This window comes from Nostoc sp. (assembly GCF_036919595.1).
Taxonomy (GTDB): Bacteria; Cyanobacteriota; Cyanobacteriia; order Cyanobacteriales; family Nostocaceae; genus Nostoc.
The window spans coordinates 1-49,475 of sequence record NZ_JBALCO010000135.1 but is presented as its reverse complement, the minus strand read 5'-3'; the positions used below and the strand labels follow the sequence as shown (position 1 = coordinate 49,475).

Genomic DNA, 49,475 nt, shown 5'->3' with positions numbered 1-49,475 from the left:
TCATACTCTGCGTATTTTTCTGCGCCAGCGTTTTGGTATTGATGTTCTTACTTTTGAACAGCATCCTGTGGCTTAATTCACATAAGGCGTATAGTTCTTGCGATTGCAACATTTGTGCAACTCTATCAGACGCTTTGCGTAACTTGCTTCTTTGTTCGCAAAGCGTATGGTAGAGTTGAAGTTCGCTCCATTGGCAATGACATTGTGTAATTAATTCTGTCCGATTGCTTAGGTAATCGGTATTAGGAGTTAAAAAGTTTTGAATTAATATACTGCTAACTCCTGACTCCTAACTACTGACTATTAACTGCTTGAGTCACCTTTGTCCTTACTGATATCTCCTGCTTGTGTTTTCCTTCGGCAGATGAATGGAGACTTGTAAGAACAGTCTTTGCACCCGTTCGCTTTGCCAGTGCTAATAACAGGTAGACTGTGAACAAATATCCAGACGCTAAAATAAAAATCATCATAGGTACACTTCCGTAAATCATTGTTCTACCAGCACCTTTCTAAACGAATATAAAATTCCACAAAATTAGTAGAACCTCAGCCAACCAAATGCATTCTTGATGGCTATAGTTTCCTATGGTAAAATTAGCTATAGATAATAAATTCTTTACGGACAAAGAATTTATTATCTAATGCGACTTTTCGCAGACCATAGATCCCACAACAGTTAGATTGCCCTTTAGCAATCTAAAACTACGATTCTTTGCGATCTACTTGAGCTGCGTTCTTTTTGCTCACACTGCTGCTAAATGAGCAATGCTTGACCTCAACCTGCGCTGAAGACGTGTAGCGGCTTCCCTAAGGGATATCGCATAGCTCCAAACCAGGAGTTTCGCGGATTTGTAGGAAAAATCAAAGGAATTATTCCCTTAATCTAGGCTACGACTGATTATTTTAGACTCACATCACCAAGCCAGTAAAATCAACTAGTAGGTGACTTACTTTTGGGGTGTAAATATCTGAAAAATTTAAAATTCCTATATTTTAGCCTAACACAATCACCCTGAATTTTAAGCCCACTTGAGTGCTAAATTTCAAATTTTTTGAATAGCGACACTTCAGTCCTGAAAAGATTTCTTCTTACCTATTGGGAACAATTTTTAACTACATTAATTTTGTCAATAAGTAATATTGCTTAAATTGTCTTTTGACCTGTGGCGGTAAACATGTACTGCTAAACTACTTAATACAATTTAAGCTGATATTTATTCCCATATACTGATAATTCCGGTTCTAAGTTAGTTTAAAACCTAAATTTCCACAAATTAAGCATAATCGCTTATTGACAAATGCATGAATAATCTAAATTATCACCGATAGACTCATGAATATGGGATTACTTTATGAAAACTTTGCGCTGGCACAGGGTTATCTTAAAATGAGTAGAGGATATGTAAACTTTCGTAACCTAAGTCAGAGTCCGCCCATCCATGACCCCAGCCACCTCCATGTTTACCCCTGTGGAAGCAGACCTGCGACTACTAGCAGATAACCTAAAACAGCTAGTTGGAAATCGTCACCCCATTCTGTTTGCAGCAGCCGAACATTTATTCGGAGCTGGGGGAAAGCGTATCAGACCAGCAATCGTCCTGCTAATATCGCGGGCAACAATGTTAGATCAAGACATTACGCCGCGTCACCGCCGCCTAGCTGAGATTACAGAAATGATTCACACAGCAAGCTTGGTACATGACGATGTGGTAGATGAATCAGACGTGCGGCGAGGCGTTCCTACCGTTCATAGTTTGTTCGGTAATCGCATTGCCATATTAGCAGGAGATTTTCTTTTTGCTCAATCGTCCTGGTATTTAGCAAACTTAGACAATTTGGAAGTGGTGAAACTCCTCTCAGAAGTCATTATGGATCTGGCTACTGGGGAGATTCAGCAAGGACTGAATCGTTTTGATACTGGGATCTCTATTGAAACTTACCTCCAGAAGAGTTATTACAAAACAGCTTCGTTAATCGCCAACAGTTCTAAAGCCGCTGGGTTACTGAGTGAAGTCCCCGGAGAAACTGTTGAACATATATATAGCTACGGTCGTCATTTTGGGATAGCATTTCAAATTGTTGACGACATTCTAGATTTCACCAGTACAACAGATACCTTGGGTAAACCAGTGGGGTCGGATCTCAAAAGTGGTAATCTGACTGCACCCGTTTTATTTGCATTAGCAGAAAAACCATCCTTGGAAGTGCTGATTGAGAGAGAGTTTGCTCAAGAAGGGGATTTAGAGCAAGCATTGGAACTAATTCAAGATAGTCAAGGTATACAACAGGCGCGAGAGTTAGCTGCTCATCATGCTAAGTTAGCAATTGAACATCTTGCAGTTCTCCCACACTCAGAATCCCATCAGGCATTGATTAACATAGCTGAGTACACACTTAGTCGCCTCTATTAAATCAGTTATCAGTTAACAGGTACAAAATGAGAATTTAGACCCTAAGTTAAACCTTTCACCTGTTTTTAGGTGGGGGAATCTGGCTCAACGGTAAACTCAAATTTAAAAAATGTTCACTGATAACTGTTTGTTAACCAATTTTAGATTAAAGGGAAAATTAAGCTGCTCGGCTGGTTGTTTAAAAGACTAAAAGGGTAGTAACTAGCATTAATTTTTCTCCATCATAAACTTTTTCAAACGAATTTGAGATTTAAAATTTGGGATGTTGGATTGTATAGAAACAATCCAACATCCCAAATTTTTCTATGCAATATCAGGGGGTATCTGTTTAGGCGATCGCTGTTGTCGCAACTGTTGTTGCATGAGTTTTTCTAGGTCAGCTCGCCGAATTTCAACGGTATGAGTGGTCTTACCCGGCGTTTCCAAAAAAACGATACTATCTACGGGTTCCAATGCCACCAATTGGAACAAAATATGGGTGACAGGAATAATTTTAGCTAGCATTTGAGGGTCAAGCCCAGCAGGGGAAATTAGAGAGACATCCTGTATGGTAGGAAAAGCGTAAATCACACGCTTTTCCAATCCTGGATTAGCACGATTGCTCAATGTAGTTAAAACCCAGCTTGCCTCTGAATTTTGGAGAATATAGTATTGGGAGTAACGTAATTTTTGAGCGATCGCTCTAAGGGCAGGAGCAATTGCTGCAACAAGATGTGGTGTCATCCCATCGCGGGGCGCATTGTCAATCAGCAATTGAATTTGTGCTTCTAAATCCATAATGACTTGTATACGGCTCCTGGGTAATGGCAATAACATCTATCAAAGTGTGAACAATCCCATCAAAGTTGGGAATAATAAAATCAGCCACATCCTAAATGTAGGATTGGTCTGCGTTTAGCTTATACGTAAAACGGAAAAAACCAATACCCACAGTCATACAGGTTGTATTTAAGTAAGTTAGGGTCTTTTGAAAACCGAGACTATGAATTCAGCCGCAACCGCAACTATTCCATCTGTAACTATTCTGGGAGAAAATTCTAAAGGCGTGGAGGTGATCTTTCAACTCCTGTCCAGGGAGTTTCAGCAGTCAACCAAAGCTTCGGAACAGAATTGCCACGATGTAGCAACACGTATTACCACCGAAGTATATCGAATTTGCCATGAAAGCAAACGTATCCAAGCTTCTGGCTCTGTAGAAAGCTCGGCGATGACCCTAGCTCGGCATCGGCTACAACAGTGTCTCAGATATTATCAGTTGGGTTCAAATCGGGGCAGGGTAGAATTACACAGCACTCTGAGTGCAATTATTTATCGATACATTAATCCTCCTCAGAAGCAATTGAGTTATCAAGGGCGGCTGACTATAATTGAAGATTTCTTACAAAGTTTTTATCTGGAGGCATTAAACGCTTTCCGGCGAGAAAATCAACTTGGTCCCACTTATCGCCCTCAGACGCTTCTAGAATTGTCCGAGTACATGGCATTTACCGAGCGCTACGGCAAGCGACGCATTCCCTTACCAGGCCGTCAGCAGCAGCTAATTATCCTGCGGGCGCAAACTTTTTCCCAACAGCAGCCCCCAGAAACCAGCGTAGATATAGAACAAGCCGCAGAAGGCAGCAATAGTGAAGCCGATGGTTCTTGGGAAGAGCCAGCAGTGCAGCAATTGCGCTCCACAATGGCAACGCAAGCCGAACCTGAACCCGAAGAAGATACCTTGCGCTCTGTTGTGGTTACAGAATTAATGAATTACCTCGAACAACGGCAACAATCTGACTGCGCTGATTACTTTTCCCTCCGCCTCCAGGATTTATCAGCACAGGAAATTGAGTCGATTTTAGGTTTAACCCCTCGTCAGAGAGATTACTTGCAGCAGCGCTTTAAGTATCATTTGATTCGGTTTGCTTTGTTACACCGATGGGAATTAGTTCACGAGTGGCTGGAAGCTTCTTTGCACACCAATTTGGGCTTAACTCCCCAGCAATGGCAAGTATACACAGCACAGCTGGACAATAAGCAACGGTCTTTACTAGAGTTGAAGCAACAAGGACAAGCCGATGAAAAAATAGCAAAAACTTTAGGGCTGTCAATGGCACAACTTCAAAAACGATGGTTTAAGATTCTTGAGCAAGCTTGGGAAATTCGTAACTCATTAGTGTCCGGATCAGGTGCATCTACTCATGAATAGTGACTCAGAATCCTTACAACATCAGTGTCTCGATTGGTTATTGACAGATGATGTCAAAAATAACGAGCAATCGGTATGTGAGGAAAATGACGGGGTAGAAAACCTCCTCAAGGAAGCCACTGCTTCAAAAAGCAGTGAGCCAAAATTGGGAGGAACGCCCCAGGCCTTTCAATTGGGAGAAATTCCTACTGTGCAAGATCGTTTCCAAGCCGTCCTTAAGCGTCGGTTACAAATCCAAGTCCAAGACCACCCACCTTTGTTTCCCTGGGAAACACAATTAATCGACTATCCCGATTTTGTTGATGAGCCGTCAATGACGCTCGTTCCTACCTGGGGGTGGATGGTACAACAGTCGAAGCTGAATCTGCCACGTCCCTTGCCGGAGAAAGTTTTCCGGCAATTGCTAGAACAATGTCAGGCGTTGGTGACATCTTCAGTGCCTCTGGGGGCAAAATTAGTTCAAGTGGTGGAGAACTTTTTTCCCAACGAATCTCAAGCATTAAACGACATAGCTGGATTGGTGCTAAGAAGCACCTATCGGTCTGTAAATACTCTGGAGACAATACCCAATATTCAGAGCGATTACTCAGATTTACAACCACGTCAACAGATGGCTTTGTCGTTGCTAGCAGCTAAACAACTGCTGGAAAATCTGACTCTACCACTTTCAGCAACCAGTCCAGTGGTAGAAAGACAATGGCTAACTAGTGTCGGTAATTTGAACATTAGAGTAGAGTATCAGTCTGTAGGTATTACAAGGTTACTTGTTCAGGCTGAGTTACCTGTTAAAGGAACTTTGACACTTCGCGGAAGTGGCACATTAGCAATGGCAACATCTTCGACTTCGGGATACTTAAGTGTAGAGTTAGGCTGCGAACAACTTAACCCAACTTATACCCTAGAAGTTGAGTTTCCAGAAATAGACCAACAGCCATTGTTGTTCATGATTAGTCCCACGATTTAGTTTAAATTGCCAGCGCTAGCACACTAGGTCGATCAACACCGATATATATTAAGAGGATTTTCTTGGTTTTGAAGCTTATCCTATTTTTCAACAAGTGGTCATTAGGGTGTCTACGAGAAGCAGTTATTACAAAGATACAAAGACACGGAGAAAGTATTTGATAATTTCTCCGTGTCTTTACGTCTCTGGCCGCATCTTCCGCTATCAATTATTTCTTTGACACAGTAGTAGGGTAGCCAATTTCATCCCCCCGATTGTGTCCGTTGCATCTACATCATTGCTTCGCTTAGACTCAAATGTTTAACTTATCCAGGATGAATCGGTTTTGGCGTCTCCCTGTAGGTAATTTCTGGCGGCAAAATATGCAGGGGTCGCCTTTGATAGAAGTGGAAGATTCAATTTCCCTACGGGTGCTAGTGCTAGCATTGGTTCTTTTGGGAATTGTGGCGACGGATATCGCCGCCGAGACTTCATTCAGTTTTTGGGCATTACCCTTAAGTGTATTGGGTGGGATTTGGAGCTACTATTGTCGCCGTGATGCCAATGTTGCAGTTAAGTTTTGCATCGCTATCGGAATGTTAGTAGCACTGGGTGCTTTCTTTGGGCGGTTAGTGGGAGAGTTGAATGATACGCGGTTGGGTTTGGCGGAGTTATTAATTCAACTCCAGGTGTTGCACAGCTTTGATACACCCCGCCGGAAAAATTTGGGCTATTCGATTGTCATAGGACTGATTTTATTGGGTGTGGCGGCAACGTTAAGTCAAACTTTAGCATTTGCACCTGTGTTGCTGTTATTTTTAGCGATCGCTCTGCCAACTTTAGTATTAGATTATCGCTCACGCTTGGGTTTGCAGCCATTAAAAGCTCAAAAGGAAAAACTCAATCAGAATTCCTCAACTCTTAATTTTAAATTTTTAATTTTGAATTTTTTGCTAATTGTCGGTCTGGGGCTGGCAATTTTTACACTTTTACCCCGATTCCCTGGCTATCAATTACGGAATTTTCCTGTAAGTTCTCCTATCGAGTTAAAAAGCAATTTTACAGGTCGTAGTATTATCAATCCCGGTTATGCCCGCCAAGGTAAAGGTAATAATCAAGGTAGTGGTACGGGACAAAATCAAACTGGTCAACCAGGGAAAGTAGATAATAACTTTTATTACGGTTTTAATAGTCAGATTAACCAAAACCTGCGGGGCGAGATGAAACCTAAAGTTGTGATGCGGGTGCGATCGCAAGCTGAGGGTTTTTGGCGAGTGCTAGGATTTGACCGTTATACAGGTAAGGGATGGGAAGTTTCTCGTAACGAAGATGTTATGACCATGAAGCGATCGCCTTGGTCTTACCAAATTTTCCTGAACCAACCTCTGATTAGAGGTAAAACCCAAGAGATAGTACAAACTTATACAGTGGTGGCGGATTTGCCTAACCTAATTCCGGCGATGGCTTATCCTAAAGAGATTTATTTTCCGACACCAATAATCGCGGTTGATACAGAAAATGGATTGCGATCGCCTGTGGAATTATCAGAAGGATTCACCTATACAGTAATTTCTGGAGTACCATACCGCAATCGCACTTTGTTAGGTCAAGCTTCTACTAAATATCCGCAACAGATTAAGAAGCATTATCTCCAAATTCCTCCCGAAATTGCCAAAAAAGTCCGACAACGTACCGAAGAGATTCTCGCTAACTACAATCAAGAAGGAGTATCAAAGTCTTTTAAAAGTTTGGATTCACCTTATGAAAAGGCTCTCTACTTAGCTCAATACCTGAAGCAACACTATTCTATTCCCCAAAATCCCTTAGATTTGCCTTATTTGGGAGAAAAAGATGACTTAGTAGAAGCTTTTTTATTCAAATATAAAGGCGGTTATCCAGACCACTTCTCAACAGTTCTCACGGTAATGCTACGTTCTATTGGTATCCCAGCACGGTTAGTGGCAGGGTTTAGTCCAGGAGAATTTAATCCATTTACAGGGCTATATGTTGTCCGTAATACTGACGCTTATGCGATGACGGAAGTATATTTTCCCAAATATGGCTGGTTTGCTTTTGATCCCATTCCCAATCATCCCCTTATACCTCCATCAGTAGAAGATACTCAGACTTTTAGTGTCTTGCGCCAGTTGTGGCACTGGGTTGCTGGATGGTTACCTTCTCCGGTGACAGGTTTGTTGAATAATGTATTTGAGACAATATTTAGGTGGGTGATTAGAGCGATCGCTTGGTTTTTAGCTTTATTCTCTCAAGGTTGGTTTGGTATATTGACTGGCTTAATCTTGGCAACTACAGCAGCTTTCTTCGGTTGGCTGGGATGGGGTCAGTGGCGAGAGTGGCGCAAACGTCGATGGTTAAAGAAATTGCCAGCAATGGAAAGCCTTTATCAACAAATGCTGCAATGGACAAGCCAAAAAGGTTTAGGTAAGCATCCAGCACAAACACCTTTAGAGTATGCTAGAGGATCATACCAGCATCATGCCCCAGCAACTGCTGAGGTAATAGATGAGATTAGCCAAGCCTATGTTGGCTGGCGTTATGGTGGTCATACGCCTAACTTGAAGCGACTGCGGCAAAGATGGCAAGAGCTGAAAAAGACTGCTAAGTAGTTCAAGACTTCGTATAAATTACTCACAAACTTTTTATCGCTTCTTGGCTCAACATAAGCTTAAGATTGTTGTTGAGCCAGCAAGCGAGAACGAATAAGAATCAAATCAGGTTGAACACAGGACAAAGGTTGCTGTAGATATTCAGCTAACTATTCTTTGTGATTAAGGTATGTTTCTACAGTGTTTTGAGTTTATGCTATTCCTGGCAAAGCCAAGTTCGATTAAGACTTAAATCCTTACAACCTCACTTAAAGGTATAAAATTGTTCGCAGTCCTTCGTCTATTTCTTATTGCAGATGTTCTGGTAGTGATCCAACGTGCTCTACTAAAAACCTTTTGTCAACAGTAAAAATTTGAGACACATTAGCTATAGAATCTCTGGGTAAACCTGTAGCTTCACGCGCTAACAAAACATTACCTGGTGCTTCTGCTGACTGAGTTTTAGAGGTAATGATTACGACGATTACAGTGCTGATACGACTTTGAGTAAAAATATTATCTTGAACAATCAAAATAGGGCGACGATACCCAGGTTCGGAACCGACTGGTTCAGGTCAATTTGCCTACCAAATTTCTTTGCGATCCACTACCAATCCTCACGGGGCAAGGACATAAATTGTAACTTTGCCAATACTGGATCTAGTTCAGAGGAGTCTTCAGAATAAACTTTATTCAGTTGATTCAACATCTGATTCCGGTTATATTTTTGCAAATATGCTTTCAAAGCTTTTGTGTAAAGTTCACTACGAGATACCCCTAACTGTATAGCCAGTGCTTCTGCCTCTTCAAAAATTGAATCTGGAAGTGAAATTGCAGTTTTCATTGCTACTTTTGTAACGAAATCAAAGATTATCGACAGTGTGATCTCTGAAATTGGATAGATTTTGAGCAATTTTACCAAATTAGCTGTTGTTTTGGATTTCGTCTAACTTGGCCCGCACTGCCTGGATATCTTGCCACATCAACCATTTCGGCGCACCTCTTTCCTTAGAAGGGTTACGCAGCAAGTAGGAAGGATGAAAAATTGGCATACATAAACGCCCATCCCACTCCAGCCACTGTCCGCGAATTTTCGTAATCCCCCGCTTATCGCCAGTGATGCCTTTGACAGCAGTTGCACCGGTTAACAAAATTATTTTGGGGTCAACTAGGCGAATTTGCTCTAGTAAGTAGGGTAGACAAGCTGCCACTTCTGTTGGAGTGGGAACTCTATTATCTGGTGGGCGACATTTATTGATATTGGCAATGTATACATCCTGCTCAATAGTCAGATTTACAGATGCCAAAATTTTCTCTAGCAACTGCCCTGATCTGCCTACAAATGGTAAACCCGTTTCATCTTCATTTTGACCAGGCGCTTCCCCTATAACCATGATTGGTGCTTCGAGATTGCCGCGTCCGACAACAGCATGAGTCCGAGTGTCTCCCAATGCACAACGGTGACAACGATCGCAATCCTGTGTCAACTCCGTGATGCCAGAATATGTTCCCGGAGCGATCGGAATTTTAGCGTCCGTGGGAATCAGTTCTTGCTGGCTAAAGGTTGAGTCGTCGAAGAGGCTGAGTTGTGTTTCGCTGCTCATGAAAATCAAGATTTTGGTATTAGCACCTGTCATATCTGAGTTAAATACCGCTTTTGTTGCAGATTTATCAGAATAAATAGACTTTTGCTGATTACTTATTATTTATACAAATCTTATTGTATCAGTTAATTTGAGACAAAATTCAGTCATGATAAAAGTAGTGCCGTCCTAAAATGCTGGGGGAAACCATGTCACATACCCCACTTTTTGCCGATCGCACCCATGCGGGTGAGCAATTGGCGCGAGTGATTCATGATGTTTTAACTCAGCAAACTATTGATTCTGGGGTAAAGCCTGTACCAATTGTTTATGCTTTGCCAAGAGGGGGTGTCCCATTAGCAGCACCAATAGCCCGTCTTTTGGATTGTCCGTTGACTATTATTGTGGCGAAAAAGATAAGTCATCCAGAAAATCCCGAGTTAGCAATTGGTGCAGTGACTACTTCTGGAAATGTTCTTTGGACTGATCAAAAGCTATTTCGCCCTAAACATGATGCGCGGTGGCGGGAAGTAGCTTTAAATAAAGCCATCAAGCAAGCTAAGTCTCTTGAAGCTCAATTAATTCCTGTTTGTCCGCAGGTGAATGCCGAGAATGCTACGCTCATTTTAGTTGATGATGGCATTGCCACAGGTATGACAATAGCGGTAGCGGCAACTGCTATCAAAGCGCTTTCTCCAGCAGCAGTTTGGCTATGTACTCCAGTAGCGCCACAAAAATTGCTACCCTGGTTAGAACAGTGGGGCGATCGCACAATTGTCTTGCAAACACCCGAACCCTTCTGGAGTGTGAGTAATTTTTACGCCCAATTTCCTCAAGTAGATACATTAGAAGTTATCAAATATCTTCAGCAACAAAAGACAATGGGGGGAATGGATCTGTGCGAGTAATTTTAAATTTTGAGCTTAAGTCTACTTTAGTAGACTCAAAAGTATATCCAGTCCACTTTAGTGGACTGGAGCTATAAGCAATCAATTTATTGCAGGGCGAGTTAGGGTGCAACGCATTCATATTTGTCAGTCAACCAGGGTATTGCATAGCTTTGGCGTAATCGCCCAAAGCATAGCAAGCAGCTTTCAAACGAGCAAGAGCTTCTTCTTCACTGCGCCGGTCTTTCATACTCCTAGCTAACAGTAAACGTTCTTCATAATATGTAATTGCTTTGTTATAGTCACCCAAAGCTTCACAAGCAACTCCTAAACTACCTAAAGACTGTTCCTCGCTACGGTTGTCTTGAATTTCTCTAGCTAATTGCAATCGCTCTTCATAATACTTAATGGCTTTGACATAATCATATAAGGCATAACAAGCATTACCTAGATTCTTTAGCACTTGAGAAGCACTACGAACATTTTTTAAGGAGCGTGCTATTACTACACATTGCTCATAGTAGGCGATCGCTTTTGGGTAATTGTCCAAAGCATACCAAGCATTACCCAAATTCTTGAGTACCTGTTCCTCGCTCCAATTATCTTTGAGTTCCCGTACAATTTCTAGGCTTTGCTGCTGATACTCAATTGCCTGTATAAAGTTACCCAAAGCTTTATAAACCAATCCCAAATTATTCAGTGCAGCCAGTTGACTCCGTTTGTCTTGCAGCTGTCGCGTTATTTTCAAACACTTTTCCAAAAACTCAATAGCCTTGCTATGGTCATTTAGGTGACGGTATGAATTGCCTAAATGGGAAAGTGCTTGCATTTGCAATGCTAAATCTGAGGTGTTATTGAGCAAAGACAAACACTGTTGCGAGTGAGAGATAGCACCCTTGTAGTCTCCGGCGCTGTAAGTTACCAATCCTAAAAAACAAAGTACCTGTGCCTGTTTTTGCAAATCCCCAATTGCCTGAAACAGCCCCAAGGATTGTTGTAAAGATTTCATCGCTGTAAGGAATTCACCAGCTTGCTGCTGTTGAATTGCTTGCCTTAGTAGCTTGGACGCTTCCGATAAATTGTCGTCACTTTCCTGTGGAGGTAGTATTTCTGCTTGTGAACCAGAGTCAAATTCATGGGTAATTGTATTACGCTTCACTGATTTTAGGTATGTTATAGGTAATTGCAGGGGAACTGTATTTTTCGATCTGTTATTCCATTCGCCTTTAGACATCAACCCCTTCCTGTTAAGTCTGCTGGTAAATCTAGTGTTCCCAAAACCAGAAGGTATCTTTCATCAGGTTGGTTTAGCACAGCGTAGGTTAAGCAGGGGTGAGACTTTATCAATGAAGCGATCGCTTCGCTATTGAATCGTTAATTGAGGCTTTGAGATAATCACTCATGAAGAGTAATAACTATAGTTATTAGTTAGCCAATAGGCAACTTTCAAAGATAAATACGTCTTTAGACCGCAGAGTGTCAATCCTGTGAAGAATTGCTGCTTTTACTTACTCAACAATAATCTACATTTCAGAAGTTTAGGCGAGTGTGTCTTTAGTGTCTTTAAAACTAGAAGGTATAAAAATATTTTTTCAAGGCAATGTACTACTAGAAGTTTGAGCGTAGTAATCTTAGTTTCACACCTTTAATTGCCTATCTCTCCTTCAATTTGAATTATAAATGTCGATACTGAGGCAAGCATTCATAGCAACAATATTATTTAACAGTTCTATTTTCAACATCTGCACTGTATGTATGGTACAGGATTTTACGCACCTGCATTAAAATTTTTCCTAGCATATTTTTACCACTACCATCGGCTTTGCAACCTCAGTAAAAATCGATGGGGAGTTTTCAACAATTTCTGCATTGCCTGTGGAAAGTAAGATATCCCTGATAAGTTGAAAAACATTTAATTCGGTTATGCAAATTAAATGTTTTTCAACTTACCACTTTGAATTTACTTAATTTGTAAGGCTGAAGCCTTTACTATAAACTATAAACAAGCTTAAGTTGTCTTACATTGTATAAATAGTTTGATTGATTCTTACCTACTTACTTAGTTGTAGGAGTTCGCTGAAGTTAAGATAAGGAATATTAATAATTAATCCCCCCTTTCCTCCGGAAAAAGCGGGGCTATGCCCGCTATTTCTGGGAGTAATTGTGAGGATATTCAAGAGATAAATGTAACTAATCTTCAAGTCTTAATTACTTACTCAATTTAAATGCACTTGCTAAAAGTTAGGTGTTGGTTGCACCAACAGGTACAGAGAGATTTGCAACAGAGCCATTATTTAGGATAGGTTGACGGGTTTTCAAGTCAAATTTGAAGCCGTGTGGCAAAATATGAAGCTTTGCTCCGCAAATCGCCAAAGACTCATCCTTCAAAATTTCGCCCATATTGTTATATGTAGCTTCTGATTCATCAACAATTGTGACAGCGCCTTGACCAATCACTTCAATTTGGTTATCTGTCACTGTCATAGCGGTGTTCTCATCAATACCAAATCCCAAAACAGCAGGCTGTAGTATCAAAGCTGAAATTAAGCGTCCCAAGCGTCCGCGCTGGGAAAAATGCTGGTCAATTACCACCCCTGGTAGGAAGCCTAGACCAGGACCCATTTCGACAGCTTCAATCCTTGGATGTGTTTCTGAGTCGCCTTCCACAATCATTACATCTGGCATCACAGCAGCACCCGCACTGGTGCCGGCAATAACTGCACCTTCAGAGAACCGTTTGTGAATCGCCGTATCAATTTCGGTATCTTTGAGGATGCTGGTAATCCGAGCTTGGTCTCCCCCAGTAAAAAATACCCCAGTTGCTTTATTAATTGCTTCTAATGCGGTAGATGAAGATGCATCTTCGCGCGTTTCTGTATCAATGATGCGAACATTCTCGGCTCCCAGCCGCTCAAATACTCTAATATAATTTTCTCCCACTTCTTTTGGTAATTCTGTCGCCGCCGTGATAATTACAATGTGCGCCTTGATACCCCCAGAGCGTCGCACAAAGTCCCGCAGAATTATGGAATCTCCATCCTTGTCTTCAGCTCCCCCAATAATTACCAACTGCCGTTTGATATTACTCTGTACCATGATGCCCCCTAATTTGAGTTCATAAATCTCACTAAACCATGACAATTAAAATTATACAAGTATCCCTTTGGTAGATTAGCTGATAGAAGTAGTATTAAAATTTGCGTAGACGCAAAGCGGCTTGTCGTTAGACATCGCAATTAGACCAAAAGATTTTTCCGGAAAATTCCCTAAAAATAACTCTCATCAAAATTAATTTTCCCTTACTAAAAAAAACCATAACGCCAACTGCCTTTAGAGGTATTTTATAGAGGCATTGTTGGCTATATCGCTAATTATGGATTGGAGATTTATCGTGTGATCGTGAGTAATTTGGTATTAACTCTGGCTGGGTGCAATTAGATATCTAATAACAAGTCCTAATGAATGCGACTTCTGTAAAGCAAGTTTGTTAAGAAAAAACGTGCTTGTTCTAGTGGGAGATGCCTGGGTTTGCCTTGGTAGACAATTTGATACTCATTCATGTCTGCCCCATCACCATGCCCAGATATCAGCTTTTGGTGAAAAGCTTCCTCAGCAAGTTCTCGAATTTCATCTCTTAGAGCAGCTTGTGTGCTATTCATACCTTTGCTGTCTTTTCAACACCGTATATTTAATTATACAAATAATTTGGTGAGTGTTGCACCTTTCAAAGGTCATATTTTTGACTCATCATAAGGATGAATAGACTGTTCTTTATTCTTTGCTGAAGAAAAGGGGTTTAATTATGCCTTGGGATAGTTGAAAATGCTTACCAATAGGGTTAAGGTGAGTTCTGATTAGATCAATGGCTTTGCCATCACTCTTCAAAATTAATCTGAATCAATCTACAATAAATAAGTCTGAGTAACCATAACTCAGCATCTACATTTCGGGGTGTTTAGCCAAAGGTTTGTAATCAATGGTTCTACAAAAAAGCAGTGATTTAGTCCGCATTAATGCTAGAAGAACGGATGTATTCGATATTTTCAACTTCAAGCATTATATTGGGTCCAACCCCTATTTAGATACAGGGGCGCTAGTATTTGACTTTGCTCTAATTGACTCTAGAGAGCCTTTGCCCATTGAAGATTATATTGCAAGGATTGGCGATCGCTATCCACACCTGGGCAGCCAAACCTATGAATCTTATGCTCATTTATTTGCCCAAGTTGTGTCCGAAGTCGGAAAACTGGACATGGATTTGCACCTTAACCATTGGAGTGTTAAGCCATATCCAGATTTGGTGCGGATTAGTGTCCAATCACTACATGAACGCACAACTAGAGAAGTAGCTTATTTTGTTTGGGATTGGTTTGAAGCCATTACTCAAGACGAAGACTTTACCTTTGATGAGCAGTTAGTGAAGTTGCAAAATAGATTCCGCGCATCTGTCTATGGTGGCCCCACGGTTTACGCTCTATTGCGAACAGCCTACGAAAAAGGTATTCCGGCCTTTTATTTGTGGGAAGAAGGATTGATGCAGTACGGCTTGGGAAAAAAACACGTCCGGGGGGTAGCAACGACATTTAACTGTGATAGTCATCTAGATTCTGAGTTTACCACCCGCAAAGATGACTGTAAGGCATTTTTAAAAACTTTGGGTTTCCCAGTCCCTGAAGGCAATATTGTCTTTTCTGAAAAGGAAGCCTTGGCGGCAGCAAGACAAATTGGTTACCCAGTGGCAGTTAAGCCAGTGGTAGGTCACAAAGGAATTGGTGTTACGGCTGACGTACAAGACTCAAAAGAACTGCTATCTGCTTATAATAGAGCACTGGCAGCGATTCCCGAAGACCAGCTAACTCGGATAATTGTTGAGAAAAGTATTTCCGGATCGGATTTTCGCTTGTTGTGTGTCAATGGTAGATTCGTCGCCGCCACAGAACGCCGTCCAGCATCGGTTGTCGGTGATGGGTATTTAACGCTTGCAGAATTAATTCGCCAAGAGAACCGCAAACCTGCACGTTTAGACTCACCCACCTCGCCGATGAGTAAAATTCAGATAGATGAAGCGATGGAACTTTACCTAAACGAACAGCGCTTATCATTAGACAGTGTGATTGAGAAGGGACGCACTGTTTACCTGCGTAAAGTCGCCAATCTTTCAGCCGGAGGTATAAGCATCGATGCAACCCAGACAGTTCATGCTGACAATATTATCTTGGCGCAAGATATTGCCCAACATTTCCAGCTGACTTGCCTTGGTATTGATGTGATTACCAAAAGTCTCTCAGAATCTTGGAAGTCCAGTAACTTTGCCATCTTGGAAATCAACGCTGCACCAGGCGTTTTAATGCATCTAAAACCTTCTGTTGGTGAAAGCGTTGATGTGCCTTCCCATATCTTAGAAACCTTTTTTGAGTCGGGTACAGATGCTAGGATACCGATTATTACCTTTAATAAAATCTCAGTTGAAGAACTGCAATCAACGATTGACCATATCCTTTTGCAACATCCCGACTGGACAATAGGCGCTGTTTGTCGTGATGCAGTTTTTGTGAATCGCTCGAAAAAAGTATTAAGCAAAAATTACAATAGCAACGTCCAAACTTTGCTGCGTCATCCAAAACTTGATCTGCTGATTGCCGAGTATGCGGAAGACATCCTAAATGAAGAGGGGATGTTTTACCGGAGTAGTAATATCGTAGTTTTGGATAATCCCACCGAAACTGAGATGATCCTAGTGCGGGATGTCTTCGATGGTTCTACTGTGGTGATTAGAAAAGGCAACGACATTTCTGTGCGTCGCAAGGGGTTGATTGAAGATTATACTTTGGCTGAAGATGAACCATTTACACGGGTTTATTTGAAAGAAAGTGGAGCGATTTTGTAAGCTAAGTAAATAGGCGCTCAACCTAATATTTCTGAATTTTACTGAAAAGTTAGATCCCCGACAACTTTTACGAAGTCGGGGATCTGGAGTCTAGCTAAAAATTGCTAATTATCTGAATTAATCGATTTTCTAGAACTTTAAAATATCTAATGATTCTTCTATTTCTAAATCTAATATTCTTTGTCGTGTATCTTTGAGTGCTTCTAGTTTACCTTCTTGACGATAGATGTCTGCGGCTTTTTGAAAATCTTCAATTGCTCCCTGTTTGTCTGCTATTTCTAAACGGATATTGCCACGATTGTAATAAGCATCTGCATAATTTAAATTAATCTGTATTGCTTGAGTATAATCTTCAATTGCTCCCTGAAAATCTCCTAAATCAGAACGAGCATTCCCACAGTTGTAATAAGCATCGGCATAATTACGATTAATCTGTATTGCCTGAGTATAATCTTCAATTGCTCCTTCAAAATCTCCTAAATCAGAACGAGCATTCCCACGTTTTTTATAAGCGATGGCATCTTTAGGGTTAATCTTGATTGCTTGAAGAAATACCGGTTGAGAGCCTAATAAATAACGAGCAATCCCACGGTTTTTATAAGCATCAGCATAATCGGGGTTAATTTTAATAGCCTGGGTATAATCCTCAATTGCTCCTTGGTTATCTCCTACATGAGAACGAGCTTCAGCCCGGTTTTTATAAGCCACAGCAACATTAGGATTAATTATGATAGCCTGGGTATAATCATTAATTGCTTCTTCTAATCGCCCCAGTTGAGACAGAGCTAAACCTCGTTTATTGTAATATTTAGCGTCATGAATATTCATCTGAATTGCCTGAGAATAATCTGCGATCGCCGCTTCATAATCTCCTATTTGATAGTGAGCTAAACCTCGTTTATAATATAAATCAACATCGCTAGATTTAACTTGTAACGCTTGATTATAGTTAGCGATCGCATTCAAATATTCTCCTTTTTCAAAACATTCATCACCTAATTTAACATAAAGTATATTTAAATCTTCATCACGATATTGTAAAGAGTTCTCTAATTCAGGTTGAAAGGAAGATTTGAGCAACTGATTATTAGTTGGCTTCGATGCAATTTCCTGCTTGGGAAAATATTTGTAAATTGATGGTTGTTGCTTATAATAATTATTTATAGAAGATTGTAATTGTTCGAGATAGCACCATAAACCACCACCATACAGTAATTGTTCTATCCCAAATGAAATTTTCCCAGTCTTCAACTTAATCATCTGGGTTGGCAGAAAGCCAGCCAAAAAAAGGTGATACTCAGATTGTGCTTCACTCACATCTTCTTGAATCAAAATGCAAACTACAACTGCATTTTTTTCAACCTCTTCAGAACTAATTGACCATCTAACTCTATCAATCCGACCATGACGAGATTTAACCTCAATACCAATAGATGGGTCAGAAGTCAAGGTAAAATCTATATTACCATCGCCGCCGAATCGCTTTTCATAATCGACTTCGGTAATAAAATCAGCTAAACGTTCTTTGACAACTTCCTCACCCAACTTTCCTTTGAGATAGCTAATAAAAACGTCACGGACTGGCGAAACACGCTTATATTTCTCAGCCATCAGCCAGCAAAATTCCCGTAGTGCCTTTAATCTCTCTCCAGAGATTATAGTTAATTCACTATATTGACCTTCTGTTTCACAATGAAGCAGACAACCAGATGTTAACCTTTTAATAAAATCAGATTGTAGCGATCGCAGTAGTGTAATCCAGTCCATTTATATTTCTGCGAATCTTTTAATGAGATTATTCTATTAAAATATCCATTCGGCGTAAACCTTTTAATTAGCTTGAGTGACATTCCCTCAAAAACTGTTATCTAATTCTTAAAGTGCAGCCATGTCTGATTATGCCATTTTGACTGCTAGGGAGGGGTGGAAAAGTGCGATCGCTGGGAATAATACATGAAATATTAATTAGCTAACTACCAAGAGTACAAATGACTCAAAATCAGAACCCCAAGCCAAAGCCTTTCACTGAGTCCAGTTTCCCCTCCTCGCCTGCTCTTAGGGGGTTGGGGGTGGGGTTCTAAGAACAACTCGTAAGGGCTGCGCCACATTGATCTCCCTTTGTCAACCAACCTTTAACACCTTGATATTCTACCTGCGCCCAATCTCCCTGACAGCCTAACAACTTAACAACCGTATTCGCAGGAATTCTTCGCACTTTTAGGCTTTGTTGACTGGTAGTAGCATATAAATCCACGCCATTAGTACCGTAGCCCCGCGTTGTTAAACCTAATTTCGACACAAATACCCATCCAGTTCCTTGAAAACCATCATTAGTATTAGTAATCTGTACCCAATTTCTAGCAGCACCAATAACCTCAACTGTTTCGTTGATGGGTATTTGCCCTAGAATTCTGTTATTTGTACTTGCACCACTCCGCATATTTAAACCTTGTGCATCTGTATCGGTGACGTAGGCAAGAATATTGCACTTTTGAGAATTAGTTGATTTTGCTAAACTTATTTGATTAGCTATACCTATATTGAGCATTACAGTAATACAACTGAATGCCAATCCTATCACTAATTTTGATGCTGGATTTTTTAGTCTTTCTGTCATAATTTTTACAATTATTTGGCATTAATCCTTATATATGGAGTTTCATTTATATCTTACGGTTTACTTAAATAAATTAGGGTTAACTTTGTCACGTAGTTCCCTAAAAGAGATTTTAGTACTGTAATAACACTTATAATTTTACAAAATTTAGTCCTGCGATGTCTACGACGGGCTACGCCTACGCAGAGAAATGCAACACAACGACATGATTGAGCATTAAAATGCCAGTATATGGTGTTGTTAACGCCAACAGTAAGTTAAAGTTTTGAAATAGTTTTATTAAGTTATATGAATATCAAGATACAGCCCATATCAGATGGCATAGGTCAAGAGATTATTAATCTCGATCATGTCAGTATTTTAGAATTAGACAAACAAGAAGTTATTAGCCTGTTTAAATCTAATGGAATTTTACTTTTTAGAGGGTTTGATGTTGATACTGGCATTTTTAAAGAATTTACCAATCTCTTGAGTATCGATTTTATAAATTATGCTGGTGGTGCATTCAGTAGAAGGGTAATTAATGGAGATCAGACTCTCTTAGAGGTTGTTTGAAAAGTATTTTTGGTACTCTAAAACCTAACCCCCTAGTCCCCTTCCCTACAATAGAATAGGGGTTTAAAAGCCTTTCAGAAGTGAGGGAGAGGAATGGAAGTGGGGTTTTTAGTATACTTTAGGACTTTTCAAACATCCTCTTAAGCGTAAATGATTTTAAGTCTGAAATTAAGTTGCATGGAGAAATGTATTATCAGCAAAATATCCCACTTATGCTGTGGTTTTTCTGTGCTAATCCACCATTAGAAGATGGTGAAACTACGGTATGTGATGGCAGACAATTTTTTAATCAAATTAGTAGTTCAACCAAAGAGTTATTCAGCAAAAATAAGTTAAAATTTACTGTTCGGATATTTAAAGAGGACTGGCAGAAAAAATACCAAACCAATAACTTGAATACACTAGAAGAGATGTGTCAGAAGAATAATACACATTTGACAGTAAATGATGATCAATCAATTATACTTGAATACATTTCTTCAGCCATTATCCCCAGCAGATGTGGAAAGTATCAAGTATTTATTAATAGTCTATTGCCCACAAAGCAGTTAAGCCCAAAAATACTTAAGTTTGAGGACGATTCAGAAATTCCTGAAGATGTTCTCTGTGAACTTAATGAAATTGCTGAAAAAATAACCACGGAAATTTCGTGGCAAAAAAGGGATATTTTAATGATTGATAATACAAGAATACTTCATGGTAGAAGAGGTTTTGCTGATGATCAAAGAGATATTTATATCAGGCTATGTTCTCCAGCTTTTTCATTCTGATATTTTGTTACTTTTGGGTAAGTTTGACTGATAAAAATCAGTTAATTTGATAGCCAGCAGAGATTTTTACCAATTTCTATCTAACACGTTACCTCATATCATAGCCAAACAAATTCGGGTCTACTTCTCCTAACTGTAATTCTGCCAAACCGTACTCCGCCCATCGCCTCTCTACCATCGCCGCCACATCTAGGTCAGATTCCAAAGGCGAACCCCATTCATGGTCTGTTTCCGGCGGAATCTTCGTAGTTGCATCAATTCCCATGCGTCCACCTAAGCCAATCTTTTCACTGGCAAAATCCAACGTATCAAAAGGTGTATTCGGCAAAATAAATACATCCCGCACTGGGTCAACTTTGGAACTAATTGCCCACACCACTTGACGCGGATCGCGAATATTTATGTCTTTATCCACAACAATTACAAATTTTGTGTATGTAAATTGTGGTAAAGCACTCCAAAACGCTAAAGCTGCCCGTCGCGCTTGTCCCGGATATGCTTTATCAATAGAAATAATTGCCGCTTTGTAACTCAAAGCTTCCATTGGTAGAAAGAAATCGACAATTTCTGATACTTGTTGCCGCAGAATGGGAGTATAAATGCGATTTAGTGCGATCGCCATCATCGCTTCTTCTTTAGGTGGACGGCCGCTAAATGTTGTTAAATAAATCGGATTTTTCCGGTGCGTTATACACTCAAAACGTATCAACGGCGAATCTTCCACACCGCCGTAATAACCCATGTGGTCGCCAAAGGGTCCATCAGGTAAAACTTCTCCAGGTGTAATCGTTCCTTCCAAGACAAATTCTGAATCTGCGGGAACTTCCAAATCTACGGTTTTACACTTCGCCAACTGCACACCCGAACCACCATACAGTCCTGCAAACAACCATTCTGATAAATCTACAGGAATGGGTGTAGCAGCTGCCATGATAATTAGAGGATCTACACCAAGTGCGATCGCAATTTCTAATTTCTTCCCATGTTCGGCCGCTTTTCGCAAATGCCTCGCCCCACCCCGTACCGATAACCAGTGAACTGTCATCGTATTTTGAGATTGTAGTTGCAAGCGATACACACCTACATTGGGTGTACCCGTCTCACAATCTTTGGTAATTACCAGTCCTAGCGTGATAATCTTGCCAGCATCACCAGAATAGGGACGTATCAAGGGCAACTTATGTAAATCTAAATCATTACCTTGAAGCACAACTTGCTGACAAGCAGGGAAAAAGTCCCGTCCTGGTTTCGCCTTCACCACATCAAACAGTACTTTTCCAAAATCTATCGCCTGGGAAATCTTCTTCGGCGGTTTTGGTTGTTGTAGCATACCCAGTTTTTTCCCCAAACTTTCCAATTCTTCTGGATGCTGCATATTCATCGCCCAGCAAATCCTTTCCACAGTTCCCATCAAATTCACCGCCACCGGAAAGGAAGCGCCTTTGACGTTTTCAAACAACAACCCTGGGCCACCTTTTTGTAGCATTCGGTTGGAAATCTCAGCAATTTCTAAATCTGGGTCAACTAAAGCTGAAATTCGCCGTAATTGTCCCTTCTGTTCTAAAATTTTAATGAATCCCCGCAAGTCTCTGGCCATTGTTTTAATAAAGCTGATTATTTAAGAAGTGTGAAGCGCTTTCTTATATTATGGGGCATTGGGCATTGGGAAGAGATAAGGAAGAAACTTATTCAATAATTCTCTCTTGTCCCCCTTGTCCCCTCATCTTCCCATTTTGGAAATTGTTGGTTTTAATTGGAAATTAACCTATTTAGTAACTTTTCTTAACTGTGTTTTCCAAAGTATTTAGTTATTGTATCTAGGGATACGCAATTATTTTTACAAATAAGCGTTAACCTGATCAAACATGGCTAGAATATACTATACCTTCCTGGCAGGCGGGCTTGTTATATGTCCCCTGCTGGGTTTATTTATTACAAGTTTGATCTGTATTTTGCTTTTAGATTTTTCTGAATTTTTGTGAGTTTGCGTTGGCGTAGCCTAACTGTAAAAGCGTACAGTTGTACACCCTTACCAATGTATATGTAAGAGGTATTTCGTAAAATGGTATAAGGAATAGTTTTCTAATTTAAGCAATTAATTTGATTATTTTTCAAGATTATTAAGAGAAAGTGTTTTATAAATAATAATTTTTTGCAATATCATTAAACTAAAAATTATACGCTTAAAATGTGTGAGATTTTCAAGTAATAATGTTGACTTCACCAGTGTCAATATCGTAACAAGCACCAACAATTTTTAGTTTAGCTTCACGGAGCAATTTGGCTAAAATTGTTGAGCTTTCCTGCAATTTTTCAGTTTGATATTGAATATTAGCTATAACCGCATTTTGCATATTATCACCCGTTCTTAACTTTACTCTTTCTACAGATGGTTTGATGCCCTCAATAATCAAACCAATTCTACCGGGAAGTGGTTCATTTTTGATTGCTTCTGCTACTGCGCCGCATCTTTTATGACCCAAAACCACAATTAACTGCGAACCCAATACTGCTGTAGAGTATTCCAAACTACCTATAACCGTGTCACTGACGACATTACCAGCAACTCGCACGACAAATAAATCTCCAAGCCCTTGATCGAAGACGATTTCTGCTGGTACTCTGGAATCTGCACAGCCCAATATGGCGGCAAAAGGATACTGAGCTTTAGCAACTAATCGCAGATGTTCTAATGATTGATCGGGGTATTTACGTTTTTGATGGATAAATCTTTGATTGCCATCAAGCAAGCGTCTGATAGCTTCATTAGGACTGATTAGATTAGGGTTAACTGGATGAATATCAGCAACGGCAGTTTGCTCTGTATTCCAAAAACTATCACCAAAAGCAGTAGCCGCAATACCTACCACACTTACGAATTTTAAGAAATCACGTCGCCCTACAAATCCATTAATTCGACTCATCAATCTACCTGACAACAACAAAGCTGCTCTTTGGAAGATATCAGACTCAAGCAAGATGTAAGAGTACCCTTTTACACGATTTAAGAGTCATTTAATCTTCACATTACATCGGAATTTAGAACTTATACACTATACAGATTGACTATTATGTGTATCAAGGAAATTCGATATCATCTGTCAAATTTAAAGCTAGAGTTAGCCATAACCTAATACGCTCAGTTAAGGCTTGATCCTCCCGTAACCCTCCTTAAATTAGAGCAAGCCTTTTTAAAGGGAGCCACTACGGTCTTCTCCCAAAGGGAGAGGCTCCGCGTTAGCGGAGCCTCTCGTAAAGAAGAGGGTTTCCCTCATCAGCAACTGGCGTGGATTGGGGGGATTCTTCCTGGGTAAAGTATCACTAACCTAAGGTATTGAGTCATAACTAAGATAGTTTTTCCAACATATTATCTTCTGGTTACGAAAGAGTATAATTCGTCTCAAAAGCCAAAACGAGCTATTGTTTGTATTTCCTCTATTTTTTGGGAACAATTAACATAGTACTGGCTATAGATATGACTTTTTTAAACCAAATAAACTGGAACTTTCTACGTAAAAATCCTCAAAATAGCTCTGGGATAGATCCGTCTGCCCCAAGCCTTCAACCTGTAGTGCAGAAAAAACCTGCAACACCATCAACCCCCAAAAACCTTGCTGAATTAGAGCATGAAATGGAGTTAGAGAGGCGGGTTCTCAAAACCTCCCCTCAGCAACTGCATAGCAAAGCCAAGCGGGGTATAGGTAGTAGACTTATTTGGATAGCAATACTTATAGGCATTCCCATTGGTGTAATTTGGGTGGCGAATCAGCCTTACCCGGTAATTCGCCGTCCGGTGATGCTCCATGCGCCTTTTTTGTTGTTACCCAGCTACATCAGCATGGATAATCACTATCGACAGGCGTTGGTATCAGTCGAGCAAGCTGAACAATTGATTGAAAAAGCTACTAGTCCAGCTGATTTGGCTTTGGGAGAACAGAAGCTACAAGAAACACAAAAACATCTAGATCAGTTGCCAACTTCCTTTGTCAACGATTGGTCAGAATACAGATATTGGTGGTACGACTCGCGCTTTAGCATCTATGGTTTTAATGCATTTCGGAGTAAAGTTGGGCAGCTAGAAGCTAAAGTTTTTCAGGAAAAGAATGCTCAGTCCTTGCTTACCGATAATATGCAGACCCTTTTAAATGCAAAACAGCAATATGAACGGGCTGCAACAGTAACTGATAAACAGACTGCAACAGCTGCTTGGCAGACGGCGCTTAATCAATTAGAGCAGATTCCTGGTCAAACCCTAGCAGGAAAAACTGTACAAAATCAACTAAATACTTATAAGCATGAGTTTCAGGAAGTTGTTGGATTGGCAGCTGGGAACGATCGCATCAGTGCCTTAATCACCGCAGCCCGGCAGTTTTCCTGGCAAGCTGCCAAAGCTGGTCAAAATCCGCCGCACACCGTAACTGAATGGCAACAGATAGAAAATTTGTGGATAGAGGCAATTGAGCGGCTTGAAGAGATTCCTTCAAAAGACGTGGCGGGTTATATCGAAGCACAGAAGTTATTAGCAATTTACCAGGCTAATTTAGGTCAAGTTAAAATCAGGCGGCAAGCTGAGGCGGATGCTGTGGAGGCAATAGACGCAGCGCAACAAGAAATCGGAAGGTTGCTGGCTTCAATTCCTGCTGATGCTCATGATGTGGAGCGCAATCGGGTGTTGAGCCAATTGCAGAGTATTATTAATCAATTAAGAAAAGTCCAAAATGGCACAACAGTTTATCTAAAAGCTCAAGAGTTACTACTGTCAGCAAATAATAAACTAAGGCAGCTAGAGGCTCAATAAATGGTGGCGATCACTTTGGTATGATCCGATTGCCTAACTATGTGTTTTCTGTTTGATTTCTAGCCAGTTGTGGTGAAGCGGTGACGTTCGTGCTTGTTTACTGCATCCACCCTAAAAGGGTAGTTCACAGAGCGCAAAAGTCAACAACTGGCCATTGGGTGGGATTTTTGAGACGGGAATCGATCCCTTGTAGAACTTTCTCAATGTCCCAGTAACCCTGCTGATATCTCAATTAAAACTGCAATAGAAAAATTTTGGATGCCAAATTGCCAAAAGCACTCAATCAATTTTGATTAGGGGAAACATAGGCGTTTTTATTCCATGCAAAAACGCCCAAGGTTTCCTCTGGCGCAGCTTTGCAGGAGTTGTTGTAATTCAGCAGTACATCAAAAAGTGATGCAGAGCTTTATTAGGACTTACGCATTGAAAACCTGAAACCTCGTTCGCGTAGTGTGCGCGAAGCGCACTCCTCCTAACCCATGCCACTTGATGCCAGTCCGCTTAAGTCAAAAGACCCGCCCACGCGATCGTCCACTTGAGGAAACCCCTCTGAGTAAGTGGCTTTCGTTAAAAAGGGGGGATCTTAAAAGCCAATTTTTTCAGGGGGTTAGGGGATCTTTTCTGCATAAGTCCTATTTATATATATATAGGAAGCTCACTATGCATTCCTCTTTAATGAGGGTTTTGGCAGATCCCGGTAATTTACGTTCTGGTCACTTTTTCCTGAATGAATGTCCTGTTTTACCTTTTTACTCGCTGTAGATGTGATTAGAAACGCAAAGATTATTGGGGAGAATTCTTTGAGCATCGAAAATGACGGTCGCGGCAGTGGCAGGAATTGTTATAGCTTTTGCATTAACCCAAGTATGCTAGTTATGCTGCCAAGCGATCACTTCAGGTCACTTAAGTAATAAAATCCCCTCCAGTCAGAAAATTAGGAGGGGCATATGTTAAATGAAATAATTACTGTTTATGCTATCACTGATAATCTCTTGTTCGCGTAGCGTCTCGAAGAGAAGGCGATGCCTACAGCGGGCTATTCGGCGTCGCTGATCATGAAGGTTGTCTTATCGAGATGAGCGATGCAGAAATTATTACAATGGCTGTTTGTGCTGCAATGTTCTTTGAGTGAAAGTAAATGTGCTTTTGGGTTTATAGTTGCAAATATTTGGCTTTTATAATCTTCACTGTTTTATCTTGCCCTTTCAGGCTTTTATTAATGATTCTTTGATAGTAAATAGACCCGCACTTTCAGGGCACAGAAAAAGCTCATTGGTGTCAATATGCTTTTTGGTTCCCCATAGCTAGCAACTATTTAATCTCTCTTACCTGCTCCTAGATATAGCTCACCCACTTTCGGGTCATTCAACAGTTCTTGACCAAAACCAGAGATCGCATCGCGTCCCGACTCCAGTACATAGCCACGATTAGCCATTTCTAAAGCCTTACGGGCATTTTGTTCCACTAATACGATCGCAGTACCCGTCTGATTAATTTGTTTAATCTGCTCAAAGACTTGTGTCACCAACATAGGGGATAAAGCAGCAGATGGTTCATCCAAAATCAGCAAACTAGGTTCCAACATCAAAGCTTTGCCCATCGCTAGCATCTGGCGTTCTCCTCCAGAGAGAGTACCAGCGCGTTGACGACGGCGATCGCTCAGTCTGGGGAACATGGTAAATATTTTATCTTTGATTGGTTTCAGGGGAACGTTAAGCACAAAAGCACCCATTTCCAAGTTCTCTTCAACACTGAGAGAGGGGAAGACATTGGCGATTTGCGGTACGTAGCACATTCCTCGTTGGACGATTTGATTGGACTTTAGCCCCACGATGTTTTCACCTTTGAAGGTAATTGTGCCTGTGTGGGGGATTAAAAGCCCAAAAATTGCTTTTGCTAAAGTAGATTTACCAGCGCCATTAGGGCCAATCACTGTTACCAATTCCCCTGGTGCAACCCGGAAATTTACACCTTGCAGGATATCTACATCTTTGATGTATCCAGCGTGGACATTTTGAATGTCTAGTAAATAGTCATTTATCATTTGTCATTTATCATTTCTCATTGGTCAACAGTCAAGTCAAACATAACTATTGACTATTGACTGTTGACTATGGACTATTACGGAGTTTTTTGCAACTCTGGTCGTTCTTCTGCAAGAATCGCCCCTTCTACTGGGCAAACTTGGAGACATATACCACAGTCGATGCAAGTTGCAAAGTCAATCCAGTACCAATCTGTTCCTTTGGCATTTTTGCCTGGGCCATCATGAATACAAGCTACTGGACAGGCATCTACGCAGTCAGCTACGCCTTCACAGACTTCTGTAACAATTGTGTGCGGCATGTTCTCGATTCCCTCTTTTCTGTATCGGCTATTTCTAGCCTAGCAGGGGAGTGAGGAGTGAGGGAGGCAAAGGGAGATGAGGGGGATAAGGGGGACAAGGGAGAATTATTGAACAAGTTTCTTCCTTGTCTCCCTTGTTTCTTCCCAATGACCCCCATGCCCAATGCTCAACTCAACTTAACGCAATGATTCAATTTTTGGTGAACCATCAGCTTTAATCCAAGCAATTTGGGCTATGCTGCGATCGCGTGCATATTGGCGAATAGCCTCTGCATCCCTTCCCCCCAAATCAATTTCTACCCGCACCAAATCAGTAGAATCTCTGAGTTTTTGCGCGTAGGCAAAGGCAAAGGCGTTAGCACTCGGCGTCTCTGATACTACCAACCAGTTACTCGCTGGGATTATCTGTGGTAATTGCTGGGTAGACAACAAAACTTGGTATAAATCTTCGATATTGAGTCCAAAACCAATTCCGGGGGTGTTTTCTCCTTGAGGATGATATAGCCCCAAAAGCTGGTCATAGCGACCACCCCGCCCTAAAACTCTGGGTTGCGATTCGGTATCTGTGACAACTTCAAATACAATACCAGTGTAGTAATCTATGGTCTGAATGAGGCTGAGGTCAAGGATTAAGGGAAATTTTTTCTCTGATTCCAGTAATTCTACTAGGGATTTGAGGTTATTTACTGCCTCTCGCTGTTCTTCATCTAGATCCAAACTACTGACTTTTTGTAACACATCTGCACTTGGCCCGCGCAAATCCAGGATGATTCGGGCGCGATCGCGTAGTTTGTCACTTAGGGGTAAAGTATCTATAGTAATGCGGTCGAGATGAGCGATCGCACTGCGAACTTTATCCTGTAAATTAGCAGGAAAGGCACTCAGAAGTGATCGGGTAATTCCCGCCTCACCTAAAATTAAATGCCATTCCTGCAAACCCAGTGCTGCCAAACAATCTGCTACTAATAGTAGTACTTCTGCATTTGCCAGTAATCCGCCAGCACCTAACAACTCCACCCCAACTTGATAAAACTCCTGTTGGCGATTGTGTCTACTTTCCCAAGTACGGCGAAACACATTGGCGTTGTAGTACAACCGTTGCGGATAACGCAGACTTGCCATCCGAGTGACAACAGTCCGAGCAATGGATGCTGTTAATTCTGGACGCAGCCCTAATTCATCATCTTCGCCATTTTGTTGTAGTTGAATCACCATCTGACGCTGGATTGCTTCCCCTGCCATCAGAGTATCCATGCGCTCTAAAGTCGAGGTAATAATCCTGTGATATCCCCAACGGTGAAACACCTGCTGTAACCGATCTTCAATCCAGCGTTTTTTTTCCACATCCAAGGGCAATAAATCCCTGGCTCCCGCTGCTGGTTGATACACCATTATTTTTTCTTCCCACCAAACAAACCACCGAACAAACCACCACTACCAGATTTATCTGGTTGCTTATCTCTATTATTGGGGGATGAAGTCACCTTATGCTCACTAGGTTGTTGTCCTAAAGCCTTATCTATTTTAGGTTTCCATTGCAGAGCTATTTCGTCATTGGAGTCTAATTTTAGAGCATTGTCAAAGTGAATTTTTGCCATTTTTAGCTGATTTTGCCTTAAATACACCATTGCAATTAAGCTATGGCAGCGACTATTTTTAGGTTCTAGCTTTAGGGCATCCTGCAACTCTACTTTGGCTTGGATAAATTGGTTTTTGTCAATTAAAGATTGAGCGCGACGAACATACTGTTCTACAATCGAGTCTTCTTTTGCTGGCGCTGGTGGTGTATTTTTTGGTGTATTTGGCTCAGACGTACCTGATTGGACTTTGGGTTGAGCAGATGGTGGCGGCGGTGCCGATGCTTTGCTCCCACTCCGCATTAAATAGACTAAATTCAACTCACTAACTTGGGCAATGACTTGCAGCGCTTGCTCTAAAGAATCATATTGGGTTTGGGCTAGTTTAGCGATCGCACTTTTATAGAAATGATCGATATTGGCGGTATCAGCTAACTGTTTTCCCAAGTCAGTGTTTAGAATTACCGAAGTAGACTCTTGTACCAGACGCTTGCCAATTTGCGACAAAATTAGAATATATTCAGCGCGAGTGCGATCGCCAGAAAGTTTTTCGTAAGCTGGGTTCACTAACTTTGATAACAATTCGTTTCCTAGCTGTTTTTGTGCATCACTTTCAGTAAAACTACTATCCGGGTGTAAGCGGCGGGCAATTTTGAGATAGCGTTTGCGAATCTCTTTGACATCCGCATCAACTGGAACGCATAATACTGCGTGATGATCTATGAAATCATATTTAAATAATCCACGATCTATTTTGAAAGACATATACAGGTTTTGCACCAAAGGAGCAGTTAGATTCTTTTTAGTTTACCCAAAGTTGGGGGGAAAGCCCCCATCTGCTACACCCATGCTGACAGTGGTGGAACTTGTAAAAGTTCGCTACTAAGAGAGTCGTGAATATAACTATTTGTTGCAATAATTCTACCTGACTCAATTTTGACGGGAGTACCATCGTAGGCGGTGACTTTGCCCCCAGCTTCTTGTACCAAAATTATCCCGGCGGCAATATCCCAAGGAGAAAGTCCCCGTTCCCAGTAACCATCGACACGTCCACAGGCAACATACGCTAAATCTAGTGATGCAGAACCACTACGTCTGACTCCTTGGGTAAGATGGGTGAGGTGACTAAATTCTGCGTAGTTGTTATCAGAGGTTTCGCGGCGATCATAGGCAAATCCAGTTACCAGAAGGCTCTTACTCAGTTTCGAGGTTGCCGAAACCTTGATGGAATGACGGTTACGCGTTGCTCCCAGGCCAGCAGCAGCACGGAACAACTCATTGTGAAAGGGGTCATAAATTACACCAACTTGCGGATCACCATTAATTAACAGCCCGATGGAAACGGCAAAAAATGGGTATTGATGAGCGTAGTTGGTTGTGCCATCTAGAGGATCTATTGCCCAAAGGTATTCATTCTCTTGATTACCTAATTTCCCTGATTCTTCCGCGAGGATAGAATGTTGGGGAAAGTGGCGACGCAAAATTTCTAAAATCAACTCTTCTGAGGCTTTATCAGCAGCAGTGACTAAATCACCAGGGCGTCCTTTTTCAACAATTGCGTCTTCCAACTTACCCAAGTAACCTTGCAAAATAGCACCAGCAGCTAAGGCCGCTTCTGTAGCAATATCTAGAAAAATTTGTAGATTTGTCATTGGGTTTAGTAGTCTCCTTTGTGCCCACTCTTTAAAGATTTTGGCGGCGAAACTCGGCGGGAGTAAGGCGCATGGGTTTTTCAGGGTTCCAGATTCCTTGGCCCATAAGTCTAGCCCATTGTTGGGCACGTTCTAAACGCTGATCATATTTGTGGTTAGGCGATCGCCCAGTAAACATTGCATTCCCTTGTTTCACTAATTCTTCATTTAACAACACCTTATTTTTCCACACATAAGCTAGAGTTCGCCCGATTTTGTCTTTTGCTTCTAAATCAAACTCCAGGGTTACCGATTGTTCTGCACCACCAATTAGATTTTCTAACTGTTCTTTTGCTTCTTCCCCCCAAGGTCGCTGTCGCAAATCTGGTGCATCAATACCAACTAACCGCACTTGGGAAATCAAATTTGGTTGTTCAGCCATGCCTAACACTTCCAAACTTTGCCCACTAACTACCCGCGCTACTTTTACCTCAGCCTGATTGTTTGGCAGCTGGTTTTTACCTTGACAACTCACCAAAAGCAATAAGCAAGCCAAAATGGCTATTTTTCGCACCCAGTCACCAAAGCGCACAGGCATGAGAACTTCTCCTCTGGTCGCAGCTCTTGCTAGTTGGTTGAGTAGGGGTACGGTGATTTTGAATTGTTTATTCCTCATCTAAGGGTAAACCCGCTTTAACTCTCCCCCTAGCAAAATAGCGTCCAAACTGGAGTTCGTAGACTTCATCTTCGTCTTGTGTCTCCACCTCCAAGTCAGAACGGGGGTAACTCACACACAACAAGGCATAACCTTGCCGACGTAAATTTGGCGACAATCCGATCGCTTCTGGTTGGTAAATTTCTCCTGACAATACCCTCACCGCACAAGTGGTGCAAGCCCCGTTGCGGCAGGAAAACGGCAGTTCCACCCCTTGTTTTTCGGCAGTGTGCAGGATGTAGCGGTCTTCTGGCACTTGTAGGGTGTATGTTCTGCCAGTGGCGCGATCGCGAACTCTAATTGTGTATGTACGGGACATCTAAATTTGCGTTTTGGGATTGGGACTTTCAAATTCAACCTAAAAATATCTTTCTTTATCTTTGCATTTTCTGGGATTTTATAGTAGAATCGGAACTTGTGGCACCTGGAGAGGTGGCCGAGCGGTTTAAGGCGCAGACCTGGAAAGTCTGTTTAGGGAAACTTAACGAGGGTTCGAATCCCTCCCTCTCCGTTCTGAAACTTAGTATAAATATATAGTTTCAACTTGACTTATACAAATCGTCAGGTTGAATAAATAGCAGGATATTGCTAAATATATTCTTAAAATTGCTTTGGAAGGACGATCAAGTGTTAAATCTGACTGCTAAATTCAAACAATTTAGCGTTAAGTAACATTTGTTTATTTTTCCCTCATAATCGAAGCATTTTGTAAAGTCGCCAAACTCCTACTTCACTATGGTGACAGCCTGATGAACAGATCAGGTAAATTAAGATAAGTAAAGAAAACGCTTTGAACTAAATGGCAGATCTAAGCTTACAAGAAATTTCTACTCAGTTAGAAAGTCAGAATTTGCGCGATCGCATGGTAGCCCTTGCCAATCTGCGTCATGTTCCCGCTGAGGATGCAGTCCCTTTGATTAAAAAGGTACTAGATGACGAATCTTTGCAACTGCGCTCGATGGCAATATTTGCTCTGGGAATCAAGCCGACGCCAGAATGTTATTCAATTTTGGTAAGAATTCTCGAAAATGACCCAGATTATGGTATACGCGCTGATGCCGCTGGTGCCTTAGGATATTTGGGTGATGCCAGAGCCTTTGAGGTGCTTTCACGGGCGTTTTATGAAGATACTGATTGGCTAGTACGCTTTAGTGCAGCCGTTTCTCTAGGTAACATTAAAGACCCTCGGGCCCATCAGGTTCTTATTCAGGCATTGGATAGCAAAGAAGTCGTGTTGCAACAAGCTGCAATTTCTGCACTGGGAGAAATTAAAGATATTGAGTCTGTTGATAATATCCTGCGCTTCGCCCAATCAGATGATTGGATAGTAAGGCAGCGTTTGGCAGAAGCCTTGGGAAATCTTCCCACTCCCAAGAGTGTCTCGGCTTTAAAATACCTAGAAAAAGACAATCATTTCAACGTTGCTGAGGCAGCCAGAATTGGCCTCAAGAAGCTTGAGGAAATAGACAATCAAGCTTAATATTAAAGCCTCCTGCTACCTTTTAATAATAATTAAGTGGGAATTTTAGCATTTTGATGCAGGGTAATTTCATTCATGAATATTGAAGAATTTTTTCAGTTAAGCGCTGGCAAATGGTTTTCTCATCGGACTAGTCAACATTTGGCTTTTAACCAATCTGAAAATAGCAAGTCAGACATCATTATTGAGACGCTGGCAGTAGATCATCCAGAAGTGATCAAACTATGTCAACAGGACAAAATTAATCCTAGTTTCGCCTCTTGTGCGATCAAAATTACCTGGAATGGCACAATGGAAAAGGATGAAGCAAAACACAGTGGTTCAACTGTGTTAGTTTCGATACCCGATGCAGATAATCCGGTCCAAGGTAAGTTACTACAGGAAATACTTGATGCTGATAAAAGCCCAGTAGCCGGACACTATAAATTTGACAGTGATGGTGCCTTGATCCTAACTACAGAAAATGAAACCATGTCGTTAGAGGAGCGCGTGTGGTTTGCTAGTCCCAATTTGCGAATGCGGGTAAATGTCCTCAAGAATTTCGGTGGATTTAGTATCACTTCCTTCACTTCTGAGATTCGTATGGGTGGCTTTCCACCAGCTGCGAAGGCTGACAAAGCGGCTAATTCAGTATCAAGTTAGTTGTAATACGAAATAATCTCCCTTTCCCTAGCTACGGTGTACACATAAGTTATCTGATTACCCAAAAGTCCTTTTTTACAAGATTAAGGTAAATAAAACCTCACCCTGTCCTAACTGACATCCCTCTTTTAACTTACGAAGGGGGACAGGTTTTGCCTAGCACAACCGGGGTGAGGTTTGATTGGGCTATTTGATAAACCATAAATTGCTAATGAGATTTGTGTATACCTAGTGTCGCGTTTTATAGAATTAATAAAAGCCTGAAACGACCTATTTGTGAAATGCATACCATGACTAATTTGTACAGGGCATAAGCCCTAGTCTTGAGCAATGGGGCAGGGGATATATTTCTTATTTACCCTCTGCTCACAAAACTGCAAAAAGCACTTTTAAAAGAGGGCTATTATTTAATATTGGATATAATTTCAATCACAAAATATCAAACTGTGGTTAATACCATAGTTTGGAAAAAATTCAGATATATTTCTTTTTTTGCCTTGATCCTTTTTAAATTTGCAAAAAGTTAGCGATCGCCTGCGGTAGTGGCAAAACAATTACAATCAATAAAGCCATTGCCAGTAATCCCCAAATATCACGTCCATTATCCAATTCAGTAACATCATTCAGTGCAGGTTCATCAATCAACGGCATAAATAATAAGATAATCGCCCACAGCAACAATTCTTTCTGAACTAAAGAAAGTAATAGCAACAGCAGGCGAGCAATTTGACCAATTACGATCGCAGTTCGTTGGCCAAACATCGCATGGACAATGTGACCTCCATCTAATTGTCCCACAGGCATTAAATTTAAGGCTGTGACAATTAGTCCCAGAAGACCAGCTACTGCAACTGGATGTAGGTCAAGAGCGGATTTTTCTGTTAACTGACTACCCAAGGCAAACTTTGAGAGTAGCGCTAATAAAATGGAATATTTGGGATTAAGGGCATGAGGATTCAAAAGTCGGGTTTCTTCAGTCAGGGAAACCACGTCAGAATGAGCCAAGCCCCATATTAGTAATGGTAAAGTCGCGATAAAGCCTGCAATTGGGCCAGCGATACTAATGTCAAATAAAGCTTTGCGGTTGGGAATGGGACTACGCATCTGAATAAATGCACCAAAAGTTCCCAAGAAGAAAGGTATGGGAATAAAGTAAGGCAACGTCGAGCGAATCTTGTAGAATTTAGCTGTCAAATAATGCCCAAGTTCGTGAATACCCAAAATAGTCATTAACGCTAAAGCATAGGGTAATCCTTTAAATATGACATCTGGGTTAAATAGAACTTTGAACAAAGAACTAATTTCCCATAGAGGCGGAAGAGAAACACCAGCATTTTGGATTCCCACCAAGGTAGTAGTTAGGAAAGTAGCTACTAGTAGTAAAAGTGCTAATCCTGGTCGAGTTAACCGTTCCTGGTCGCGTCGTGGTGTATTTCTGTCTTTAGCAGCTTGAGTGTTGGGAACCAGCACAAAGAAAGGTTTGCCATTGACACCTTCTTGAAAAATCAGCAGGAAGCGATCGCCAAATTGTGCTTCAATATTAATTTTAATCTGCTGGTAGGCGTTGCTGGCTTGAGTTCGCAACTGACCCCGGCAAATCACCGCTTGTGGTCGATACTCAATATTTTGAACGTAGTATACAGACCAAGGAAAACAATTTCGCAGTTGGGTTTCTTCCTTTAGCTCAATAGGACGCACTACTGGTTCTGCGGTAGGCTGGATAGTCGGCTGTGATTCTGAGGCTTGGGCTTGGGTTTGGGTTTGTGTATCTGTTGGCACTCCACGCCCCCATTGAAACAACATCCAGTACAACAATGTGCAGACAAATAACGACGAGATGATAAGCGCCGGTGGCGGAGATTGTTTCGCCCCGTACACCAGCGTCCATCCACTCAACAGAAATGCTGGTGTCATTAAAACCAGCCACAACAACCATACTGGCGTCCGGGTGATGTGAGCGACACTATGCTGCACCATTAGATAAGTAGCTAGCCCCAGTAAGAGGATAAACAGAAACCAAAATGCCATGTTATCTTCAGTAATTTTGACAAAACGCCCCACCAGTAGCTTCAGCACCATAGCATTAACTACAAGGCAGACCTCAAATCCCAATTTTATTTACGAACGGTTAACAGTGTTAGTACACTGTAGCGTCAGTTTGCCTACCTTTAACAAGGGTTTGCCTCAAATCTAGTTAATCTGAGATGGTAGCTGAATTTACGTTGTGCTGTACTAGATAAACGCTTAAGTTTCAATTCTTGAGAATTTTTACATTGTAAGCAGATTGTCTACAACTCCTCAGTTTCGGCTCTTTTATCATCTGCCCTTTACCTCAAGTGCCAAGTCATACAACTAAACCACCACGGCCTGTATTCCCTGACAAAGTTCCTAGCGGAAGTTCTCTACAATCGGACTTCGCACAGGAGAGTATTTTTGCTTTTGCACCCAATCGGGACACATTAGGGGGAACGTCTTATTTTATTGTAAGAAATGAAGGCAATATCCTCATAGACTGCCCTGCTTTAGATCAAACAAATCAAGATTTTTTGCGATCGCATGGAGGCGTACGTTGGTTATTTGTCACCCATCGAGGTGCTATTGGCAAGACGGCTGAAATTCAGCAAACCTTTGGCTGCGAAGTCCTGATTCAAGAACAAGAAGCTTATTTATTACCAGGCTTAACCGTAACTACCTTTAGGCAGGAATTTGCTCTTGATGCAGTAGTCCAAGTTATTTGGACACTAGGCCATTCTCCCGGCTCATCTTGCCTATACTACAGTGAGCTTGGAGGTATATTGTTTTCAGGGCGTCATTTAGTTCCTAATCAGAAGGGTGAAGCAGTACCATTACGGACAGCAAAAACCTTTCATTGGCCCCGACAAATTAACAGTCTTCGGTTATTATTAGAAGATTTTACACCAGAAACTCTCAGGTACATTTGTCCCGGAGCTAATACAGGCTTTCTTAGAGGCAAGCGTGTCATCGATCAAGCTTATCAACACCTCGCCTCTCTAGATTTACCACATTTGCTGCGGATACAGCCCTTAATTTAACATTTATCTAGCTTAAAGACTCGTTAACGGAGTTCAAAGACTCGTTCATGAGTATCAAAGACTCGTTCACGAGTATCAAAGACTCGTTAACGGAGTTCAAAAACTCGTTAACGAGTATCAAAGACTTGTTCACGAGTATCAAAAACTCGTTAACGGAGTTCAAAGATTCGTTAACGAGTATCAAAAACTTATCCTAAGTTCTCAATCCCAATACAAATTTTCCAACGTTTGTTAACTTATAGGACTTATACCAATTCTTTGTGAAACTGCACAAAATCAGACTTGGTAAGACTTGGGTCAAATCCCCTTGTTCTATGCAACTTCATAGATAATTGGTTAGGACTAATACCGCAAAGCAAAAGTCAAAAGTCAAGGCTTCGGCTTCTCTACGAGACGCTACGCTCACGCTCAGTTTTGAGCCTGAGCGTCTTGCCCTGAGCGGAGCCGTTGGCGCAGCCTCTCGTAGCGAAGGGAGTCGAAAGGTCAAAAGTCAAAATGAATAAAGCGTAAGCGTTTCGTTGATTTGGAATGAGTGGCTTATTTCCGCTGTGCTGTACTAGCTCTTTCAAGGTAAGTCAAAATTTTGGTCAAAAAATTCCTCTTTAATCTCTTCACTCTGTATTTAGTGTGATTCTGTATTTGAATAAATTACTTTTAAGCTGCACTAAACACAGAGATATTAGAGAAATAAATAGATTTTAGGAGTTACCTTGAAAAGACTACTCTAAAGAGGAATGCAATATTAACCATAGGTTTTTAAACTATGACGGTTATTGATACTGGTGTAAAATTTAAGTTAAAAAAGATGTTCTCTGGGGAATTCTAACTTTAGTCCAGGGAATTCTCGTAAAAATTTATGAGCGCAAAACTTGATGGAAGTGTAAGGATCGCTGGCTACCAAATCGAAGAGCGGCTTTATTCAAGTTCTCGCACTCAAGTGTATCGGGCAATACGAGAATGCGATCGCCAACTAGTCATCATCAAGCTCTTAAAACGAGAATACCCCAGTTTTAACGAATTAGTACAGTTTAGTAACCAATATGCGATCGCCAAAAACCTAGATATTCCTAGCATCATTAAACCCTACAGCTTGGAACTCTACGAAAACGGCTACGCCTTAGTCATGGAAGACTTTGGTGGCATTTCCTTACGGGAATTTAGCCAAGGACGATCACTGACTTTAAAGGAATTCCTCCCGATTGCGCTGCAACTGATAGACACTTTACACGAGTTACATCAACAGCACGTCATTCACAAAGACATCAAGCCAGCCCACATCCTGATTCATCCTGACACCAGAGAAATTAAGCTGATTGACTTCAGTATTGCCTCACTTTTACCAAGAGAAACCCAAGAGATCCAAAGTCCCAACGGACTGGAGGGAACACTGCCATATATGTCGCCAGAGCAAACTGGACGGATGAACCGGAGCATTGACTACCGCAGCGACTTCTATTCATTAGGTGTGACTTTCTTTGAACTACTGAGTGGAGAACTGCCCTTTGAGTCCCACGAGGCGATGGAGTTGGTGCATTGCCATATCGCCAAACAGCCTGACTCTATCTGTAATCTCAACTCCGAAATACCCTTGATGCTGGGAGAGATCATCTGCAAGTTGATGGCGAAGAACGCCGAAGACCGCTACCAGAGTGCGCTGGGACTAAAATATGACTTAGTGACCTGCTTAGAACAATGGTGGGAAACAGGCAAACATAGTTGGTTTGATTTAGGACAGCACGATAATAGCGATCGCTTTCTGATCAGAGAAGAACTCTACGGACGGGAAGCGGAAGTAAAAACCTTGCTGGAGGTATTTGGGCGGGTTGCTAATGGTGCATCAGAATTGATCCTGGTAGCAGGTTTCTCCGGCATTGGCAAAACTGCCGTGGTAAATGAAGTGCATAAGCCCATCGTCCGGTGGAATGGGTACTTCATCAAAGGGAAGTATGACCAGTTCAATCGCAACATTCCCCTGTCTGCCTTTGTGCAAGCTTTCCGCGACTTGATAGCACAGTTGCTCAGTCAAAGCGATGCTCAATTGGAGCAGTGGCGAAACAAAATTCTGTCTGCAATGTCTGAGAGTGGACAGGTGATGATTGAAGTGATTCCAGAATTAGAACAAATTATTGGCAAGCAACCGCCTGTACCAGAATTATCAGGTAATGCTGCACAGAACCGCTTCAATTTGCTGTTTGTCAAGTTAATTCAGCTGTTCACCACAATAGAGCATCCGTTGGTGTTGTTCCTCGACGATTTACAGTGGGCAGATTCAGCATCCCTGAATTTGATCAGGCTGTTGATGGGTGAAACTCTGAGGGGTTATCTGTTAATTATTGGCGCATACCGCGATAACGAAGTATTTGCGGGTCATTCGTTGATGCTTACCCTGCAAGAGATTGAGAAGGGAGCCACGGTCAGCACCATTACATTAGCTCCTTTGAGTCAGACAGATGTGAATCGTTTGATTGCCGATACATTGAGTTGTTCAACAGAAGTTGCCCTGCCGTTAACTGGATTAGTTTATCAAAAAGCCAAAGGGAATCCCTTTTTTACAACCCAGTTTCTCAAGGTATTACATGAGGAAGGAGGAATTACCTTTGATTGGCATACAGGTTTGTGGCAGTTTGATCTGGCACTTGTGCCCAGAGGCGCAGCGGCGAGTCCAGAGACATCACTTGCCCTAACGGATAATGTCGTTGAGTTCATGGCAATTCAACTGCAAAAGTTGCCCACCCAAACGCAAGCGATACTTAAACTGGCAGCCTGTATTGGCAATCAGTTTGATTTAGCAACGCTGGCGATCGTTTCTCAGAAGTCGCAGACAGAAACCGCTTTGGACTTGTGGAAAGCATTGCAAGAAGGATTTGTCATTCCAACCAATGAGGTTTACAGGTTTTATCAAACCGAGCCATTAGTTCCCCCAGTCGAAACATCAGTACAGAAGGTTGACACCTGTGTTTACAAATTCTTGCACGATCACGTCCAGCAAGCGGCATACTCCCTGATTCCCACGGATGAAAAACAACTTGTTCACCTAAAGATTGGACAGTTACTTCTGAGTAACACCCCCGAAAGTAACCGGGAAGAACGCATTTTTGAAATCCTCAGTCATCTCAACGTTGCAGCTGAATTAGCCCAATCTGCAGAACGTCAAGCCCTCGCCCAGTTCAACCTGATGGCAAGCCGCAAGGCAAAAGCAGCGATCGCCTATACTGCTGCCTACAAATATGCCCAGGTGGGCATTGGGTTACTCGCCCAAAACAGTTGGCAGCATCAGTATGAGTTGACCCTAGCACTCCATCAAGTGGCTACAGAAGCCGCCTATCTGGGCGGTGACTTAGAGCAGATGGCAGGCTTCGCTAGCCTTGTTCTAAACCACGCCAAAACTCCATTAGATCAAATCAGCATTTATGAGGTGAAGATTGAGGCATTAACTGCTCAAGGTCAGTTTGCCCAAGCGATCGCAATAGCCCTTGCCATCTTAAAGCAATTGGGAGTAAAACTGCCCGCAGCGCCTACCCAGGACGACGTGGCGGATGCCTTTAGTAACGTTTCAGATGTGATTAAAGAACGGTTACCTGCCGAGTTACTCAACCTCAGCGAAGCAATGGATGCGAACATCCTGGCGGCGGCTCGAATTTTGACATCGATAGCACCCTGCGCTTATCTGTTTCAGCCACTGCTGTATTTACTGGTGATTTTAAAAAAGGTTTATCTGTCCGTCGTGTATGGCAATGAATCAACCTCGACCTTTAGCTATGCCTCTTATGGGATATTGATGTGTGGTGTGTTGGGAAAGGTTGAACTAGGTTATGAATTTGGTCAGTTAGCCTTGAATCTGCTATCACGTTATCAAAATTCAGAATTGAAGGGGAAAACTTTATTATTAGTCTGTATGTACACAAGGCATTGGAAAATGCACCTGCGTGAGACATTACACCCCTTACAAATTGCCTATTGTAGTTGTTTAGACGTGGGCGATCTGGCTTTCGCTGGTTACTCTGCGTATAACTACGGGTTTTACTCTTATTTTACAGGGCAGAACCTAATGCAACTAGAGTCGGAAATTGCCGAATATTGTGAAGCGCTCAAGCACCTCAAGCAAAATCTAACTCTGACCTATTCCCAGTTGATTCGACAAATTCTGCTGAATTTAATCGGGGATGCGGATGACGTTGTGGTGTTAAGCGGTGCAGCCTACAATGAACAGCATCAACTTCCATTACATCAAGCAACGGGCGATCGCACCGGATTAGCATTGCTGTGGATTAACAAACTAGTTGTGTCCTATCTGTTTTCAGAGTTTGAACAAGCCGTAGAACAGGCTGGGCAGGCAAGACAGTATTTAGATGCTATCCTTGCTTTTTTTTATGTACCCATCTTTCATTTCTATGAGTCTTTAGCTCAACTAGCATGGTTTGGGCAACTCTCAGCCCCAGAACAGCATCAGATAAAGGAATGCATCGCTGCCAACCAAGAAAAACTCAACTACTGGGCAGCCCATGCACCGATGAATTTTCAACACAAATTTGATTTGGTGGAAGCCGAGCGATATCGGGTCTTAGGCAATTGGGCAGAAGCAATAGACTATTACGATCGCGCCATCAAAGGAGCCAAAGAACAAGGTTACATCCAAGAAGAAGCACTTGCCAATGAACTAGCCGCCAAATTTTACTTCAACTGGGGCAAAAAACGGATTGCTCAAGACTATATGACTCAAGCCTACTATGGCTATGCTCGCTGGGGTGCTAAAGCCAAAGTCGCCGACCTAGAAAAACGCTATCCCCAATTACTCGCCCCCATCCTCCAGCAAACCCGTTCTCCCCTCTCAACCAACGAAACTATCTTTACATTAGAAAGTGTCACCTCTACCAGTTCTGCCACTTCTAGTAGTAGCAGCCTCTCTGTTGCTTTGGATTTAGCTACCATTCTCAAAGCTTCCCAAACCCTTTCTGGCGAAATCGAACTCGAAAAACTGCTCTCAGTATTGCTGCATATTGTCATTGAAAATGCGGGAGCTGATAAGTGTGTGTTCATGCTTTTGGAGTCAGGTCGTTTACTGATTCAGGCGTCAGCACAGCTTTCCTTTCTACAGAACAAGGGAATTATCCACATCAATTTTTACCCAATGTTGCTCAACCCAGAGCCTGTTGAAGACTCTGTTGATCTGCCAGTTAGCTTAATTAATACCGTCAAACGTAGCTTACAATCGGCAGTGATTATTGATGCCACGGTGCATCCACAATTAATCAATGACCCCTACATTCAGCAACAGCAGCCCAAGAGTGTCTTGTGTAGCCCGATTTTGGATCAAGGTAAGTTGTTGGGCGTGTTGTACTTAGAAAACAATTTAGCAACTGGAGCATTTACCAGCGATCGCGTCGAACTGCTCAACTTACTTTGCGCTCAAGCTGCAATTTCTCTGCAAAATGCCCAACTTTATCGAAATTCCCAGAACTCTGCTCAACAGTTAACATAATACTAGGAGGCAGAGCCTCCCTGAATCGTGGCAGCGCGCTTTGGCATTTGACAGTTCTTCGATGTTGTTCTCTCAATATAGAATAGATAGTTTAGGGCTACTACAAAGTCCCTCCCTTTAGGGATAGAATTGGCTTACTTCTAGCTTTTTAAGTCTTTCCCGCCACCACCGAATTTTTAACCAAAAGTTCCACCGCTGCTTGATATTGCAAATCCTCTGGGGTGCCAATCTGTTCGCGGTTAATAGGATCTTGGAAAATCACTTTATCTGGCTTAATACCTAGTTTATTAATATCCCGGTGTTGAGGAGTTTCGTACTTAGCAATTGTGACTGCCAAGCCCGAGCCATCTGACAATTCAAATAAGGATTGAATTAGTCCCTTGCCAAAGGTGGTTTCACCTACCAACTGAGCACGACGGTTATCTTGCAGTGCGCCGGCGAGAATCTCACTAGCACTGGCACTTCCTTGATTTACCAAAATAACAAGAGGATCGTTTGTCAGGGCTGATCCAGACGCTTCAAAACTACCTTGAATGCCTTGTCGGTTAACAGTGTAGACAATAGTGCCAGAGTCTAACCACAGACGGGCGATTTCAATTCCTGATTGCAATAGCCCCCCAGGATTATTTCGCAAATCGAGAATGTAGGCAGCAGCGCCTTTTTTTTCTAGACTAGAAATAGCGTGTGCCAATTCCGTTGAGGCGTTGGCATTGAATTGAGTGAGGCGAAGGTAGCCAATGGGCGTCCCCTTAGTGGAAACACGCAATTCGGAAACCACAGGGTTAAGAGCAATGCGATCGCGTGTTAGCCTAATTTCTATTTCTGCCTCTCCATCCCGTTCGATCAGGAGAGTAACAAGGCTGCCACTCGGCCCACGCATCTTAGTTGCAGCTTCATCAAGGGTGAGATTTTCTGTGGAGGTGCCTTCAATTTTGAGAATGCGATCGCGTGGTCTAATCCCCGCTTTATCTGCTGGTGAACCTGCTATGGGAGCCACTACTTCCAACTTCCCAGTCTTAGCATTTAGGGCAATTTGTAATCCTACCCCAGTCAGTTCACCAGAAGTATTGACCTGTAAGCTGCGGTACTGTTCCGGATCTAAAAAGCGGGTAAAAGGATCATCGAGGCTCTGGAGCATCCTCCCAATTGCCGCATAACTGGCATTTGAGTCCGACAGCGGCTTCTCTAGAGCCTTCTGCCGGACTGCCGCCCAGTTTTGATGATTAAACGTCTCATCTAGATAAGTGCGATTAACAATTCGCCAAACTTCGGAAACCAACTTTTGTTCCGTCGTCAAAGCCATCACTGGCTGGGTGAGCGTAGCAAACGCTAGCCAAAACGCCATTAACAATGAAAATCCAACCCGAAAGACTTGTTTGTTCATGAACCCCATTATCAATTCCACCTCAACCCAAATTGCCTAGAAATGCCCACTTGCCCTGTTGTTGATGAAATCTATCTCTCGATTATGTTACTTTTTTTATAGAAGTGGTGCATTTCTCTCATCAAGTTGTTCACTCAACTGATGCGTTGTATTCACTCACCAAAGGATAAAATCTACTTTGTGTCCACCATTTTCTGTGCAGGGCCGTAAAGAGATCGCAATATATTCCTTCTTTACAGAGTGTAAAGTTTCTGAAGACTCTTAGCACGCTGAAAGCTGACAAGCAAACAAAAAAACTCTCCTTTACTAAAATCCCAAAATTGCTAATTGGGAGAGAAGTCTAAGCGGCGGCTTCTGAGAAGTCCATAGACAATGCTGCTACCCTACTCCTCGGTAACGACAATTTCAGCAAAGACGCTATCGCCAATGGGGAACAGGAAAGCCTAAAGGCGAATCCGCAGGATGCCGAGGCTTGGGTCTATCGGAACTTTGGTCGCTGATTTAGAACTTCGGGATTTATCAACCGCAACCGATTCTTAGGGACTTGAGATTGTATGGCCAATGTTTACGACTGGTTTGAGGAACGCCTGGAAATTCAGGCACTCGCCGAAGACGTCACTAGCAAGTACGTCCCTCCCCACGTCAATATCTTTTACTGCTTTGGTGGAATTACCTTGGTTTGCTTTCTCATCCAGTTTGCCACTGGATTTGCCATGACGTTCTACTACAGGCCAACAGTTGCTGAAGCTTTTTCTTCAGTAGAGTACATCATGAATGAAGTTAACTTCGGTTGGCTAATTCGCTCCATCCATCGCTGGTCTGCCAGCATGATGGTATTGATGATGATTTTGCACACCTTCCGGGTTTACCTGACTGGTGGTTTCAAAAAGCCCCGCGAACTGACCTGGATAAGTGGCGTCATCCTGGCTGTGATTACAGTTTCCTTTGGAGTCACAGGCTACTCCTTACCTTGGGACCAGATTGGCTACTGGGCTGTGAAAATCGTTAGCGGCGTACCAGAAGCAATTCCTGTGGTTGGCGTTCTGATCTCCGACCTGCTGCGCGGCGGTTCGAGTGTTGGTCAAGCAACACTAACTCGTTACTACAGCGCCCACACCTTTGTGCTGCCTTGGTTGATTGCAGTCTTCATGCTGTTTCACTTCTTGATGATCCGCAAGCAAGGCATTTCCGGTCCTTTGTAATCTCAGCTATTAGCGAAAGGTAACATTTCTCAGTTTTCAGATTAAGTTGTTTGTTCTAAACTTATGAAACACAAGAAATTAATTGCACATAAGTTCCAAAAACAAACATTTGTATCTGAAGCCTAAAGCTGTAGAAACCCTCCAGGCGGCTGACTAGAGATAGACAAACAGAGACGCTGTTTACCGCCTGTTAGGGTTGCCTAGTAGCTGATAGCTTTCATAAATGCTTTAATTTAACTTAAGCAGGAGAGCACATTTCAAAATGTCAACACAAAAAAAACCTGACCTGAGCGATCCTCAGTTAAGAGCCAAACTCGCTAGAGGCATGGGTCATAACTACTATGGTGAACCCGCTTGGCCTAATGACCTACTTTACGTCTTTCCAATCGTGATCATGGGTTCGTTCGCTGCAATCGTGGCTCTAGCTGTGCTAGATCCCGCCATGAACGGTGAACCAGCAAATCCTTTCGCCACACCATTGGAAATTTTGCCAGAGTGGTACTTGTACCCAGTCTTCCAAATTTTGCGATCGCTTCCTAACAAACTTTTAGGAGTGTTAGCAATGGGTTCGGTACCAGTGGGGCTAATCCTCGTTCCCTTTATTGAGAACGTCAATAAGTTCCAAAACCCTTTCCGCCGTCCAGTTGCAACCACAGTATTCCTCTTTGGTACCCTTGTCACCCTGTGGCTGGGTATTGGTGCTGCCTTGCCATTGGATAAATCTTTGACCTTGGGGCTATTCTAAATTAGTCACCACAAAGTGCTTTGACGCCTGTGAGTTTCAAGAGCATATGCAGATGTGCTTTTGAAATGAATTTACAGGCGTTAATTTTAACAATAAACAATTCATTAGCCCAATCTCACCTCTTGGGAAGGCTGCGCCAACGAGTCATCACCCAAGGGGAACCACTGCTTTTTACATTACTAAAGTTGTAGGAAGTTGTGTGGGGGAGAGCGCAGCCTATTCGAGTCTTGCAGCGTCAATCGTACCCCTACGGGGATCTTGCTACGCCTAGTGAAGGACTCCTGAATAAACGGTGAAACCCACGCCAAATTGAAAATTTGGTGCAAAAGAATTTAGTGGCGGTTCTAAATTCTTCATGAAAAGATTCCTGAGTTCTAGATTCTTTTTTAAGAGTCCAGTTTGCATTTGGGATTTTCAATTTTTGATTGAAAAGCTATTCCAAAATCTAAAATCACCAAAAGTCACCAAATAGAAACATTTTTCACTACTTAACGTAAGTTGCTAGTTATAATCCTGGAAGCACCAAAATAGTTGATGTTTTGTATTTTGGTACACAGAATATCTATATCTCAATTGAGATTTTTCTATATCAGAGAAATTTTGCGCTATTGGCAAAATTTAATAACTAGCAACTTGGGTTTACTTGTACTTAAGTCACAGTTAATGCTTAGTATAGTGCAGCAAGACCATCTGACGGTTAAGAGCGAACTCAGTCTCCTAAACCAGGTGCAAGAATGGTTCGAGCAATTTTGTCTGCAACATTTATCTCAACTTGGCTGGTCAAAAACCCAACTTGATCGCCTTAATTTAGCATTAGCAGAAGGCTTTACCAACGCTGTTCGTCACGCTCATCATGCTTTACCCCCGGAAACAACGATTGAGATTAAGGTTTATCTGTGGATTGACCGACTAGAGATTAGAATTTGGGATTATGGAAAACCTTTTAATCCTGATGCGATCGCAGAACCAGCCCCAGGGACTCTGCAAGTAGGCGGATATGGATGGTTTCTCCTGCGGCGGTTGGCTGACCGTGTTGTATACGAACGTGGTGCAGATGGTAGAAATTGCCTTTTGATCGTCAAATATTCTGTAGAAGCACAAAAGTAAAAGTGAAGCAGTTAAGCCTAAAGGAAGGTAGAATACTTCCGATGCCAATTTTCGGTTTTGGGTAAGGAGTGCCAGTATCGGGCGCGTTAATCAACCTACCATCTCAATTGACAAGACTTGGGGCAAAATCCCTTGTTTAAGGTAGGCAAACTGACGCTGACCTGTACTAGTCAACTCTTGGAAATGCTGCGCATAGCTTGATTATACTTAGGAGTAAGACAAACAGAACTTCTCCCTCTGGTGACCGTTGTGGGTAGAAATATCTACGTAGGGATACGGGGATTTTGCCCTAAGTTGAGCCACTCACTTCAAAAAAAGCATCAGCAGAATGAGTCTTTGCTCAAATATGTAGTTATTTGATTGATAAAGGTTTACTTATTTTTCAAGAATATGTGATGTGAATTGAGGTAATATGTTTTTTACGTGAAATTGCTTAGTGATTATGATTTTTTTGCAAAGCCTCAAAGAATATTGTTGTATAAAAATAATTAATGAATACAGTAAAGATAGCATTCGAGTTAAACTAGCTCCCTTGTTAAGATTTGTCAGCAGTGTTGAGAGTCTTAATTCTTGTTCTCTAACAAGTGCAATTTAGTACTTCATAGAGATAGAGGAGATAGGGGACATATGACTAAGACAGCCCTAATTACAGGAATAACTCGTCAAGATGGCTACTATCTCAGCCATTTGCTCCTCAACCGAGGTTACCGAGTTGTAGGATTAGTACCCCCGCATCGACAACCTAATTTGACAAAACTGGAAATACTGGCAAATAAGGTAGAAATTTTTACGGTTGACTTGAGAGATAATGCGGCGGTGTTGACCGCAGTTCAACAGCTGTGTCTCCAAGAAATTTACAATTTGGCGGTTCCCAGTTTTGTCCCCGACTCTTGGAACGACCTGTTGACAACCCTGGATCTGATAACTGGTACGGCTACCAGACTTTTGGAAGCAGTACGACAAGTTGGTTTGTCTACCAGGTTTATCAAGTCAGCAGTTCGGAAATGTTTGGCGATGTATTTATTTCGCCTCAAGATGAGGAAACTCCTTTTCGTCCCAAAAATCCTTATGCTGCGGCCAAGATGCATGCTCACTGGACGATGGTGCATCATAGACAGCGGTTGTCGGATTGGATTGGACGCATTATGTAGTCCAAAATACCAGTTTATTGCGAAAAGAAGAGCATTTTCACTTAGTAGCTAACCGCAGTAAAGCTAAAGAAACCTCGGCTGGGAACCCCAAGTGAGCTTTGAAGAACTTTTAGAAAAAATGGTAAAAACAGATTTAGAGCGCTTATAAAGCGGTGCGATCGCGCCTTTACTGCAAGTGTAAATAATCTAACATGCAGATCACTACAGTGACAGAAAACCGAAAGTCAGGTGATAAAGTTAACAAAAAGACTAACCATGTCTTTGTGTTTTTAGAAATTTTTGCCCACGAAGGTGGTATTCAATCATATATAAAAGATATTTTTCGTGCCTATCTGAGATTTAGCCAAGTCTACAAGGCAGAAGTCTTTTTGCTGCGAGATAGTCCTGATAGCTTAAATCCGTTTGAAGACGAGAACTTAAAATTTCATTACTTTAAAAATCAGTCTCCTTATTTGGGGAGACTGCAAATGGCAGCAGCTTTACTTAAGTGTCTATTGCAAAGCCGACCGCAGCAAGTTTTCTGCGGTCATATTAACTTAGCAGTATTAGTACAAACTCTTTGCCAGCCCTTGGGGATTCCTTACACCGTACTAACTTACGGCAAAGAAGTCTGGGAACCGCTGAAAAATCAAGAACGTCACGCCTTGACATCGGCAAATAGAATTTGGACAATTAGTCGCTACAGCCGTGATCGCGCTTGTCTTGCTAATGCTCTAAACCCCAAAATCGTAGAGATGATGCCTTGTGCAATTGATGGGGATAAATTTACTCCTGGTTGCAAGCAGCCAGAATTAGTCCAGAAGTATGGCTTAACTGGTGCTAAGGTATTAATGACAGTCGCGCGGTTATGGTCAGGGGATATTTACAAGGGTGTAGATGTAACGATTCGGGCATTACCACAAATCGCTCAGGTTTTCCCAGAAGTGAAATATTTGGTAATTGGTCGCGGTGATGACCAACCGCGATTAGCTAAACTTGCAAAAAATTTAGGTGTGAGCGATCGCGTCGTGTTTGCTGGTTTCGTTGCTACAGAAGAATTAATGGAACATTACCGCCTTGCTGATGCCTACATTATGCCTTCCCAAGAAGGCTTTGGCATTGTTTATCTAGAGGCAATGGCCTGTGGAGTACCTGTATTATCCGGTGACGACGATGGCTCCGCTGACCCCTTACAAGATGGTAAACTGGGATGGCGAGTACCACACCGCAGTCCTGATGCTGTAGTAGCGGCTTGTATAGAAATGCTTCAAGGGGATGACCAGCGCTGTGATCGAGAGTGGCTGCGAGAACAAGCGATCGCTTTGTTTGGTATAGATGCCTTCCAACAGCACTTGCAAAAAATGCTTCTATCCTCAGTAATAAATCCATTTAAGTCCAAATGACTTATGACTAAAATCGCTATCCTAGAGGGAGGAAAAATAAAACTAAGCTGAAAATAATGGATGAATAATGGCTAAAAGCTTCAAGAAAATACTCGTTAAAATAAGATAAAGGTAGGGTGGGCTACACCCGAATTTACGCTTGTGGACAAGAAGGAGCTAACTCCCTTGGTTGAAACAAGAAGCAGACCCTCTAAAGTTTTCTTTAGTTGAATGACTAGCTCTAAAAAAGTTTGGTCAAGTTTTGGTATCCGCTCAGAAAACCGGGGCAGGGAGAAAAAAGTAAGTAAGTGCGTCGTAGAATATGAAACATGACGCAACAATCATCACCAGATCAAG

38 protein-coding genes, 1 tRNA gene and 2 pseudogenes are annotated in these 49,475 nt (G+C 41.9%); 19 read left to right on the top strand and 22 right to left on the bottom strand.

Translation table 11 applies throughout. From position 1 onward, the window contains the following. Positions 1–293 precede the first annotated feature (293 nt). Positions 294–491, bottom strand: coding sequence for a hypothetical protein (locus tag V7K21_RS20510; RefSeq protein ID WP_335177083.1), 198 nt, complete (start codon positions 489–491; stop codon positions 294–296). Between the two features lie 948 nt (positions 492–1,439). On the opposite strand from V7K21_RS20510, the gene sds reads away from it, so the two are divergent. Further along, the gene (gene sds / locus V7K21_RS20505; protein WP_335177082.1) at positions 1,440–2,411 is read left to right on the top strand and encodes a solanesyl diphosphate synthase; all 972 of its coding nucleotides are present in this window, start codon (positions 1,440–1,442) and stop codon (positions 2,409–2,411) included. Between the two features lie 303 nt (positions 2,412–2,714). Here sds and V7K21_RS20500 read toward each other — a convergent pair whose 3' ends face one another. Continuing rightward, positions 2,715–3,188, bottom strand: a complete 474-nt coding sequence (locus V7K21_RS20500) for a hypothetical protein (RefSeq protein WP_334723704.1) — start codon at positions 3,186–3,188, stop codon at positions 2,715–2,717. Between the two features lie 205 nt (positions 3,189–3,393). Here V7K21_RS20500 and hetZ point away from each other — a divergent pair, with 205 nt between their 5' ends. From hetZ to V7K21_RS20485, 3 genes are all read left to right on the top strand, one after another. Continuing rightward, positions 3,394–4,599 (top strand): heterocyst differentiation protein HetZ, encoded by a 1,206-nt coding sequence (gene hetZ, locus V7K21_RS20495; protein ID WP_273768474.1) that lies wholly within the window; start codon positions 3,394–3,396, stop codon positions 4,597–4,599. Next, positions 4,592–5,563 carry a PatU gene (locus tag V7K21_RS20490; RefSeq protein ID WP_335177081.1) on the top strand — a complete coding sequence of 324 codons (972 nt, stop codon included), beginning with the start codon at positions 4,592–4,594 and terminating at the stop codon, positions 5,561–5,563. Before hetZ ends, V7K21_RS20490 begins: the two co-directional genes overlap by 8 nt. Positions 5,564–5,877: 314 nt before the next feature. Next, a complete protein-coding gene (locus tag V7K21_RS20485) occupies positions 5,878–8,169 on the top strand; it encodes a transglutaminase TgpA family protein (protein ID WP_335177080.1) in 2,292 nt (763 codons plus the stop codon). A gap of 287 nt (positions 8,170–8,456) precedes the next feature. On the opposite strand, the pseudogene V7K21_RS20480 reads toward V7K21_RS20485, so the two are convergent. From V7K21_RS20480 to V7K21_RS20470, 3 genes and pseudogenes are all read right to left on the bottom strand, one after another. Beyond that, positions 8,457–8,705, bottom strand: a pseudogene (locus tag V7K21_RS20480) (type II toxin-antitoxin system PemK/MazF family toxin); the annotation flags it as partial. A gap of 50 nt (positions 8,706–8,755) precedes the next feature. Continuing rightward, complete coding sequence (locus V7K21_RS20475; RefSeq protein WP_335177079.1) at positions 8,756–8,992, bottom strand: ribbon-helix-helix domain-containing protein; 237 nt, start codon at positions 8,990–8,992, stop codon at positions 8,756–8,758. Between the two features lie 79 nt (positions 8,993–9,071). Further along, a complete protein-coding gene (locus V7K21_RS20470) occupies positions 9,072–9,752 on the bottom strand; it encodes a uracil-DNA glycosylase (protein ID WP_335177078.1) in 681 nt (226 codons plus the stop codon). 188 nt (positions 9,753–9,940) lie between these two features. Here V7K21_RS20470 and V7K21_RS20465 point away from each other — a divergent pair, with 188 nt between their 5' ends. Then, positions 9,941–10,639, top strand: coding sequence for a phosphoribosyltransferase (locus V7K21_RS20465; RefSeq protein ID WP_335177077.1), 699 nt, complete (start codon positions 9,941–9,943; stop codon positions 10,637–10,639). A 130-nt stretch (positions 10,640–10,769) separates the two neighbouring features. Here the strand turns inward: V7K21_RS20465 and V7K21_RS20460 are convergent, their stop codons facing one another. The 3 genes from V7K21_RS20460 to V7K21_RS20445 form a co-directional block, all read right to left on the bottom strand. Continuing rightward, the gene (locus V7K21_RS20460) at positions 10,770–11,852 is read right to left on the bottom strand and encodes a tetratricopeptide repeat protein (protein WP_335177076.1); all 1,083 of its coding nucleotides are present in this window, start codon (positions 11,850–11,852) and stop codon (positions 10,770–10,772) included. Positions 11,853–12,859: 1,007 nt separating this feature from the next. Next, complete coding sequence (locus V7K21_RS20450) at positions 12,860–13,714, bottom strand: cyanophycinase (protein ID WP_335177075.1); 855 nt, start codon at positions 13,712–13,714, stop codon at positions 12,860–12,862. Positions 13,715–14,073: 359 nt separating this feature from the next. Next, complete coding sequence (locus V7K21_RS20445; RefSeq protein ID WP_069074004.1) at positions 14,074–14,277, bottom strand: hypothetical protein; 204 nt, start codon at positions 14,275–14,277, stop codon at positions 14,074–14,076. Between the two features lie 317 nt (positions 14,278–14,594). Here V7K21_RS20445 and V7K21_RS20440 point away from each other — a divergent pair, with 317 nt between their 5' ends. Beyond that, positions 14,595–16,505, top strand: coding sequence for an acetate--CoA ligase family protein (locus tag V7K21_RS20440; protein ID WP_335177074.1), 1,911 nt, complete (start codon positions 14,595–14,597; stop codon positions 16,503–16,505). A 129-nt stretch (positions 16,506–16,634) separates the two neighbouring features. Here V7K21_RS20440 and V7K21_RS20435 read toward each other — a convergent pair whose 3' ends face one another. Then, complete coding sequence (locus V7K21_RS20435) at positions 16,635–18,272, bottom strand: tetratricopeptide repeat protein (RefSeq protein ID WP_335177073.1); 1,638 nt, start codon at positions 18,270–18,272, stop codon at positions 16,635–16,637. Between the two features lie 310 nt (positions 18,273–18,582). Further along, positions 18,583–19,122 (bottom strand): SH3 domain-containing protein, encoded by a 540-nt coding sequence (locus tag V7K21_RS20430; RefSeq protein WP_335177072.1) that lies wholly within the window; start codon positions 19,120–19,122, stop codon positions 18,583–18,585. A gap of 288 nt (positions 19,123–19,410) precedes the next feature. On the opposite strand from V7K21_RS20430, the gene V7K21_RS20425 reads away from it, so the two are divergent. Together V7K21_RS20425 and V7K21_RS20420 are read left to right on the top strand one after the other, a co-directional pair. Beyond that, positions 19,411–19,677: a hypothetical protein gene (locus V7K21_RS20425; protein ID WP_335177071.1), complete on the top strand. Its 267-nt coding sequence runs from the start codon at positions 19,411–19,413 to the stop codon at positions 19,675–19,677. 173 nt (positions 19,678–19,850) lie between these two features. Next, positions 19,851–20,447, top strand: a complete 597-nt coding sequence (locus V7K21_RS20420; protein WP_335177070.1) for a TauD/TfdA family dioxygenase — start codon at positions 19,851–19,853, stop codon at positions 20,445–20,447. Positions 20,448–20,535: 88 nt separating this feature from the next. Here V7K21_RS20420 and V7K21_RS20415 read toward each other — a convergent pair whose 3' ends face one another. Further along, a complete protein-coding gene (locus tag V7K21_RS20415) occupies positions 20,536–22,044 on the bottom strand; it encodes a UbiD family decarboxylase (protein ID WP_335177069.1) in 1,509 nt (502 codons plus the stop codon). Between the two features lie 604 nt (positions 22,045–22,648). Further along, entirely contained in the window at positions 22,649–23,371 is a 723-nt protein-coding gene (locus V7K21_RS20410) for a carbonic anhydrase (protein ID WP_335177068.1), read from the bottom strand. A gap of 551 nt (positions 23,372–23,922) precedes the next feature. On the opposite strand from V7K21_RS20410, the gene V7K21_RS20405 reads away from it, so the two are divergent. Then, on the top strand, positions 23,923–25,245 hold the full coding sequence (locus tag V7K21_RS20405) for a hypothetical protein (protein ID WP_335177067.1): 1,323 nt from the start codon (positions 23,923–23,925) through the stop codon (positions 25,243–25,245). 1,315 nt (positions 25,246–26,560) lie between these two features. On the opposite strand, the gene V7K21_RS20400 is transcribed toward V7K21_RS20405, so the two are convergent. The 7 genes from V7K21_RS20400 to V7K21_RS20370 all read right to left on the bottom strand — a co-directional run bounded on the left by V7K21_RS20400 (position 26,561) and on the right by V7K21_RS20370 (position 31,833). Then, positions 26,561–27,289 (bottom strand): ABC transporter ATP-binding protein, encoded by a 729-nt coding sequence (locus V7K21_RS20400; RefSeq protein WP_335177066.1) that lies wholly within the window; start codon positions 27,287–27,289, stop codon positions 26,561–26,563. A 77-nt stretch (positions 27,290–27,366) separates the two neighbouring features. Continuing rightward, positions 27,367–27,591, bottom strand: coding sequence for an indolepyruvate ferredoxin oxidoreductase subunit alpha (locus V7K21_RS20395; RefSeq protein WP_012407913.1), 225 nt, complete (start codon positions 27,589–27,591; stop codon positions 27,367–27,369). 177 nt (positions 27,592–27,768) lie between these two features. Continuing rightward, the gene (locus tag V7K21_RS20390) at positions 27,769–28,983 is read right to left on the bottom strand and encodes an ATP phosphoribosyltransferase regulatory subunit (protein WP_335177065.1); all 1,215 of its coding nucleotides are present in this window, start codon (positions 28,981–28,983) and stop codon (positions 27,769–27,771) included. Then, a complete protein-coding gene (locus V7K21_RS20385; protein ID WP_335177064.1) occupies positions 28,983–29,933 on the bottom strand; it encodes a J domain-containing protein in 951 nt (316 codons plus the stop codon). Before V7K21_RS20385 ends, V7K21_RS20390 begins: the two co-directional genes overlap by 1 nt. A 74-nt stretch (positions 29,934–30,007) precedes the next feature. Further along, entirely contained in the window at positions 30,008–30,820 is an 813-nt protein-coding gene (locus V7K21_RS20380; RefSeq protein WP_335177063.1) for an inositol monophosphatase family protein, read from the bottom strand. A 31-nt stretch (positions 30,821–30,851) separates the two neighbouring features. Next, positions 30,852–31,397: a thermonuclease family protein gene (locus V7K21_RS20375; protein ID WP_335177086.1), complete on the bottom strand. Its 546-nt coding sequence runs from the start codon at positions 31,395–31,397 to the stop codon at positions 30,852–30,854. A gap of 67 nt (positions 31,398–31,464) precedes the next feature. Beyond that, a complete protein-coding gene (locus tag V7K21_RS20370; protein ID WP_335177062.1) occupies positions 31,465–31,833 on the bottom strand; it encodes a 2Fe-2S iron-sulfur cluster-binding protein in 369 nt (122 codons plus the stop codon). A 107-nt stretch (positions 31,834–31,940) separates the two neighbouring features. On the opposite strand from V7K21_RS20370, the gene V7K21_RS20365 reads away from it, so the two are divergent. The 3 genes from V7K21_RS20365 to V7K21_RS20355 all read left to right on the top strand — a co-directional run bounded on the left by V7K21_RS20365 (position 31,941) and on the right by V7K21_RS20355 (position 33,636). Continuing rightward, positions 31,941–32,025, top strand: a tRNA-Ser gene (locus V7K21_RS20365). 288 nt (positions 32,026–32,313) lie between these two features. Continuing rightward, entirely contained in the window at positions 32,314–32,994 is a 681-nt protein-coding gene (locus tag V7K21_RS20360; protein ID WP_335177061.1) for a HEAT repeat domain-containing protein, read from the top strand. 75 nt (positions 32,995–33,069) lie between these two features. After that, positions 33,070–33,636, top strand: a complete 567-nt coding sequence (locus V7K21_RS20355) for a phycobiliprotein lyase (RefSeq protein WP_335177060.1) — start codon at positions 33,070–33,072, stop codon at positions 33,634–33,636. A gap of 507 nt (positions 33,637–34,143) precedes the next feature. Here the strand turns inward: V7K21_RS20355 and V7K21_RS20350 are convergent. Next, positions 34,144–35,664 carry a site-2 protease family protein gene (locus V7K21_RS20350; protein ID WP_335177085.1) on the bottom strand — a complete coding sequence of 507 codons (1,521 nt, stop codon included), beginning with the start codon at positions 35,662–35,664 and terminating at the stop codon, positions 34,144–34,146. 290 nt (positions 35,665–35,954) lie between these two features. Here V7K21_RS20350 and V7K21_RS20345 point away from each other — a divergent pair, with 290 nt between their 5' ends. Next, complete coding sequence (locus V7K21_RS20345) at positions 35,955–36,689, top strand: MBL fold metallo-hydrolase (RefSeq protein WP_335177084.1); 735 nt, start codon at positions 35,955–35,957, stop codon at positions 36,687–36,689. A 7-nt stretch (positions 36,690–36,696) separates the two neighbouring features. Here the strand turns inward: V7K21_RS20345 and V7K21_RS20340 are convergent, their stop codons facing one another. Beyond that, entirely contained in the window at positions 36,697–36,873 is a 177-nt protein-coding gene (locus V7K21_RS20340) for a hypothetical protein (RefSeq protein ID WP_335177059.1), read from the bottom strand. 672 nt (positions 36,874–37,545) lie between these two features. On the opposite strand from V7K21_RS20340, the gene V7K21_RS20335 reads away from it, so the two are divergent. Beyond that, complete coding sequence (locus V7K21_RS20335; RefSeq protein ID WP_335177058.1) at positions 37,546–42,168, top strand: ATP-binding protein; 4,623 nt, start codon at positions 37,546–37,548, stop codon at positions 42,166–42,168. A 148-nt stretch (positions 42,169–42,316) separates the two neighbouring features. On the opposite strand, the gene ctpA is transcribed toward V7K21_RS20335, so the two are convergent. After that, entirely contained in the window at positions 42,317–43,561 is a 1,245-nt protein-coding gene (gene ctpA, locus V7K21_RS20330) for a carboxyl-terminal processing protease CtpA (RefSeq protein ID WP_335177057.1), read from the bottom strand. A 545-nt stretch (positions 43,562–44,106) separates the two neighbouring features. Between ctpA and petB the strand changes: the two genes are divergently transcribed. The 5 genes and pseudogenes from petB to V7K21_RS20305 all read left to right on the top strand — a co-directional run bounded on the left by petB (position 44,107) and on the right by V7K21_RS20305 (position 49,139). Further along, entirely contained in the window at positions 44,107–44,754 is a 648-nt protein-coding gene (gene petB / locus V7K21_RS20325) for a cytochrome b6 (RefSeq protein ID WP_298918390.1), read from the top strand. A 262-nt stretch (positions 44,755–45,016) separates the two neighbouring features. Continuing rightward, positions 45,017–45,499: a cytochrome b6-f complex subunit IV gene (petD, locus tag V7K21_RS20320; protein WP_298918393.1), complete on the top strand. Its 483-nt coding sequence runs from the start codon at positions 45,017–45,019 to the stop codon at positions 45,497–45,499. A gap of 663 nt (positions 45,500–46,162) precedes the next feature. Continuing rightward, on the top strand, positions 46,163–46,606 hold the full coding sequence (locus V7K21_RS20315) for an ATP-binding protein (RefSeq protein ID WP_273768440.1): 444 nt from the start codon (positions 46,163–46,165) through the stop codon (positions 46,604–46,606). Positions 46,607–47,233: 627 nt separating this feature from the next. Then, a pseudogene (locus V7K21_RS20310) lies at positions 47,234–47,757 on the top strand (GDP-mannose 4,6-dehydratase). Positions 47,758–47,948: 191 nt separating this feature from the next. Then, positions 47,949–49,139 carry a glycosyltransferase gene (locus V7K21_RS20305; RefSeq protein WP_335177055.1) on the top strand — a complete coding sequence of 397 codons (1,191 nt, stop codon included), beginning with the start codon at positions 47,949–47,951 and terminating at the stop codon, positions 49,137–49,139. The last annotated feature ends 336 nt before the right edge of the window (positions 49,140–49,475 follow it).

Coding starts and splice junctions, on each gene's coding strand:
- V7K21_RS20315 (WP_273768440.1), top strand. CDS start 46,163: ATGCTTAGTATAGTGCAGCAAGACCATCTGACGGTTAAGAGCGAACTC.
- V7K21_RS20500 (WP_334723704.1), bottom strand. CDS start 3,188: ATGGATTTAGAAGCACAAATTCAATTGCTGATTGACAATGCGCCCCGC.
- V7K21_RS20450 (WP_335177075.1), bottom strand. CDS start 13,714: ATGGTACAGAGTAATATCAAACGGCAGTTGGTAATTATTGGGGGAGCT.
- V7K21_RS20470 (WP_335177078.1), bottom strand. CDS start 9,752: ATGAGCAGCGAAACACAACTCAGCCTCTTCGACGACTCAACCTTTAGC.
- V7K21_RS20335 (WP_335177058.1), top strand. CDS start 37,546: ATGAGCGCAAAACTTGATGGAAGTGTAAGGATCGCTGGCTACCAAATC.
- hetZ (WP_273768474.1), top strand. CDS start 3,394: ATGAATTCAGCCGCAACCGCAACTATTCCATCTGTAACTATTCTGGGA.
- V7K21_RS20445 (WP_069074004.1), bottom strand. CDS start 14,277: ATGAATAGCACACAAGCTGCTCTAAGAGATGAAATTCGAGAACTTGCT.
- V7K21_RS20405 (WP_335177067.1), top strand. CDS start 23,923: ATGACTTTTTTAAACCAAATAAACTGGAACTTTCTACGTAAAAATCCT.
- V7K21_RS20380 (WP_335177063.1), bottom strand. CDS start 30,820: ATGACAAATCTACAAATTTTTCTAGATATTGCTACAGAAGCGGCCTTA.
- V7K21_RS20355 (WP_335177060.1), top strand. CDS start 33,070: ATGAATATTGAAGAATTTTTTCAGTTAAGCGCTGGCAAATGGTTTTCT.
- V7K21_RS20400 (WP_335177066.1), bottom strand. CDS start 27,289: ATGATAAATGACTATTTACTAGACATTCAAAATGTCCACGCTGGATAC.
- sds (WP_335177082.1), top strand. CDS start 1,440: ATGACCCCAGCCACCTCCATGTTTACCCCTGTGGAAGCAGACCTGCGA.
- V7K21_RS20440 (WP_335177074.1), top strand. CDS start 14,595: ATGGTTCTACAAAAAAGCAGTGATTTAGTCCGCATTAATGCTAGAAGA.
- V7K21_RS20510 (WP_335177083.1), bottom strand. CDS start 491: ATGATTTACGGAAGTGTACCTATGATGATTTTTATTTTAGCGTCTGGA.
- V7K21_RS20350 (WP_335177085.1), bottom strand. CDS start 35,664: ATGGCATTTTGGTTTCTGTTTATCCTCTTACTGGGGCTAGCTACTTAT.
- V7K21_RS20460 (WP_335177076.1), bottom strand. CDS start 11,852: ATGTCTAAAGGCGAATGGAATAACAGATCGAAAAATACAGTTCCCCTG.
- V7K21_RS20370 (WP_335177062.1), bottom strand. CDS start 31,833: ATGTCCCGTACATACACAATTAGAGTTCGCGATCGCGCCACTGGCAGA.
- ctpA (WP_335177057.1), bottom strand. CDS start 43,561: ATGGGGTTCATGAACAAACAAGTCTTTCGGGTTGGATTTTCATTGTTA.
- V7K21_RS20395 (WP_012407913.1), bottom strand. CDS start 27,591: ATGCCGCACACAATTGTTACAGAAGTCTGTGAAGGCGTAGCTGACTGC.
- petB (WP_298918390.1), top strand. CDS start 44,107: ATGGCCAATGTTTACGACTGGTTTGAGGAACGCCTGGAAATTCAGGCA.
- V7K21_RS20475 (WP_335177079.1), bottom strand. CDS start 8,992: ATGAAAACTGCAATTTCACTTCCAGATTCAATTTTTGAAGAGGCAGAA.
- V7K21_RS20415 (WP_335177069.1), bottom strand. CDS start 22,044: ATGGCCAGAGACTTGCGGGGATTCATTAAAATTTTAGAACAGAAGGGA.
- V7K21_RS20435 (WP_335177073.1), bottom strand. CDS start 18,272: ATGGACTGGATTACACTACTGCGATCGCTACAATCTGATTTTATTAAA.
- V7K21_RS20305 (WP_335177055.1), top strand. CDS start 47,949: ATGCAGATCACTACAGTGACAGAAAACCGAAAGTCAGGTGATAAAGTT.
- V7K21_RS20360 (WP_335177061.1), top strand. CDS start 32,314: ATGGCAGATCTAAGCTTACAAGAAATTTCTACTCAGTTAGAAAGTCAG.
- V7K21_RS20490 (WP_335177081.1), top strand. CDS start 4,592: ATGAATAGTGACTCAGAATCCTTACAACATCAGTGTCTCGATTGGTTA.
- V7K21_RS20425 (WP_335177071.1), top strand. CDS start 19,411: ATGAATATCAAGATACAGCCCATATCAGATGGCATAGGTCAAGAGATT.
- V7K21_RS20390 (WP_335177065.1), bottom strand. CDS start 28,983: ATGGTGTATCAACCAGCAGCGGGAGCCAGGGATTTATTGCCCTTGGAT.
- V7K21_RS20375 (WP_335177086.1), bottom strand. CDS start 31,397: ATGCCTGTGCGCTTTGGTGACTGGGTGCGAAAAATAGCCATTTTGGCT.
- V7K21_RS20465 (WP_335177077.1), top strand. CDS start 9,941: ATGTCACATACCCCACTTTTTGCCGATCGCACCCATGCGGGTGAGCAA.
- V7K21_RS20385 (WP_335177064.1), bottom strand. CDS start 29,933: ATGTCTTTCAAAATAGATCGTGGATTATTTAAATATGATTTCATAGAT.
- V7K21_RS20410 (WP_335177068.1), bottom strand. CDS start 23,371: ATGAGTCGAATTAATGGATTTGTAGGGCGACGTGATTTCTTAAAATTC.
- petD (WP_298918393.1), top strand. CDS start 45,017: ATGTCAACACAAAAAAAACCTGACCTGAGCGATCCTCAGTTAAGAGCC.
- V7K21_RS20485 (WP_335177080.1), top strand. CDS start 5,878: ATGAATCGGTTTTGGCGTCTCCCTGTAGGTAATTTCTGGCGGCAAAAT.
- V7K21_RS20430 (WP_335177072.1), bottom strand. CDS start 19,122: ATGACAGAAAGACTAAAAAATCCAGCATCAAAATTAGTGATAGGATTG.